The sequence below is a fragment of the Allobranchiibius sp. GilTou38 genome, assembly GCF_017565325.1.
In the GTDB taxonomy this organism is placed as follows: domain Bacteria; phylum Actinomycetota; class Actinomycetes; order Actinomycetales; family Dermatophilaceae; genus Allobranchiibius; species Allobranchiibius huperziae.
In genome coordinates, this window is the sequence record NZ_JAGEKN010000007.1 from 392,704 (window position 1) to 449,354 (window position 56,651).

Annotated in this window: 54 protein-coding genes and 2 tRNA genes (1 of these 56 running past the window's edge); 30 read left to right on the plus strand and 26 right to left on the minus strand. The window is 68.8% G+C overall.

Annotated elements, in window-relative coordinates; translation table 11 throughout:
• Window positions 1-2,054: the 3' portion of a bifunctional YncE family protein/alkaline phosphatase family protein gene (locus JOB34_RS11160; RefSeq protein WP_208052781.1), read on the plus strand. 757 nt of this gene lie to the left of the window's left edge; 2,054 of the gene's 2,811 nt are visible here — the last part of the coding sequence; its start codon lies off the left edge, out of view; it ends in the stop codon at window positions 2,052-2,054.
• A gap of 75 nt (window positions 2,055-2,129) precedes the next feature.
• On the opposite strand, the gene JOB34_RS11165 is transcribed toward JOB34_RS11160, so the two are convergent.
• Window positions 2,130-2,570 (minus strand): OsmC family peroxiredoxin, encoded by a 441-nt coding sequence (locus JOB34_RS11165; protein ID WP_208052782.1) that lies wholly within the window; start codon window positions 2,568-2,570, stop codon window positions 2,130-2,132.
• A 346-nt stretch (window positions 2,571-2,916) separates the two neighbouring features.
• Between JOB34_RS11165 and JOB34_RS11170 the strand changes: the two genes are divergently transcribed.
• Both JOB34_RS11170 and JOB34_RS11175 read left to right on the plus strand, forming a co-directional pair.
• Window positions 2,917-3,573 carry a PadR family transcriptional regulator gene (locus JOB34_RS11170; RefSeq protein ID WP_208052783.1) on the plus strand — a complete coding sequence of 219 codons (657 nt, stop codon included), beginning with the start codon at window positions 2,917-2,919 and terminating at the stop codon, window positions 3,571-3,573.
• Between the two features lie 2 nt (window positions 3,574-3,575).
• Entirely contained in the window at window positions 3,576-4,655 is a 1,080-nt protein-coding gene (locus tag JOB34_RS11175) for an inositol-3-phosphate synthase (protein ID WP_208052784.1), read from the plus strand.
• A 91-nt stretch (window positions 4,656-4,746) separates the two neighbouring features.
• Here the strand turns inward: JOB34_RS11175 and JOB34_RS11180 are convergent, their stop codons facing one another.
• Both JOB34_RS11180 and JOB34_RS11185 read right to left on the minus strand, forming a co-directional pair.
• The gene (locus JOB34_RS11180; RefSeq protein WP_208052785.1) at window positions 4,747-5,388 is read right to left on the minus strand and encodes a TetR family transcriptional regulator; all 642 of its coding nucleotides are present in this window, start codon (window positions 5,386-5,388) and stop codon (window positions 4,747-4,749) included.
• A 60-nt stretch (window positions 5,389-5,448) separates the two neighbouring features.
• The gene (locus JOB34_RS11185; protein ID WP_208052786.1) at window positions 5,449-6,336 is read right to left on the minus strand and encodes a hypothetical protein; all 888 of its coding nucleotides are present in this window, start codon (window positions 6,334-6,336) and stop codon (window positions 5,449-5,451) included.
• A 171-nt stretch (window positions 6,337-6,507) separates the two neighbouring features.
• Here JOB34_RS11185 and JOB34_RS11190 point away from each other — a divergent pair, with 171 nt between their 5' ends.
• Together JOB34_RS11190 and JOB34_RS11195 are read left to right on the plus strand one after the other, a co-directional pair.
• On the plus strand, window positions 6,508-6,726 hold the full coding sequence (locus JOB34_RS11190) for a biotin/lipoyl-binding carrier protein (protein WP_179483365.1): 219 nt from the start codon (window positions 6,508-6,510) through the stop codon (window positions 6,724-6,726).
• Between the two features lie 99 nt (window positions 6,727-6,825).
• Window positions 6,826-7,719 (plus strand): patatin-like phospholipase family protein, encoded by an 894-nt coding sequence (locus tag JOB34_RS11195; protein ID WP_208052787.1) that lies wholly within the window; start codon window positions 6,826-6,828, stop codon window positions 7,717-7,719.
• Window positions 7,720-7,779: 60 nt separating this feature from the next.
• Here the strand turns inward: JOB34_RS11195 and JOB34_RS11200 are convergent, their stop codons facing one another.
• Window positions 7,780-8,286 (minus strand): DUF2867 domain-containing protein, encoded by a 507-nt coding sequence (locus JOB34_RS11200; protein ID WP_208052788.1) that lies wholly within the window; start codon window positions 8,284-8,286, stop codon window positions 7,780-7,782.
• Between the two features lie 176 nt (window positions 8,287-8,462).
• On the opposite strand from JOB34_RS11200, the gene JOB34_RS11205 reads away from it, so the two are divergent.
• Together JOB34_RS11205 and JOB34_RS11210 are read left to right on the plus strand one after the other, a co-directional pair.
• Complete coding sequence (locus JOB34_RS11205; RefSeq protein ID WP_208052789.1) at window positions 8,463-9,722, plus strand: DUF6596 domain-containing protein; 1,260 nt, start codon at window positions 8,463-8,465, stop codon at window positions 9,720-9,722.
• A 96-nt stretch (window positions 9,723-9,818) separates the two neighbouring features.
• Window positions 9,819-10,163 carry a YciI family protein gene (locus JOB34_RS11210; protein WP_243757928.1) on the plus strand — a complete coding sequence of 115 codons (345 nt, stop codon included), beginning with the start codon at window positions 9,819-9,821 and terminating at the stop codon, window positions 10,161-10,163.
• Window positions 10,164-10,183: 20 nt separating this feature from the next.
• On the opposite strand, the gene JOB34_RS11215 is transcribed toward JOB34_RS11210, so the two are convergent.
• On the minus strand, window positions 10,184-10,360 hold the full coding sequence (locus JOB34_RS11215; protein ID WP_208052790.1) for a hypothetical protein: 177 nt from the start codon (window positions 10,358-10,360) through the stop codon (window positions 10,184-10,186).
• 224 nt (window positions 10,361-10,584) lie between these two features.
• Here JOB34_RS11215 and JOB34_RS11220 point away from each other — a divergent pair, with 224 nt between their 5' ends.
• On the plus strand, window positions 10,585-11,160 hold the full coding sequence (locus JOB34_RS11220) for a hemerythrin domain-containing protein (RefSeq protein WP_208052791.1): 576 nt from the start codon (window positions 10,585-10,587) through the stop codon (window positions 11,158-11,160).
• Between the two features lie 57 nt (window positions 11,161-11,217).
• On the opposite strand, the gene JOB34_RS11225 is transcribed toward JOB34_RS11220, so the two are convergent.
• The 4 genes from JOB34_RS11225 to JOB34_RS11240 form a co-directional block, all read right to left on the minus strand.
• Window positions 11,218-11,358: a hypothetical protein gene (locus JOB34_RS11225; protein WP_208052792.1), complete on the minus strand. Its 141-nt coding sequence runs from the start codon at window positions 11,356-11,358 to the stop codon at window positions 11,218-11,220.
• A 438-nt stretch (window positions 11,359-11,796) separates the two neighbouring features.
• A complete protein-coding gene (locus JOB34_RS18130; protein WP_208052793.1) occupies window positions 11,797-12,951 on the minus strand; it encodes a glycosyltransferase family 4 protein in 1,155 nt (384 codons plus the stop codon).
• Window positions 12,948-14,204: a cytochrome P450 gene (locus tag JOB34_RS11235; protein WP_347813832.1), complete on the minus strand. Its 1,257-nt coding sequence runs from the start codon at window positions 14,202-14,204 to the stop codon at window positions 12,948-12,950. The genes JOB34_RS18130 and JOB34_RS11235 overlap by 4 nt, the downstream gene beginning before the upstream one ends.
• Before the next feature lie 228 nt (window positions 14,205-14,432).
• Window positions 14,433-15,893, minus strand: a complete 1,461-nt coding sequence (locus tag JOB34_RS11240; protein ID WP_347813839.1) for a CCA tRNA nucleotidyltransferase — start codon at window positions 15,891-15,893, stop codon at window positions 14,433-14,435.
• A gap of 108 nt (window positions 15,894-16,001) precedes the next feature.
• Here JOB34_RS11240 and JOB34_RS11245 point away from each other — a divergent pair, with 108 nt between their 5' ends.
• From JOB34_RS11245 to JOB34_RS11270, 6 genes are all read left to right on the plus strand, one after another.
• On the plus strand, window positions 16,002-16,487 hold the full coding sequence (locus JOB34_RS11245) for an NUDIX hydrolase (protein WP_179483375.1): 486 nt from the start codon (window positions 16,002-16,004) through the stop codon (window positions 16,485-16,487).
• 10 nt (window positions 16,488-16,497) lie between these two features.
• Complete coding sequence (locus tag JOB34_RS11250) at window positions 16,498-18,861, plus strand: DUF6049 family protein (RefSeq protein ID WP_243758010.1); 2,364 nt, start codon at window positions 16,498-16,500, stop codon at window positions 18,859-18,861.
• Entirely contained in the window at window positions 18,854-20,794 is a 1,941-nt protein-coding gene (locus tag JOB34_RS11255) for a lipid II flippase MurJ (protein ID WP_208052796.1), read from the plus strand. Before JOB34_RS11250 ends, JOB34_RS11255 begins: the two co-directional genes overlap by 8 nt.
• Window positions 20,795-20,848: 54 nt before the next feature.
• On the plus strand, window positions 20,849-22,522 hold the full coding sequence (locus JOB34_RS11260) for a protein kinase family protein (RefSeq protein WP_208052797.1): 1,674 nt from the start codon (window positions 20,849-20,851) through the stop codon (window positions 22,520-22,522).
• Complete coding sequence (sigM, locus tag JOB34_RS11265; protein WP_179483379.1) at window positions 22,519-23,082, plus strand: RNA polymerase sigma factor SigM; 564 nt, start codon at window positions 22,519-22,521, stop codon at window positions 23,080-23,082. Before JOB34_RS11260 ends, sigM begins: the two co-directional genes overlap by 4 nt.
• Before the next feature lie 91 nt (window positions 23,083-23,173).
• The gene (locus JOB34_RS11270) at window positions 23,174-23,929 is read left to right on the plus strand and encodes a hypothetical protein (protein ID WP_208052798.1); all 756 of its coding nucleotides are present in this window, start codon (window positions 23,174-23,176) and stop codon (window positions 23,927-23,929) included.
• Between the two features lie 51 nt (window positions 23,930-23,980).
• Here the strand turns inward: JOB34_RS11270 and JOB34_RS17890 are convergent, their stop codons facing one another.
• Entirely contained in the window at window positions 23,981-24,112 is a 132-nt protein-coding gene (locus tag JOB34_RS17890; protein WP_279538911.1) for a hypothetical protein, read from the minus strand.
• A 568-nt stretch (window positions 24,113-24,680) separates the two neighbouring features.
• On the opposite strand from JOB34_RS17890, the gene trxB reads away from it, so the two are divergent.
• A complete protein-coding gene (gene trxB, locus JOB34_RS11275) occupies window positions 24,681-25,679 on the plus strand; it encodes a thioredoxin-disulfide reductase (protein ID WP_208052799.1) in 999 nt (332 codons plus the stop codon).
• Between the two features lie 101 nt (window positions 25,680-25,780).
• Window positions 25,781-26,104 (plus strand): thioredoxin, encoded by a 324-nt coding sequence (gene trxA / locus JOB34_RS11280; RefSeq protein WP_179483383.1) that lies wholly within the window; start codon window positions 25,781-25,783, stop codon window positions 26,102-26,104.
• Between the two features lie 82 nt (window positions 26,105-26,186).
• Here trxA and JOB34_RS11285 read toward each other — a convergent pair whose 3' ends face one another.
• The 8 genes from JOB34_RS11285 to rpmH form a co-directional block, all read right to left on the minus strand.
• On the minus strand, window positions 26,187-27,248 hold the full coding sequence (locus JOB34_RS11285) for a ParB/RepB/Spo0J family partition protein (RefSeq protein WP_208052800.1): 1,062 nt from the start codon (window positions 27,246-27,248) through the stop codon (window positions 26,187-26,189).
• Between the two features lie 4 nt (window positions 27,249-27,252).
• Window positions 27,253-28,251 carry an AAA family ATPase gene (locus JOB34_RS11290; RefSeq protein ID WP_208052866.1) on the minus strand — a complete coding sequence of 333 codons (999 nt, stop codon included), beginning with the start codon at window positions 28,249-28,251 and terminating at the stop codon, window positions 27,253-27,255.
• 235 nt (window positions 28,252-28,486) lie between these two features.
• On the minus strand, window positions 28,487-29,245 hold the full coding sequence (gene rsmG, locus JOB34_RS11295; RefSeq protein WP_208052801.1) for a 16S rRNA (guanine(527)-N(7))-methyltransferase RsmG: 759 nt from the start codon (window positions 29,243-29,245) through the stop codon (window positions 28,487-28,489).
• A gap of 14 nt (window positions 29,246-29,259) precedes the next feature.
• A complete protein-coding gene (locus JOB34_RS11300; RefSeq protein ID WP_208052802.1) occupies window positions 29,260-29,832 on the minus strand; it encodes a R3H domain-containing nucleic acid-binding protein in 573 nt (190 codons plus the stop codon).
• Window positions 29,833-29,878: 46 nt separating this feature from the next.
• Complete coding sequence (gene yidC / locus JOB34_RS11305; RefSeq protein WP_208052803.1) at window positions 29,879-31,006, minus strand: membrane protein insertase YidC; 1,128 nt, start codon at window positions 31,004-31,006, stop codon at window positions 29,879-29,881.
• Between the two features lie 47 nt (window positions 31,007-31,053).
• Window positions 31,054-31,320: a membrane protein insertion efficiency factor YidD gene (gene yidD, locus JOB34_RS11310; RefSeq protein ID WP_179483388.1), complete on the minus strand. Its 267-nt coding sequence runs from the start codon at window positions 31,318-31,320 to the stop codon at window positions 31,054-31,056.
• Window positions 31,317-31,679: a ribonuclease P protein component gene (gene rnpA, locus JOB34_RS11315; protein WP_208052804.1), complete on the minus strand. Its 363-nt coding sequence runs from the start codon at window positions 31,677-31,679 to the stop codon at window positions 31,317-31,319. Before rnpA ends, yidD begins: the two co-directional genes overlap by 4 nt.
• A 27-nt stretch (window positions 31,680-31,706) precedes the next feature.
• A complete protein-coding gene (rpmH, locus tag JOB34_RS11320) occupies window positions 31,707-31,844 on the minus strand; it encodes a 50S ribosomal protein L34 (RefSeq protein ID WP_179483390.1) in 138 nt (45 codons plus the stop codon).
• Window positions 31,845-32,364: 520 nt separating this feature from the next.
• On the opposite strand from rpmH, the gene dnaA reads away from it, so the two are divergent.
• From dnaA to JOB34_RS11345, 5 genes are all read left to right on the plus strand, one after another.
• Window positions 32,365-33,801, plus strand: coding sequence for a chromosomal replication initiator protein DnaA (gene dnaA / locus JOB34_RS11325; RefSeq protein ID WP_208052805.1), 1,437 nt, complete (start codon window positions 32,365-32,367; stop codon window positions 33,799-33,801).
• 631 nt (window positions 33,802-34,432) lie between these two features.
• Window positions 34,433-35,563 carry a DNA polymerase III subunit beta gene (gene dnaN, locus JOB34_RS11330; protein ID WP_208052806.1) on the plus strand — a complete coding sequence of 377 codons (1,131 nt, stop codon included), beginning with the start codon at window positions 34,433-34,435 and terminating at the stop codon, window positions 35,561-35,563.
• 262 nt (window positions 35,564-35,825) lie between these two features.
• Window positions 35,826-36,734 carry a phosphogluconate dehydrogenase (NAD(+)-dependent, decarboxylating) gene (gene gnd / locus JOB34_RS11335; protein ID WP_208052807.1) on the plus strand — a complete coding sequence of 303 codons (909 nt, stop codon included), beginning with the start codon at window positions 35,826-35,828 and terminating at the stop codon, window positions 36,732-36,734.
• A 92-nt stretch (window positions 36,735-36,826) separates the two neighbouring features.
• On the plus strand, window positions 36,827-38,053 hold the full coding sequence (recF, locus tag JOB34_RS11340) for a DNA replication/repair protein RecF (RefSeq protein ID WP_208052808.1): 1,227 nt from the start codon (window positions 36,827-36,829) through the stop codon (window positions 38,051-38,053).
• Window positions 38,050-38,622, plus strand: coding sequence for a DciA family protein (locus tag JOB34_RS11345; RefSeq protein ID WP_347813833.1), 573 nt, complete (start codon window positions 38,050-38,052; stop codon window positions 38,620-38,622). The genes recF and JOB34_RS11345 overlap by 4 nt, the downstream gene beginning before the upstream one ends.
• Window positions 38,623-38,895: 273 nt before the next feature.
• Here JOB34_RS11345 and JOB34_RS11350 read toward each other — a convergent pair whose 3' ends face one another.
• A complete protein-coding gene (locus JOB34_RS11350; RefSeq protein WP_208052809.1) occupies window positions 38,896-39,219 on the minus strand; it encodes a hypothetical protein in 324 nt (107 codons plus the stop codon).
• A gap of 40 nt (window positions 39,220-39,259) precedes the next feature.
• Between JOB34_RS11350 and JOB34_RS11355 the strand changes: the two genes are divergently transcribed.
• The 7 genes from JOB34_RS11355 (at window position 39,260) to JOB34_RS11385 (ending at window position 45,649) form a co-directional block, all read left to right on the plus strand.
• Window positions 39,260-39,454, plus strand: coding sequence for a hypothetical protein (locus tag JOB34_RS11355; protein ID WP_208052810.1), 195 nt, complete (start codon window positions 39,260-39,262; stop codon window positions 39,452-39,454).
• 354 nt (window positions 39,455-39,808) lie between these two features.
• Window positions 39,809-41,863: a DNA topoisomerase (ATP-hydrolyzing) subunit B gene (gene gyrB, locus JOB34_RS11360; RefSeq protein WP_208052868.1), complete on the plus strand. Its 2,055-nt coding sequence runs from the start codon at window positions 39,809-39,811 to the stop codon at window positions 41,861-41,863.
• Window positions 41,864-41,970: 107 nt separating this feature from the next.
• On the plus strand, window positions 41,971-44,550 hold the full coding sequence (gyrA, locus tag JOB34_RS11365; RefSeq protein ID WP_208052811.1) for a DNA gyrase subunit A: 2,580 nt from the start codon (window positions 41,971-41,973) through the stop codon (window positions 44,548-44,550).
• On the plus strand, window positions 44,547-45,083 hold the full coding sequence (locus tag JOB34_RS11370; RefSeq protein WP_233765419.1) for a DUF3566 domain-containing protein: 537 nt from the start codon (window positions 44,547-44,549) through the stop codon (window positions 45,081-45,083). Before gyrA ends, JOB34_RS11370 begins: the two co-directional genes overlap by 4 nt.
• A gap of 154 nt (window positions 45,084-45,237) precedes the next feature.
• A tRNA-Ile gene (locus tag JOB34_RS11375) sits at window positions 45,238-45,314 on the plus strand.
• A 55-nt stretch (window positions 45,315-45,369) separates the two neighbouring features.
• On the plus strand, window positions 45,370-45,513 hold the full coding sequence (locus tag JOB34_RS11380; RefSeq protein WP_179483397.1) for a DLW-39 family protein: 144 nt from the start codon (window positions 45,370-45,372) through the stop codon (window positions 45,511-45,513).
• Between the two features lie 63 nt (window positions 45,514-45,576).
• A tRNA-Ala gene (locus JOB34_RS11385) sits at window positions 45,577-45,649 on the plus strand.
• Window positions 45,650-46,572: 923 nt separating this feature from the next.
• On the opposite strand, the gene JOB34_RS11390 is transcribed toward JOB34_RS11385, so the two are convergent.
• Window positions 46,573-47,268: an alpha/beta hydrolase gene (locus tag JOB34_RS11390; RefSeq protein ID WP_347813834.1), complete on the minus strand. Its 696-nt coding sequence runs from the start codon at window positions 47,266-47,268 to the stop codon at window positions 46,573-46,575.
• A 132-nt stretch (window positions 47,269-47,400) separates the two neighbouring features.
• On the opposite strand from JOB34_RS11390, the gene JOB34_RS11395 reads away from it, so the two are divergent.
• Window positions 47,401-47,766 carry a VOC family protein gene (locus tag JOB34_RS11395; protein WP_208052813.1) on the plus strand — a complete coding sequence of 122 codons (366 nt, stop codon included), beginning with the start codon at window positions 47,401-47,403 and terminating at the stop codon, window positions 47,764-47,766.
• On the opposite strand, the gene JOB34_RS11400 is transcribed toward JOB34_RS11395, so the two are convergent.
• From JOB34_RS11400 to JOB34_RS11420, 5 genes are all read right to left on the minus strand, one after another.
• Complete coding sequence (locus JOB34_RS11400) at window positions 47,751-48,572, minus strand: LLM class flavin-dependent oxidoreductase (protein WP_208052814.1); 822 nt, start codon at window positions 48,570-48,572, stop codon at window positions 47,751-47,753. The genes JOB34_RS11395 and JOB34_RS11400 overlap by 16 nt on opposite strands.
• Window positions 48,569-49,312, minus strand: coding sequence for a hypothetical protein (locus JOB34_RS11405; protein ID WP_208052815.1), 744 nt, complete (start codon window positions 49,310-49,312; stop codon window positions 48,569-48,571). Before JOB34_RS11405 ends, JOB34_RS11400 begins: the two co-directional genes overlap by 4 nt.
• Window positions 49,313-49,543: 231 nt before the next feature.
• The gene (locus JOB34_RS11410; protein ID WP_347813835.1) at window positions 49,544-50,812 is read right to left on the minus strand and encodes an RNA polymerase sigma factor; all 1,269 of its coding nucleotides are present in this window, start codon (window positions 50,810-50,812) and stop codon (window positions 49,544-49,546) included.
• A gap of 24 nt (window positions 50,813-50,836) precedes the next feature.
• Window positions 50,837-51,211: a YciI family protein gene (locus JOB34_RS11415; protein ID WP_208052816.1), complete on the minus strand. Its 375-nt coding sequence runs from the start codon at window positions 51,209-51,211 to the stop codon at window positions 50,837-50,839.
• A gap of 165 nt (window positions 51,212-51,376) precedes the next feature.
• On the minus strand, window positions 51,377-54,322 hold the full coding sequence (locus tag JOB34_RS11420) for an IPT/TIG domain-containing protein (RefSeq protein ID WP_208052817.1): 2,946 nt from the start codon (window positions 54,320-54,322) through the stop codon (window positions 51,377-51,379).
• Window positions 54,323-54,543: 221 nt separating this feature from the next.
• On the opposite strand from JOB34_RS11420, the gene JOB34_RS11425 reads away from it, so the two are divergent.
• Window positions 54,544-55,584 (plus strand): D-cysteine desulfhydrase, encoded by a 1,041-nt coding sequence (locus tag JOB34_RS11425; RefSeq protein ID WP_208052818.1) that lies wholly within the window; start codon window positions 54,544-54,546, stop codon window positions 55,582-55,584.
• Window positions 55,585-55,699: 115 nt separating this feature from the next.
• Here the strand turns inward: JOB34_RS11425 and JOB34_RS11430 are convergent, their stop codons facing one another.
• Window positions 55,700-56,560 carry a glycosyltransferase gene (locus JOB34_RS11430; RefSeq protein WP_208052819.1) on the minus strand — a complete coding sequence of 287 codons (861 nt, stop codon included), beginning with the start codon at window positions 56,558-56,560 and terminating at the stop codon, window positions 55,700-55,702.
• Window positions 56,561-56,651 lie beyond the last annotated feature (91 nt).

Below are 56,651 nucleotides of genomic sequence, written 5' to 3' on the forward strand. Positions count from 1 at the left end.
GTGACACGACGATCAACTCCTACGGCACCGACGTGCCCGCGAACGCCACCCTCGGCACGTCCACCACGGGCACTGTCAGCGTCATCGACCCGTCGAAGCCGACGGCCGCGGTCGGCTCGATCGCCGTCGGGCTGCACCCCACCGCGCTCCTGGCGCGGGGGAACGCGCTCTTCGTGGCGAACACCAACAGCGACACCGTCTCGGTGATCGACACCACCAAGGACAGGGTCGTGCAGACGATCGACACCCAGCCCGGCCCCTCCTCGAAGGTCGGGTACGAGCCCACGAGCGTCGCCCTGACCGCCGACGGCCACCTGCTGGTCACACTCGGTCGGGCCAACGCCGTGGCGGTCTACCGGTACGGCGGCACCCCGCAGGAGCCGGTCAGCTCCATCGGCCTGCTGCCCACCGACTACTTCCCCGCCACTATCGCGACCGTGGGCTCGCAGATCCTGGTCACCAACACCCGCGGCATCGACGCCCGCGGCCCCGCGGTCACGATCACCGAAGGCCCGGGGACGACGTCCGCGACCGACCACGGGACGCACAGCACCACCGGGTCCTTCACCCGCTTCACGCTGCCGAAGGACAAGCAGATCGCCAGGGACACCCGCGTCGTCTTCGCCCAGAACGGGTGGAACAAGAACGACGTCCAGGAGGCGCAGGGCAGCACCCGCAAGGCGGTCGCAGTGCCGCGCCGCATCGGCGACCCGTCGACGATCAAGCACGTCTTCCTGCTGGTGAAGGAGAACCGCACCTACGACCAGGTGTACGGCGACGACACCCGCGGCAACGGCGACGCCTCGCTCGCCCAGTTCGGCAAGACCGTGACCCCCAACCAGCACGCGCTGGCCAGGCAGTTCGGTCTCTACGACAACCTCTACGACATCGGCACCAACTCCGCCGAGGGCCACAACTGGCTGATGCAGGGCGACAACCCGGAGTACACCGAGTCCAGTGCCGGCGAGTACGAGCGCAGCTACGACACCGAGGACGACGTCCTCGGCCACCAGCGCTCGGGCTTCCTGTGGACCTCGGTGCAGGCGGCCGGCAAGACCGCTCGCAACTACGGGGAGTTCACCCAGTTCGAGACCAAGCCGGCCGGCGCGACCTGGCAGAAGTACTACTGCGCCAGCAAGACGGTCGACAACGGCGGCAGCCCGAGCGTTCTGACCGACCCTGCGATCAAGCAGGACACCGAGTCGCCCATCCCGTCGCTGAACAAGATCACCGACCACGACTACCCCAAGTTCGACACCGACATCCCCGACCAGTACCGCTACCAGATCTGGAAGCAGGAGTTCGAGAAGAAGGGTCCGGCGAACCTCAACACGTTCTGGCTCTCCAGCGACCACACCGGCGGTACGCCGGATCCGCGGGCCCAGGTGGCCGACGGCGACCTTGCGGTCGGACGGATCGTCGATGAGATCTCGCACAGCAAGTACTGGAAGGACTCGGCCATCTTCGTGGTCGAGGACGACAGCCAGAACGGCACCGACCACGTCGACGGGCACCGCGCGCCGGTGCAGGTCATCAGCCCCTGGTCACTGCACGGCAAGGTCGACGACACCTACTACTCGCAGCTGTCGGTGGGCCGCACCATCCAGCAGATCCTCGGCGCCCAGCCGTTGAACCAGAAGCTGGCGGCGGCCACGCCGATGTACGACGCCTTCACGAACAAGCCCAACTACAAGCCGTTCACCGCGGTGCCGAACGAGGTGCCACTCACGGAGGGCGTGACCACCGCACCCGCCTGCGGTGACGACACGCTGGGCCGCAAGGGCGCGGCCGTGATGCAGTTGACGAAGCAGGAGGCTGCCGCGACCGCCGTACCCGCTGCAGAGCGGGCCGTCGCCGCACAGTGGCAGACGTGGCGCGGCCAGCAGCGCTTCACCGGCGACTCCGCGATCCCGGACTACGCCGACCCCGAGCAGATGAACCGCTACACCTGGTACCAGACGCACGGCTGGAAGACGCCCTACCCGGGCGACTCGAAGATCTACGCCCCGTCGCAGGTGCCCGGCGCGTACATCCCGAACGCCGACCAGGAGTAACAGGACGAGCAGCACCACCACGCACCACGGCCCACCGGATCGGATCCGGTGGGCCGTGCTCGTGCTGTGGGTCGCTCAGCTCTCGAGCGAGGCGTCCAGGGTGATGTCGACGCCGGTGAGCGCCTTGCTGACCGGGCAGGTCTCCTTGGCGTTCTTCGCGGCGTCCTGGAACTGGGCATCGGTGAAGCCCTCGACCTCGCCGACCACCTTCAGAGCGATGCCGGTGAGCCGGAAACCGCCGGCCGGGTCCGGGCCGAGCGAGACGTCGGCCGTCACGTCGAGCGCCTGGGGGGTGCCGCCCTGCTCGGCGATGACCGCGGACAGCTGCATCGCGTAGCAGGCCGAGTGCGCCGCGGCGATGAGCTCCTCGGGGCTGGTGGTGCCGTCGGCGGACTCCGCGGCCCGCTTCGGGAACGACATGTCGTAGGTGCCGATGCCGGAGCTGGACAGCTCCACCTTGCCCGAACCCTGCTCGAGGGTCCCGGTCCAGCCTGTGCGTGCGCTCCGTGTCGGCATCTGCTTCTCCTCTGGGGATCGGTCGTGGCGACGTGCGAGGCTCAGCCGCAGGAGATCCCGCATGGTCGGCTCGCAGACCACGTGCTCCGAACGGTACGACAGCGTCGCCGCCGGCGCGCGGGATCCGCCGCAAGCACCGCGACGCCGTCACCGTCCCTTACCGCCCGGCACGCGTCGACTCGCCACCGGTTGTGCCCGTCGATGTATCGACTCGATACATCGACGGTGTACTCTGCTGCACAGACAACCTCCAGGCGACACGCGAACGTCACCTGCCGTTCATCTCGCACCCTGCGGTGCCCCGAACGGCGACGACCGGGCCGCCGGAGCACGAGAGGAGCAGCCCATGTCACGACGTGGCGCGATCCTCGAGCTCGCCGTCCTGGGGTTGTTGCACGAGGCGCCTCTGCACGGGTACGAGCTGCGCAAGCAGTTGTCCGGTGTGCTCGGCGCCTTCCGTGCGGTGTCGTTCGGTTCGCTCTACCCCTGCCTGCGCTCACTCGTCGAGCGCGGCTGGATCAACGAACGGCATGACGAGAACGAGCCGAGCCAGCTGAACCAGCATGGCCAGCTCGGTGGGAAGCGCACCAGGATCACCTACGAGCTGACCGCCGAGGGCAAGGAGCAGTTCCAGGCGCTGATGTCCCAGACGGGCCCGGCGTCCTGGGAGGACGAGAACTTCGACGTGCACTTCGCCTTCTTCGGGCGTGCCAGCCGCGACGTGCGGTTGCGCATCCTGGAGGGTCGGCGCAGTCGGTTGGAGGAACGGCTGGACGACGCGCGCACCGCGAGCGCGACGCGTCGCCAGCGCGTGGACAGTTACACGGCCGAGCTGCAACGGCACGGCCTGGACTCCACCGAGCGTGAGGTGCGGTGGTTGTCGGAGCTGATCGAGACAGAGCGATCGGCCTACGGCACGCCCGCCCGCACAACACCGCAGGCCATTTCGGCCGAGGACCACACAGACCTGCTGGCCGGACCGGCGCAGGACAAGAAGGAGTGATCATGGGATCCATCCGCGTCGCCATCGTTGGCGTCGGTAACTGCGCGAGCTCGCTCGTGCAGGGTGTCGAGTACTACAAGGACGCAAACCCCGAGCACGTCGTGCCCGGTCTGATGCACGTGATGTTCGGCGACTACCACGTCAACGACGTGGAGTTCGTCGCCGCGTTCGACGTCGACGCCAAGAAGGTGGGCTTCGACCTGTCCGACGCCATCGGCGCCTCGGAGAACAACACCATCAAGATCGCCGACGTGCCGCCGACCGGCGTCACCGTGCAGCGTGGCCACACCCTCGACGGCATCGGCAAGTACTACGCGCTGACCATCGACGAGTCCGACGCCGAGCCCGTCGACGTCGTGCAGGTCCTGAAGGACTCCAAGGCCGACGTCCTGGTTTCCTACCTGCCCGTCGGCTCCGAGACGGCCGACAAGTTCTATGCGCAGTGCGCGATCGACGCCAACGTCGCGTTCGTCAACGCGCTGCCGGTGTTCATCGCCTCCGACCCCGTGTGGGCCAAGAAGTTCGAGGACGCGGGCGTCCCGATCATCGGCGACGACATCAAGTCCCAGGTCGGCGCGACCATCACCCACCGCGTGATGGCGAAGCTGTTCGAGGACCGCGGCGTGGTGCTGGACCGCACCTACCAGCTGAACGTCGGCGGCAACATGGACTTCAAGAACATGTTGGAGCGCGACCGCCTGGAGTCCAAGAAGATCTCCAAGACCCAGGCTGTCACCTCCAACCTGGAGCACGACCTCGGTGCGCGCAACGTGCACATCGGCCCCAGCGACTACGTGCAGTGGCTGGACGACCGCAAGTGGGCGTACGTGCGTCTCGAGGGTCGCGCGTTCGGTGACGTCCCCCTGAACCTGGAGTACAAGCTCGAGGTCTGGGACTCCCCGAACTCCGCCGGCATCATCATCGACGCGATCCGCGCCGCGAAGATCGCCAAGGACCGCGGCATTGGCGGCGCCCTGCTGTCCGCCTCGTCGTACCTGATGAAGTCCCCGCCCGAGCAGCGTCGTGACGAGATCGGCCGCGCGAAGCTCGAGGCCTTCATCGAGGGCACCGAGGCTCGCTGAGCGACCTCATTCGTTCGACCGGTCGGCCGCGCTCCCCTCGTCGGGGGCGCGGCCTTCCGCATGTCTGCCGCCGATCGGAGCGGTGCGTCGGTCAGCCGACGGGGACGTCCTGGGCATCCGCGGCGGTGTCGGCCACGACCGTGACGACGTCGGAGGCGATGATGCCCAGCACCTGGGCGAACAGGTCGTCGCGCACCCCCTCGGGTTCGATCTCGGTCTCCAGCGCCAGGCCGTTGCCGAGCGCGAGGACGACGATCGCCAGATCGGCGGACGGCATGGGCAGGGTGACCCCGAACGTCTCCACGAGTCGGTCCAACACCCCGGCCACAGCGTCGCGGACCTCGCGTCGGCCCTGTCGCAGGCCTTCGGCCCCGGCCGGATCCCTACGGGTCAAGGCGGCATACTCCGCGAGCAACCGGTGCCAGCCGGCGTCGGCACGCATCTCCTGGGCGAGCACCACACCGACCTGGTGCGCGACCTGTGACGGGGTGAGGTCGGTCTCCATCGCCTGCAGGCTCTTGGTGATGCGGTCGGCCGCGTGCTCCTCCATCAGGGTCAGCACCAACTCGTCCTTGGACCGGAAGTTGGAGTAGACCGCACCCTTGGTCAACCCCGCCACGGCGGCCACCTGCTCCAGGGAGGTGCCGGCGATGCCGCGCTCGCCGAAGACGACGTACGCCGCGTCGAGCACCTTGCGCCGCGTCTGGGCGCGATAAGGGCGGGTGCGCGCCATGCTCGCCCTTTCGCTCGGTGCCGCTTCGCCTGCAGTCGTCGCCAGCAGGTGGGACGGCGGTCAGATCCGCAGGTCGTCCTCGCCCCGGTCCGGGAAGCGGTCCTTCAGGAACCGCCCGTGGGTCAGCAACTCCTCACCGCCGGTCAGGGCGACCGACTCCTGGATCTCCTGCAAGCGGTGCTCCAGCAGATCCAGCTGGTCGATCAGCAACTCCAGACCGGTCTTGCCGTCGGCCAGCACCGTGCCCTGGGCGGACCAGGGCGGCAGGGCCAGGTAGCCACGGACCGCCCCGGGCGCGTAGTCGTCGCGGATGCGCTCCACCTCGATCGCGTCGATGCCGGACCCACGGCCCTGCTGGGTCAGGTACTCGCTCGCCGCGCGAGCCCGTTCGCTGATCAGGCGCAGCTTGTCACGAGCCGCCGCGGGCACCCGGTCGTCGAACAGGTACATCGCGAGGCTCGGCGTGTGGGCCGCCGCGGGCGGGACCGGCTCGACGGGGTCCTTACGCAGATCGACGCGGTGGGGCCTCTCGGCGGTCCAGTCCATCCTCCGGCTCGACGCGCCGAAACCAAGACCGCGACCGCGGCTGCAGCCGAACAGCCTCACGATGGCGATGGCTATCAACCACGCCATGGGTCCTATCACCCAGTGAGCGCCCACTAGCGCAAACGCGACCATGGCAAGGACGCTCACAACCATCCGGCGAACGACCTTGTGAGGCGATGCGAACATCACCGTGGCGAATGCGGCGAGCGAGATTCCGGCGCCTGCGTGTGCCACCCACCCGGCACCCAGCAACGCGAGCGCGCAGAGCACCATGATCACCACGACCGAGCGGCGCACCGTGTTCGGTCGACGACCGAACGCCGTACCGGCGTACATCGCGGTCCCCACCCCTGCTGCGACGTTCACCACAACGAGGCCCGCACCCGTGATCGCCTCCACCATGACCCTCACCTCTCGTGCCCGATGCACCACCGGATTTCCTGATTCGACGGTACGCCGACCGATCGCGCCGCGCGGTGCCGTTTGTCATGTACGCGGGGTGACGTGCGATCGGGAGCGGGCGGGCACACGCCATACGCGCGGGTACTCCCGTGCGGGTGGCATCATCGGCGAATGGCCATCCAGGAAGTCGTGTCCGACCTCGTCGCCAACGTCGCTCAGGTGCAGGTCGAGGTCGGTGAGCACGTCGAGATCGGCCACGAGCTGGTGCTCCTGGAGTCGATGAAGATGGAGATCCCGGTGCTCAGCGAGGTCGCGGGCACCGTTGCGGCGGTGCGGGTCTCGCCGGGGGACGTGGTTCAGGAGGGCGAGATCCTCGTCGTGCTCAGCTGACGCGGGGACTGAATACCGCTCTGCTGTGCCCGGGCGGCGTGCGTATAGGCAGCGGGAAACTCCGTTGTCGCAGGTGGGTCGGCTCCGTAGCGTTCCGGGATGAACGGGCGTGCGGTGGTCCTGGGTGGCGGCGGCTCCGTCGGCAACGCGTGGCAGATCGGACTCGTCGCGGGCCTTCTCGAGGCCGGGCTGGATGTGACCCGGGCCGACCTGACGGTGGGGACGTCGGCCGGGTCGACCGCGGCGGCGCAGATCACCAGTGGGGTCCCCCCGACCGAACTGCTGGCCGACATCCGTGCCGCCGCGCGCCGGCCGCAGGCGCCGTCGGTCAGACCCCGGCGCGGTCCTGCCAGGCCCGGGCCGTCCCCGGACCACATGGACAGGACGGACGCCGTCATCGAGGCCGCCACCGACGCGGCCGACATGCGTCGCAGGATGGGCGCGGCCGCCCTCGAGGCAGAACCGGATCCGGCCGACAGAGCGGCAATGCAATGGCGGACCGTCGTCGGCGCTCGGCTGCCGAGTGAGCACTGGCCCGAACGGTGGCTGCGCATCCCCGCGGTCGATGCGCGCACCGGTGAACCCGTCGTGTTCGACCGCGACAGCGGGGTGGACCTGGTGGACGCCGTCGCCGCCAGTACGTCGAACGGCTTCGGTGTCCCGCCGTACCGCATCGGCGATGACCGCTACATCAACGGTGGCTACCGACGCAACGAGAACGCCGACCTGGCGCAGGGGCACGCGCGGGTCCTGGTGCTCTCACCGTTCGGCGGCAGATCACGGCACCCGTCGGAGTGGGGGATGCACCTCGCCGCGCAGGTCGAGGAGCTGCGGGCCCACGGCAGCAGAGTCGAAACGGTCTTCCCGCATCCCGATTCCGAGCACCTGTTCGGCACGAACGCGATGGATCTCTCGCTGCGCCCGGTGGCGGCGGAAGCCGGGTACGAGCAGGGCAGGCTCCTTGCACCCCGGCTCCTCGACTTCTGGTGCTGAGGAGCGGTGTACCTGTGCCAGCCGCGAGCGCAGCGGTTCTTCGGAGTGGAGTCGCCGCGGTCAGCCGGCCCCGGATGCGAGGTACGAACGTGCGGCGCGTCCGAGGAGGTACGGCTCGATGACCAGATGGGCCGGCAGGACGACGGGCCAGACGAGGCGGCCCCACCTCGACTCGTAGCGCACCGAGGTCGTGGCGATCAGCTCCGGACCGTCCCTGCGGACGATCTTGACCGCTGTCAGCAGTCGTGAGTCCGCGGTGAGGACCACCTCCTCGTCCGTGGCGCTGCTGATGGCCCAGCCGACGATGGCGCGGTCCGACGCCGCGGGCAGCAGACGAAGCCCCAACACGAGCCGCCAACCGGCTTCGAGGAGCCGGCGTACGGGAGCCGGGGCACCCTCGAACATCGCCCTGGCCAGTTGCTCGCCCGACCGAGGGTCATCCTGCGCCAGCGCCACCGCGAACCCCTGAGCCCAGTCCCCAATCGTCGCTCGATGTCGCGCACCTTCGGCGTCGGCGCCGGTCAGGCGGCGCACTCCCCCGCGCCGGCCGGCCGTTCGTGCCGTCACCATGCGATCGTTGCCCCTCCTCGTGCGATCCGGATCCTGCACATACTCCTCCGCAGATCGAAGTGCCGGGTGGTGATCGGTTGTCGATCCGAGGGGAGGTGCTGCAACGTGATGGAGACAGCAGCGATGACGACGCCGGCCGAGGTGGAGAAGGTCATGTACGAGCGGACGGACCGGTGACCGCCGAGTCTTCGGCGGTCGCTGCCGTCGAGGATGCGTATCGGCAGGAGTGGGCGAAGGTGGTGGCGACCACCCTGAGGGTCGTGCGTGACCTGCAGATCGCGGAGGACTGCGTGCAGGAGGCGTTCACCACCGCCCTGCTGAAGTGGCCCGAGGAAGGTGTGCCCGACCGTCCCGGCGCCTGGCTGACGACGGTGGCGGTGCGCAACGCGCTGCAGGTGCACCGACGTAACGCGACCCTGGCGAGGAAGTTGCCGCACCTGCACCTGGACGCTCAGGACGTACCCGTCGACCCCGCGGCCGGCACGGCGTTCGACCAGCTGCCCGACGACCGGCTCCGCCTGATGTTCACCTGCTGCCACCCCGCGCTGTCACCCGAGGCCCGGGTGGCTCTCACCCTCCGCCTCGTGTGCGGCCTGACCTCCGGCGAGGTCGCCAAGGCCTTCCTCGTGACGCAGCCGACGATGCAGGCACGCATCACGCGGGCCAAGAAGAAGATCGCCGATGCCGGCATCGCGTACCGGACACCCGAGCCGCACGAGTTCGACGAACGCCTGAGCTCGGTGCTCGACACGGTGCACCTGGTCTTCAACGAGGGCCACCTGCCCGCCTCCGGTGACCGGCTGACTCGCGTCGATCTGTTGGACGCGGCTCTGCAGCTGGCCCGCATGCTGCACGAACTCCTGCCCCGCAGTGCGGAGACCACCTCGCTGCTCGCGCTCCTGCTGCTCACCGAGGCTCGGCGCGACGCACGGACCGATGCCGAGGGGTCGGCCATCGACATGGAACGTCAGGACCGGTCGCTCTGGGACCAGGCCCGGATCGGGGAGGGCCTGCAGCTGCTGGCGTCGGCGGCGGCTCAGCGCGACTGCGGTCGCTACACCGTGATGGCCTCTCTCGCAGCGGTGCACGACACGTCACCGAGTTGGGCGGCGACCGATTGGCCACAGATGGTCGGGCTCTACGACGTGCTGCAGCAGCACTGGCCAACCCCGGTCGTCGCACTCGCGCGTGCGGTGGCCGTCAGCTTCGCGTCCGGACCCGACACGGGTCTGGCGGCACTCGAACCGTTGCTGGCGGATCCGGCATTGGCCACCTACACCTACCTGCCCGCCGCCCGGGCCGACATGCTGCGACGCCTGGGTCGCTTCGAGGAAGCCGCTGCCGGCTACCGCGAGGCCATGCTGCTGACCGCGAACGACGTCGAGGCGCGTTTCTTCCAGGAGCGGATCGACGGACTGCCCCCCGTGCACTGATCGGGTCGAAGACGGTCTCCTGCCGGTGTCGATCCGGGGGGCCGCCGAGCATCGACCCCATGACCGATCCGTTCACACACGAAGGACGTGCCCCGCATGAAGTACCTGATGATGGTCGTCGTCGACGGCGACCCGGACACCTCGGACGCCCCGGAAACGGGTATCGACGACTGGTTCGCGCAGGTGGACGGTCGCGGCCAGTGGGTCATGGGCGAGCGGCTGCGCCCACCCTCGACCGCGAAGCTGGTGCGCGTGCGCGACGGGGAGACGATGGTCACCGACGAGACGTTCGCCGAGACCAAGGAGTGGCTCGCCGGCTTCGACATCCTCGACTGCGCCACCCTGGACGACGCCGTCGAGGCCGCGGCCGCGCATCCGATGGCGCGCGGTGGACGGATCGAGCTGCGCGAGTTCTGGCCACTGGAGGACGACGGGTCCTAGCCGTCCGCGAGTCGCGACGCTCAGCGCACCCGGTCCCAACGCTCCCACCCCGGTGGTCTCGTCAGCTCCCCGTGCCGCGCCCGGCGCACGCATTCGTCGATCTCACGCGCACTGCGCGGCTTCCACCCGTCCCCTCTACGCGCCGCCCGGGCGGTCCACGCCCGGGTGGCGGTCTCCCACCACACCTGGTTGAACATGACTCCTCCATCCCGCGCCCCGGCCGATCTCCGTTCGGAGACCGCCGACCACGCTCAATCCGGTCCGTGATCTGTTCAGAGGCAGGGGTTTTCACCTCCATCAGGACGTGTCACGGCCAGGCTGCGGATCGACAGGTGGACCGGGGGCGAGTCGACTCCGGCGCGTCACCGCGTACGACGGCCTGCGGGAGTCAGAGGCAGGACGCGGCGCCGTAGCATCAGGGATGGCCGACCTCGAAGACGCGGAACGGCCGACCATGTGCGATCGAGGGCCTACCCAGGAGGACGCGGTGGACATCTGCGAACTGATCCTGTCCGACCACCACGAGCAGCGGCGGATGTTCGCGATGCTCGACGACGTGGACCCGGCGGACACCGCGACCCTCGGCGTCCTCTGGACCCGGCTCGCGGCGATGCTCGAGGTGCACGCCCAGGCCGAGGAGATCTACTTCTATCCCGAGCTGCTCAAACTCGGCGAGCGCCTACGCGACGCCAGCGAGGTGGCCGAGACCAAGGACGCGATCGGCGACCACAACGACATCCGCGACGGCATCCTGGCCGCACGGGATGCCGCGGCCGGCTCCAAGGAGTGGTGGAAGGGCGTCAACGACGCCCGTGAGGCCAACGACGAGCACATGGGCGAGGAGGAGCACGAGGGCCTCAAGGACTTCCGGATGCACGTGGACCTGCAGACCCGGCACGACATCGCGGTGCGGTTCGCGGCGTACGAGGCCGAGAACGTCACCGGTGTGCCGGTCGTCGACAAGGACCCGCAGGACTACGTCGACGAGAACAGCTGACGCCGGTTCCTGACGCCGCTCGCCGTCCGCTCGGCCCTCGGGCGGTGGTCGCCGTGGTCAGACACGGGAGGCGCGCCCGCGAAGGAGCGCACCGGTGGGCATCGTCTGCAGGATCGTCGCCGCGATCGTGGGCGCGTCCGACACGCTCGTGACGACGTGACGCGCGTCCACCTGGGCGTCGGCCAACTCGCCGTACATGTGGGCTGCAGCGTCCAGGTCGGCGAATCCGTGCCCGACCCGGCTCCGGACCCGGTCGAGGCACAGGTGTCGCGGCGGGAGTAGTCCAGAGCGTCGAGGCCGGTCGCGGCGAGGAAGGTATCGACAGACCACGGCCCGACGACGCCGTCGTAGACCACGGAGTACCCGCCCGCACGTACCGCCCGGCCGCAGATGCCGCAGCCTCGAGCACCACATCGTTCTGCCGGCGGGCCGCAGCCTCCCACGGTGGCACGAAACCGCGATCGAGGAACGCGAAGAAGGCGTCACCCGTTATCGCGGCACTCCGATCGAAACCACCTGACAGCAAGGCAGCGACCGTGCTCTTGCCGGCGCCGGGCGGCCCCGTCACCACGAACAGTCTTGCCGCGTCGCCCGCGATATTCGCTCGGGCGTTCATCGATTTGCCGACCGGGTCGGTCAGCGCGCGACGGACCGCAGGATGGGCCGGCGACGTTCGTGGTGCATCGCGCGGGCCCGCTCGTAGAGCTTTGTCTCGGCCCGTACCGCGTCCTCGGGACAGACCCGGGGCGGCAGCGTCGCGGCGTTCACACGCAACCGGTGCAGCTCGTCCGGCCGACCGATCAGCGTCGCGAGTGCGTCGGCCATCCCGGCGCCGTCAGCGACCAGGACGCCGTCCACGCCGTCGGTGATGAAGTCCGACAGTCCGTTGGGGCGGTAGCCGATGACGGGCAGCCCCGCGGAGCGCGCCTCGAGCGCGGCGATGCCGAACGCTTCCTGTCGCGAGGAGGCGACGAAGAGGTCGCTCTCGTGGAAGACGTCCTTGATGTCGCCGGAGGGGTGGTAGCCGAGGAAGTGGACCCAGTCGGACAGGCCCAGCCGCTCCACCTGAGCGAGCAGGTCCTTGCGACGGGGTCCGTCGCCGAGGATGCTCACCTTCACCCGGGTGCCGGGCGGGACCTGCTTGCGGGCCTCGGCGAGCGCGTCCAGGAACTCATCGACGTGTTTGCGCTTCTTCAACCGGCCGACCAGCACGAGGCGGACCTCGCGCTGCGGGGTCTCCTTCGTCAGTACCGGTCGCGGGTTCACCCACCACGGTGTGTCGACCAGGTTGGGCAGCACCGAGACCTCGTCGACCGACAGCAGCGTGCGCTGCACGTGCTCGGCGGCCACCGAGCTCACGGCCGACCAGGCCGCCCGCATCCGTCCCCACCCGAACGGCAGAGTCGACACGCGCGTGGCGATGGCGACCTTCCACCACAGGGAGTGCACGGTGATCGCCACCGGGATGCCGCGACGGGACGCCTCGCGCGTCACGAAGATCGCGAGAGGCGAGACCACTGTGAAGTGCGCGTGCACGATGTCGACCTGCGGGCCGTCCAGAAGGTCGGCGACCATCGCATGGTTGCGCCATGGGAAGGCGACGGTCAGCCACCGGCCCTCGGCGGCGCGCGCCACCGTCAGGTCCCGGTCGACCGCTCCCTGCTCGGCGACAGCGGTGATCACGGTGACGTCGTGACCTTCGGCCGTCTGACGACGCGCGAGCGTCTCGACCTGACGTTCGATCCCGCCGACGTCGGGCGGGAAGGAGTCGGCGACGTGGATGATTCTCACTGGGAAACCTCGGACATGGTGTGCGCTGTGGAGGTGGCGCCGAGGCGCACGGGCAGTGACTGCACGCCGTACACGATCGACAGGTCGTGGAAGTTCAGGCTGCCGGCCTCGGCGGCGAGCACGGCGTCCGGGAAACGACGGACGAACGCCCGGAACGCCACGCGCATCTCCATCCGCGCGAGTTCGGCGCCGACGCACCGGTGGATACCGCGCCCGAAGGCGAGGTGGGACTGGCGCTGGCGGTCGGTGCTGAACATCTCCGAGTCCGCCCCGAACGACGCGTCCCGGTTGGCCCCGCTGAGAGAGCAGATCACCACGTCGCCCTTCGCGACGTCGTGCCCGAACAGGTCCATATCCTCCAACGCGAACCGGGGGAACGCGATCTGCACCACGCTCAGGTAGCGCAGCAACTCCTCGATCAGCCTGTCCAGGCCGACGTCGTCGCGGGCGAGGGCCGCTGCGTCCGGTCGCTGAAGGATCACCAGTGCGCCGAGGGCCAGCATGCTCGCGGAGGTCTCGTATCCGCCGGTGAAGACGCCGTCGCAGAGCCCGGCCAGGGCGACGTCGTCGATCTGATCACCGTGGGTACGGATCATGTTGCCGATGAGACCGGGCCCGGGCGCCACCCGTTGCCTGCGCACCTCGTCCAGCAGGAACTCCTGGGTGTCGGACATCGCGCCGAACGTGCCCTGGCCCCCGCCGTTGACGTCGAAACGCGTACGACCGAGCTCGCGGAACCGTTCACGCTCCTCGACCGGAAGCCCCAGCAGTTCGCAGATGATCGCGAACGGCACCGGGAAGGCGAAGTCGGATACGAGGTCGACCACGCCGTCCTGCGCCTCGAGCCGATCGAGCTGCTCCTGCACGATCCGTTCGACGTTCGGCAGGAACGCGGCGATCCGGCGCCCGGTGAACTCCGGGGTGAGCATCTTGCGCAGGCGGGTGTGCTCGGGAGCATCTGTGAAGCCGAGGCCGCCGATGTCGGTGGAGGAACCGGCGCCCATGAACGGACGGATGTCGGTGCTGTAGCTGTCACGGTCGTCCAGGACCCGTCGGGTCTCTTCGTACCCGGTCACGAGCCACAATGTGATGCCGAAGACCCGGCCGAACCTGGTCACCGGCTCCGCGACGCGCTGCTGGGCGAGCTGCGGCATGGGGTCCAGACCCTCGCGCCGCAGCGGCATCAGGAACTTCTTCGGCAGCACCGTGACGGCGGAGAGGCCGAACCGCCGGGACGCGGACGTCCTCAGCACTTTGCGAGCGACCGTACGTCGCAGCCACCCGGGCACCAAGAAACTATTCTCCCATTCGGCGTCTCGTGCGCTCGCCGGTATCGCGTTGTCGGCCGCACTGGCGTCAACCAGGACCCCATACGTTTCGGGGACGGAGCGCCCCCGCTCAGATCTTCTGAGGCGCAGCTACCTTACGCGCACCTGCCTGTCGCGTTGCTCAGGTTGTGCGGGAACGGTCCCGCGTCGTGCTCAGCCGGAGGATTCCGGCTGCTCGGACCACCAGCGGCGCAGTTCCTGCGCGGCGGCGTCCTCGCCGACCTCGCCCTGGTCGAGCCGGTAGGCCAGCAGGTGCTTGTACGCGCGGCCGAGCACCGGGCCGGGCGCGATACCGAGCACCTGCGCGATCTGGTTGCCGTCGAGCTCGGGGCGCACGGCGTCCAGTTTCTCCCGCTCCAGCAGGGAGGCGATCCGGACCTCCAGGTCGCCGTACGTGCGCGCGAGCATCGCCGCCTTGCGCCGGTTGCGGGTGGTGCAGTCGGCGCGGGTGAGCAGGTGCAGTCGCGACAGCAGCGGTCCGGCGTCCGTCACGTAACGGCGCACGGCCGAGTCGGTCCACTCGCCGCCGCCGTACCCGTGGAAGCGCAGGTGCAGCTCGACGAGGCGGGTGACGTCCTTGATCTCCTCCTTGGCGAAGCGCAGCGCCCTCATCCGCTTGCGGGTGAGGCCGGCGCCGACCATCTCGTGGTGGTGGAACGACACGCCGCCGCCGGACTCGAAGCGCCGGGTGGCCGGCTTGCCGATGTCGTGCAGCAGCGCGGCGAGGCGCAGCGTCAGATCCGGTCGCGGAACGGGGGTCACCGGGCCCAGCCCGTCGACACTGCGCGGGCCCTCCAGTGCGATCGCCTGCTGCAGGACGGTGAGGGAGTGCTCGTAGACGTCCTTGTGGTGGTGGTGCTCGTCGACCTCGAGCTGCAGGGCCGGCAGCTCCGGCAGGACAACCTGAGCGAGACCGGTCTCGGTCAGGACGCGCAGGCCCTTGACCGGGTCCGGTGCGAGCAGCAGCTTGACCAGCTCATCGCGCACCCGCTCCGCCGAGACCATCGCCAGGTGCGCCGCCGCCTCGGTCATCGCCTCGCGGACCCGCGGCGCCAGCTCGAAGTCCAGCTGCGCGGTGAAGCGGGCCGCCCGCATCATCCGCAACGGGTCGTCCGCGAAGGACTCCTGCGGGGTGGCCGGGGTGTCCAGCATCCGCGCGGCCAGCGCCGCGAGGCCGTCGTACGGGTCGACGAACTCCAACTGCGGCAGGCGCAGCGCCATCGCGTTGACGGTGAAGTCACGACGGCGCAGATCCTCCTCCAGGGAGTCGCCGAAGGACACCTGCGGCTTGCGGGTCTGCCGGTCGTACGCATCGGCGCGGTAGGTCGTGATCTCGACCTGTACGCCGTGCCGACGACCGCCGATGGTGCCGAACGCGCGGCCGATGTCCCACGTGGTGGCACCCCACGCCGTCAGCAGGGCTTCGGTCTGGTCCGGGCGGGCCGAGGTCGTCAGGTCCACGTCGGTCAGATCGCGGCCGAGGAAGGCGTCGCGCACCGGCCCACCGACGAGGGCCAGCTGGTGCCCCTCGGCCTCGAAGAGCTCGCCGAGCTCCCGCAGCGTCGCGAGGACCGGGGCCAGCCGCCGTACCGCGAGTTCCTGCAGCCGCGAGATCTCGGACGGGTCGGGACGTTCGGGTGATGCCGGTGGTGCCACGCCCGCCAGGGTAGGGGACGCGGGGACATGCTCGAATTCGCGCCACCCCGTGGTTACAGTGCAGAGATGACGCTGTATCCCCTTCCCGCGAGCCGGCATCAGCGCCGACTCCCCGCGGTGGAGGAGATCTCGGCCGGCGGTGTCGTCATCGACGTCGCCCAGGGCCGTGCCTACATCGCCCTGATCGCGCGACACAATCGCGCAGGGCGCCTCGAGTGGTGCCTGCCGAAGGGGCACGTCGAGCCCGGCGAGACCCTCACCGAGACTGCGGTTCGCGAGGTCGAGGAGGAAACCGGCATCATGGGTCGCGCCCTGCTGACCCTGGGCACGATCGACTATTGGTTCAGCACGCCGCAGTTCCGGATCCACAAGCGGGTGCATCACTACCTGTTGGAGGCGCTCGGTGGGGAGATCTCCATCGAGAACGACCCCGACCACGAGGCGATCGATGCGCAGTGGTTCCTCCTGGAGGACGTCGCGGCACGCCTCACCTTCCCCAACGAACGGCGCATCGCCCACACCGCTTGGGAGCACCTCGCAGGAACTGCCTGAGCCGGTGACCATGCTGACCCGGGGAGCCGCGCTGTTGGCGGCATTGCTCGTCTTCGCCTGTCTGCTCGTCGGTGTCCCGACCGCCTCGGCCGTGACACACGCGGCGAGCGGGTTCGACCCCGATGTGGCGATCACCGCGGTCAGCCCGACAGTGGCGGCGCCCGGCAAGCCCGTCACCATCACCGGGTCGCTCACCGCCGGGAGCAGGGCACTCACGGCGCCGGTGCTCACCGCCTCGCTCGGCACCACCGACCTGGACACCGTGAGCTCCGTGCGCTCCTGGAACGCCGGCACATCACAGGTGCTGACGCGCAACCGGGCATCGACCCGGCCGGGCTCCCTCAACGCGGGCGGCTTCGAGCAGTTCACCCTCACCATTCCCGCCGAGGCGCTGGCGCTGCGCTACAGCAACGCCAACCTTCCGCTGTCCATCTCGTTGTCCAACGGTGTCGGGGGTGTGCCGTTGAGTACCTGGCGTACGACGTTGTCGTTCGTGCGCACCGCCCCGGCCGTTCCGATGCACGTCACCTGGCTCGTGCCGCTGATGCTGCCTGCGGACTCGGCACTCTTCGGACCGACCGGCAGCGCCCGAACCGCCGCCTGGGAGAACGCGATCGGGACCGGGTCGCGCATCGACACGATGCTGCGCGCCCTGGCCGGGCAGCCGGTGACCTGGGTGATCGACCCGGCCGTCATCGCGCCGCCGGCGGCCGCTGACCGCAACGTGCCTGCCGCCACCTCGAGCGCCGCCCCCACGGGCACCTCCAGCTCCTCCACCAGGGGGTCGTCGGGCGCCTCCGGGTCCTCCTCCTCAGCGGGCTCCACCTCCTCCGGCGCACCGACCTCCTCCGGCAGCAGGTCATCCACTACGTCCCCGAGCGACAGCTCGGGCACGAGCGGCACCAGCACCGATCCGGCCGCCACGCTGGCCGCGCAGCTGCGTACCCGTCTGGCCTCGCTGCCCTCCTATCAGTCGGTGATGTGGACGCCGTACGACGACCCGGACGTGTCCGCGCTCGCGACGTCCGGCACCCGTGGCGAACAGCTGATGCGCGAGGAGGTGGGCCGCTCGCTGCCCTCCGACATGGCTGCCGTGAGCTCCACCTCGGTGGCCTGGCCCGCGTCGGGTGTCGACGCGACGGTGCTGCGCACCATCACGAACGCGTGGTCGCAGAAGCACCGGGCGGCACCGGTCGTGATCCTGCCGAAGGAAGCGGCCTCCGACGCCGGCGACATCACCGGCACCGCCGAACGGTCCGCCACCGGCACGTCGGGTCTGCTGCTCTACGACCAGCAACTGAGCGAACTCGTCGGTGCGGCCACCGGTGACATCGGACTGCGCACCCAGGAGTTCCTGGCGCAGAGCCTGGCGGTCTACGAGGAGCGACCCGCCACCTCGCGCTCCCTCGCGATCGTCGTACCCCGTTCCGCCGGCGCGGCCGCCTCTCAGCTCGCATCGATCATCTCCGCTGCGCGCAAGGCGCCGTGGTTGGCCGACCGCTCCGGCGCGCAAGCCGTCCGGATCGCCCGATCGGCCGCACCCGACACACTGCGGTCGCAGCGGACGGCCGTGACCTTCCCCGCACCGAGAACCACCGCCATCACGCAGGCGTTCCTCACCAGGATCGGCACCCAGCGTCGGCAACTGTCCGGCCTGAACTCACTGCTCGTGAACTCCGGCGACGTGATCTCCGACCGGTTGCGCCTGGTCGACAACCTGGGATCGACGCGGTGGCGGGGCTACACCGCCGGGGCGACCCACTCGGCGCAGTACAGCGCCGCCGGGCTCGCCAGCCTGCTGTCGCTGGTGTCGGTCAGCACCTCCCCGGTCAACTTCTTCACCGACCGGGGAGCGCTGTCCATCAACGTGGTCAACAAGCTCAACCGCCCGGTGCGCAACGTGCGGGTGGTCTTGCTGCCGCGCGCGATCCAGCTGAAGGTGCGCCGCCAGGCACCGCCGATCTCACTAGCCGCCGGCGGGCTCGGCATCGTGCGCCCGGAGGTCGCGGCCGCAGGGTCCGGGTCGGTGCCGGTCGACGCCGTCATCGAAACCGCGAACGGTGTCGAACTGGGTGCGCCGCGGGGCATGAAGGCCAACCTGCAGGTCAACGTGCGCCCCACCGCGACATGGATCTACTGGGCCCTCGGCGCGGTGGCGGGACTCATCCTCATCGGCGGGGTCGTCCGCAGCATCCGGCGCGGCCCGCGCGCCGAGCACGACGTGGCGCCGCAACCAGGCAGCGCGCCGCCTCGCGCTGCCACCCCTGGGGATGCGATCGTAGCGAGCACACCGAGCCCGACCGCGGCAGCGCCGCGCCCCGGTGACGAGACTGCAACCACCGACCATCGCGCCGGGGAGGATCCGCATGAGTGAGCCCTCCGGGCGCAGTCTCGGCACCCGGTACGACGCGGCCGCGCCGCCCCCGCGCGGGCCGGACGAGCCGGACGGGTCGTCGTCGCGGCCCAGCCTCGGCGCGCAGTACTCCCGGTCGCGCGGCGACGAGTCGTCGCTCGACCTCTTCTCCGGCACCGTCATCCTGGAGCCGCGACTGGTCGACACGCGCTCCGCGCGGGTCGTGCGCCAGGCGGCCGGTCCGCCCCGCGGCGCGACCCGCGCCTCCCTGCGCGATGCACCGCCCCGACCGCCGTCAGCCGCCCCGACCGGTACGCCGGACAAGACGGCGGGCGACGCGGGAGTCGCCCGCTCGAGCGCGATCATGGCCGCCGGCACCCTGGTGTCCCGCACGCTCGGGTTCCTGCGGGCCTACCTCCTGCTGACAGCGCTCGGTGCGGTCAGCAAGGGCAAGGGAGCCAACGCCGCGAACATCTGGGACACCGCCAACACGCTGCCCAACATGGTGTTCCTGCTGCTGGCCGGCGGCGTCTTCAACGCGGTACTCATCCCCCAGCTGACCAAGGCCCTGAAGGATCCGGACGGCGGGAAGGGCTACACCGACCGACTGGTCACGGTCGCCCTGCTGCTGCTCGGCGGGATCACCGCCATCTGCCTGATCTTCGCCTACCCGCTCTACCGCATCTACGACGTGACGGGCTCGCCCGCGGCGCTGCACCTGGGCTGGTTGTTCGGCCTGCTGTGCCTTCCGCAAATCCTGTTCTACGGCGTCTACACGATCTTCGGCGAGGTGCTGAACTCCCGCAGTCGGTTCGGTGCGTTCATGTGGTCGCCGGCGCTGGCCAATATCGCCTCGATCCTCGGCCTGCTCTACTTCATGACGCGCTTCAGCCCGAACATCGCACCGGGCGACTGGACCGGCGAGATGATCCTGGTCCTCGGAGGCAGCACCACGATCGGGATCGTCGCCCAGGCGCTGGTGCTGATCATCCCGATGAGGCGGGCCGGGTACCGCTTCACGCCCAACATGCACTTCCGGGGCGTGGGGCTGCGCTCGACCGGGAAGATCGCGGGCCTGGCATTCTCCGCCATCCTCGTGCAGCAGGCGAGCCTGCTGGTGACGACCAACGTGCTCAACAACCTCCCGGGCAGGTACCCCGGACGCATCGTGCAGTCCACCGCCTTCCTGCTCTTCATGCTGCCGCACTCCCTGGTCACGGTCAGCCTCATCACCGCGCTCTACACCCGCATCTCCACCGCTGCCCACGACCGCGACACCACACGGGTCACCGACGACGTCGCGACCGCTGTACGCCTGTGCGGGGTCGCCGTCATCCCGGTGACGATCGGCTCGTTCGCCCTGATCCCGCCGTTGGCCCTGCTCTACGGCCACAACAGCGGATCGGTCGCGGTCGCCGGACTGTCCAGCGCCACGATCGCGATGCTGCTGGGGAGCTTCCCGCTGGCGCTCAACGTGATCGTGCAACGCACGCTCTACGCGTACGAGGACGCCGTCAAACCCCTGATGATGCAGTTCCTCGGGACCGCGGTTGCCGTGCCTCTCACCCTGCTGTGCGCGCTCCTGCCGCCCGAACGGGTCGGCACCGGCGTGGCCCTCGTGCAGTCGATCAGCTACGTCGCGCAGGCGGCATCGGGCTACTACTGGCTGCGCAAGCGCCTCGGCGGTCTGCCGATGCCGGGTGTGCCACGCACCTACGGCCGCCTTGCCGCGGCGGCGGTCGCCGGAGCCCTCGTGACGTTCGTCGTGCGATGGGGCCTCGGCCACGTCATCCACGCGCCCGTCGCCGGTGCCCTCGCGGCTCTGGTGATCGGCGGCGTGTTCTTCCTGGTCGTGTACGTCATGGTGGCCCGCGCTTTGAAGGTGCGCGAGATCGATGCATTGTTGGCGCCGGTCACCAGCCGCCTCAGCCGAACTGGGCGCAGCCCCGCCTAGACTTCCGCCAGAACTCGCGGCTCGGCCGCGATCGCCCACAGAGCAGGAGCACGCGTGCAGCACTCGAGCGAGGGGGACGCGCTCGCCGGACGGTACGAGCTGACCTCCAGCGTCGCCGTCTCCGGCGCCCGCTGCCAGTGGCACGCCGTCGACCGCACTCTGGCGCGCGACGTCACGGCGATCACGTTCCCTGCCGACGACCCGCACGCCGAGGCAGCGCTGGACAGCGCCCGCCGCGCGGCCGGCGTCGATGACCTGCACCTGCTGCGCATCCTGGACGTCGGCACCGAGGACGGCACGTCGTACGTCGTGACGGAGCGGGTGCACGACGCGGAGTCCCTGGTGGACCTGCTGCGATTCCAGACCCTGCCCGCCGAGGAGGCCCGCCGCATCGTCGGTGAGGCCGCCACCGGGCTGCACACCGCGGCCGCCCGTGGTCTGCACCACCTGATGCTCACCCCGCACGACATCGTCCGCTCCCGCGACGGCTCCATCACGGTGCTGGGCGTCGCGACCGACGGCGCGCTCGCGGGCCTGGACGACGTCCCGCCGTCGGTGGCCTCGCGCACCGACACCGAGGACCTGGTGCGCATCCTGTACGCCGCGCTCACCGGTCGATGGCCGGGCGCCGCGGCGGTGCCCGGGCTGCCGAGCGCGACCGGCAGCAGCGGTGGATCCGCATCCGGGTCCGACGAAGGGTCGAGCGACCGTCCGGTCCCCGTTCCGGCCCCCTCCACGCTGGTCACCAGGGTGCCGTCCGACCTGGACTCCCTCTGTCTCGAGGTGCTGGTCGAGGACGGGGGTCCGCGCACTCCCGGCGAGTTGGCCCGGCTGCTCTCGCCGTGGTCCGCCGAACGGGTGCACGGCGTCGGTGGACGCGACGTGGCGCTCGCCGACGAGGAGGAACTTGCCGCGGCCCCCGCCCCTCACCGCGGCGCGGCCACGCGCTACTTCGACGATGCCGACCGTCCGACCCGCCGCAGGGATCCCGACGAGACCCGGCAGCACGCCTTGGGCGCAGTCCCCGCGGACATGTCGGTCCGCGATCCGAGCCTCGTCGACCTGGAACCGCCGGCACCCGGCCTGCCCTCCGGCTACGACGAGCCCGACCGCCGCTCCAGCGGCCTGGCGCTGGGCATCGTCGCGGTCCTGCTGATCCTCACCCTCGTCGTCGCGGTGTACGGACTGAAGGGCATCGGATCCAGCGGCGCGAGCGGTGCGACGTCGACGAAGTCCCCGACCAGCACCACCTCCTCCGCGCCGAGTTCGACCACGACCTCCACCGTGGCGTCCGGTACGCCGATCAAGCCCATCTCGATCACCAGCTACGACCCGGACGGCAACGGCGACGAGCACAACGAGCTGGCCCGGCGCGCCATCGACGGCGACAACAACACCATGTGGGTCACGCACATCTACCGGACCGACACGTTCGGAAGCACCAAGAACGGCGTCGGCCTGTTGCTCGACCTCGGCACGAGCAAGCAGGTCGGCAGCGTCTCCATCAACGTGATCGGCAACCCCACGACCATCGAGGTCTTCGTCACCAACAAGAAGACCATCGTCGGGGGCACCCCTATCGGCACACTGACCAACGGCTCGGGCGAGCAGACCGTGCGTGGCACCCCGCGAACGGGGCGGTACGTCATCGTGTGGATCACCCACCTCAGCCAGTATTCGGGCGGGCTCTACCGCGACCAGATCGCCGAGGTGAAGGTCTTCTCGTGAGCCATCTCGAGGCGGTGCCCGCCACGGACGCCCAGCTCCTGCGGGCGCACATCCAGGGCGACCCCGACGCGTTCGGTGAGTTGTTCCGCCGGCACAAGGACCGGATGTGGGCGGTCGCGGTGCGTACGACGCGTGACCCCGAGATCGCCGCGGACGCCGTCCAGGATGGCTTCATCTCGGCGTTCCGTCGTGCGGAGTCCTTCCGCGGGGACTCCCAGGTGACCACCTGGCTGCACCGGATCGTCGTCAACGCATGCCTGGACCGGATGCGGCGCATCAGACCGACCGCCGAGCTGCCCGAGTACGACCTCGCGGATCGCCACGACCGGCACGCCAGCGCCGAGGTCCGCATCGACGTACAGCAGGCGTTGGGCGAGATCCCGGAGGCCCAGCGGCTGGCGCTGACCCTGGTGGACATGCAGGGTCTGTCGGTCGCCGAGACGGCACAGGTGCTGGAGGTCGCCGAGGGCACGGTCAAATCGCGGTGTGCCCGTGGTCGGGCGGCGCTGGCCGAGCTGCTGCGCGACCGGCAGGGCGACGGATACGGGGCCGCCCGATGACCGGGCAGCGCGCCGCGAGAAACTTCGCCGGTAACGGGAACCGATCGGAGCCGGACGCCGTCGTACCGGTGACCAGGAGTGGAGGAATCGAATGACCGACCCACCTTCCTCCGGCATCGAACCGACCGACGAGGGCGAGGATCAGAGGATTCGCGATCTGCTGGCGGCCGTGCCGGGGCCGGGACGGATGCCGGACGACCTGACGTTCCGGATCGAGGCTGCCCTCGCGCAGGAGCAGCGGGCACGAGCCGCCTCCGATGCACCGACCGCGCGCCTCGGCAGTCCGGTCACCGCCGCACCCGCTGAGCAGCCCGCGCCGCGCAGTCACGCCGACGTCGTCGAACTGGACGCCCGCCGCCGGCGAGGTCGCGGCTGGCGTGCCCTCGGCGTCGCCGCGGCGGCCGCGGTGATCGTGGGCGGTGGAGCCGTCGGGTACGCCGGGCTGCACCACCAGAGTGCTCCGGTGGCCCAAGCACCATCGCCCGCGGCATCACTGGCCGGCCGCGTCTCCCTGGGGGAGACGGGTCAGAACTACACCAGCGCCGCGCTGCCGACCCAGGCTGCGTCGTTGCTGGCGAGCCCCAGCACGACCTCGGTGCCGCCGCAGGTGGCGCAGGAGTACGGCGCGATGGCCACCTCCCAGGGCGTCGTGGCCTGCCTGGGGTCGCTGGGGTCGGCGCTGGCCGCCGACCCGGACCACATCACCGTCGACCTGGCGCGTTACAACGGGACGCCGGCCGTCGTCGTCGTACTCACCAAGTCGGGCAAGAGCACCGCATGGGTGGTGAGCCGCAGCTGCACCAGCGGGTCCAAGCCCCTGGCCGGACCCGCCACGGTCGCCACCTGAGGAGCACATGGTGATCTCTTTCGTGGGTGAAGAGATCTCTCAGGACGTGGATCAGGGGGGTGGACGGGCAGGGGTCCGCAGCAGCCACCCGCCGAGGAGCACTCGGTAGAGCAGGAACGGGTAGATGGACAGGCGCTGGGCGAGTCCGAGCGGCGCCCAGCCCGCGGTGGCGACGGCGGCCACCGTCTGAAGACGCCCAGGGTCACGCAGACGACGGCGACAAGGCGAGGGAGGCCCAATCGTCGCGCAGCACGTCCGGCTCGGGCGGTCTCGACCCGGACCGCATCGTGCCGGCCCCGACCGCTCGATGACCGCTCTGCTGCGGGCAATCGCCGATCTGCGCGAGCCCGACGCACGTCTACCGCGCGTCGACGCCACGCTCGGGCGCGAGCTCACGGCATAGGCGACCGACCGCGCAGGCGACGACCCCTGGGGCGAGGCTGCCTCCGACCCCGCCCTGCTCGCACTGGCCGTACAGCTCCGGTCGCGCGCGCACGGCATCGTCAGCCTGGAGATCGAGGGGTACGTACGCGCAGATGGGCCTGGACGCGGAGCGGCTCTACCGCTGCGAGATCGACGACGCGATCGGCCGACTGCGCCCGCGCGATGAGCGACACAAGCCCGGACGCGGGACCCGCGAAGGTCGCCGAGTGAACGCCACGGTCGCGGGAACAAGGCTCATCTAGGATCTGTTCCACTCCATGACGCCCGTTCCCGGGCGCCTCCGCATGCGTTAGGAGCAGGTCCTCCCGTGACTGCTGACACCGTCCGCAACCTCATCATCGTCGGCTCCGGACCCGCCGGATACACAGCCGCGATCTACGCCGCCCGCGCCAACCTCGCACCCTTGGTGTTCGAGGGATCGGTCACGGCAGGCGGCGCGCTGATGAACACCACCGAGGTGGAGAACTTCCCGGGCTTCCCCGAAGGCGTCATGGGCCCGGACCTGATGGAGCACATGCGCGCCCAGGCCGAGCGCTTCGGTGCGGAACTGATCCGCGACGACGTGCTGTCCATGGACCTGAGCGGACCGGTGAAGTCCGTCACCGACGGTGAGGGCAACACGCACCGGGCGCACGCGGTCATCCTCGCCATGGGATCGGCGTACCGCGAGCTCGGACTGCCCGACGAACAGCGCTTGTCCGGCCGGGGCGTCTCCTGGTGCGCGACCTGCGACGGCGCGTTCTTCCGCGAGCAGGACATCGTGGTCGTCGGCGGCGGTGATTCGGCGATCGAGGAGGCGACCTTCCTGACCCGCTTCGCCCGCACGGTCACCCTGGTGCACCGCCGCGATGCACTGCGGGCCTCGCGGATCATGGCCGACCGGGCGCACGCCAACCCCAAGATCCGGTTCGCCTGGAACAGCGAGGTCGCCGCGATCCACGGCGACAGCAAGGTCTCCTCGATCACGCTGCGCGACACCGTGGACGGCACCGAGCGCGAGCTGGAGGCCACGGGGGTCTTCGTCGCGATCGGGCACCTGCCGCGCAACGAGTTGATCCTCGGCACGGTCGAGACCGACGCCGAGGGCTACGTCACGGTGGCGCCGGGTTCGACCAGCACGAACGTCGAGGGTGTCTTCGCGTGTGGCGACCTGGTCGACCACACCTACCGCCAGGCCATCACCGCCGCCGGATCCGGGTGCGCGGCGAGCCTGGACGCCGAGCGCTTCCTGGCCGACCTCGAGCAGTCGCCCGAGCACGATGTCGCGCAGCGCCAGGACGCCACCGAACTCGTCACCGCTGACTGATTCCGTTGCCCTGCAACGTAATTCGTTCGAGTGCAGGTCGGGCAGACCAGCCCGACCTGCACCGCCGACCACCTGTCACACCCATCTGAAAGGCTGACCGCATGAGCACCAAGGAAACCAACGACGCCTCGTTCGAGGCCGATGTCCTGCAGAACTCCAAGCCCGTCCTCGTCGACTTCTGGGCTCCCTGGTGCGGACCGTGCAAGGCCGTCGCACCGATCCTCGAAGAGGTGGCCGCCGCCAACGCCGACAAGATCGACGTGGTCAAGCTCAACACCGACGAGAACCCGCAGATCGCCGCCAAGTACGGCATCACCGGCATCCCGACGCTGAACGTCTACGTCAATGGCGAGGTCGTGAAGTCGCTGGTCGGCGCCCTGCCGAAGCCGAAGCTGCTGCGCGAACTCGAGCCCTACCTCGGCTGAGATCCATCACGTTTCACGTGAAACGGCCGCCCCACCAGTTGGTGGGGCGGCCGTTCTCGTTGTCGCGGGCGTCCGCGGAGAATCAGTCGTCGGCGAGTTGGATACCGAGCGTGTCGATGATCCGTTGCAGGTCCTGCACACTCGCGAACTCCACGGTCATCCTGCCCTTGCGCTTGCCCAGGCTGATCCCCACGCGGGTGTCCAGGCGATCGGACAGCGTGGCAGCGATCTGATCCAACGCGGGGTGGTGGGCACCCATCGTCGGCGTCGCGCGGGTGACCTTCTCCGGCTCCTGACCGACCGCGATGATCTCCTCCGTGGAGCGCACCGACAGCCCTTCCGCCACGATCCGCTGAGCGAGGCGTTCCATCGCAGCCGCATCCGGCAATGCAAGCAGCGCACGGGCATGCCCCGCACTCAGCACACCGGCCGCCACACGGCGCGCGACGAGAGGCGGCAGGCGCAGGAGGCGGATGGTGTTGGAGATCTGCGGGCGCGACCGGCCGATCCGGGTAGCGAGTTCGTCGTGTGTGCAGGAGAAGTCGTCGAGCAGCTGCTGGTAGGCCGCTGCCTCCTCGAGAGGGTTCAACTGCGCGCGGTGCAGGTTCTCCAGGAGCGCGTCACGCAACATGTCATCATCGGCCGTGCTGCGCACGATCGCCGGGATGGTCGTCCTGCCGGCGGCCCTGCTGGCGCGCAGCCGGCGTTCGCCCATGATCAGCTCGTAGGTGTGAGCCGGCGCCCCGTCCGCCGCATCCGCGCCGGGGGCTCTGGGCACCTCGCGCACCACGATGGGCTGCAGCACCCCGATCTCGGCGATGCTGTGGGTCAGCTCGGCCAGGTCGTCGTCGTCGAAGATCTGTCGCGGCTGGCGAGCGTTCGGTGCGACGTCCGACACGTCCAACTGGGCGAACCGCGCGCCGGGCACGGGCCGTAGCTCGGAGAATTCCGTGTCCCGTTGAGCGGCCGGCGGATCTGCAACGGCGATGTTTCCCGTGAAACCTCCGGCGGCGGCCCGCCGTGCCACCTCCTGCCGAGCGGACGGGAAGAACACATCCGAGGGGCGCTGCTGGGGCTCACCGACGGGTGCCGGAGGGATCAGTGCGCCGAGTCCGCGGCCGAGCCCGCGTCGCTTGTCGGTCATGGGGTCAACGGTACCCGGCGGCCCGACCAGCCAACTCCTTGGCAGCTTCCAGGTAGGACAGGGCGCCGGACGACGACGGCTCGTAGGTCATCACCGTCTGACCATGACTCGGCGCCTCCGAGATGCGGACCGAGCGGGGGATGCAGGCCTTGAGCACCTGATCCGGGAAGTGCTCGCGCACCTCGTCGGCGACCTGTGCCGACAGGCGGGTGCGCGCGTCGTACATGGTGAGCAGGATGGTGCTGACCTGCAGGCCCGGGTTCAGGTGCGCCTTGATCAGTTCGATGTTGTGCAGCAGCTGCGACAGGCCCTCGAGGGCGTAGTACTCGGACTGGATCGGAATGAACACCTCGCCGGCCGCGACGAACGCGTTGACCGTGAGCAACCCGAGGCTGGGCGGGCAGTCGATGAGGATGTAATCGAAGGCCTCGTCCGGGTCGGTCTGCTCGAAATATGTCTCCAACGCACGTTTGAGTCGTGTTTCACGTGAAACCATCGTGACCAGTTCGATCTCCGCGCCCGCCAGGTCGATGGTGGCCGGCACACACCACAGATTGGTGATGTCGGGGCACGGGTGGATGACCTCCTGCAGCGGCAGGTCGTCGACCACGGAGTCGTAGATACTGGGCACCTCGGTGTGATGGTCCACTCCCAGGGCCGTCGAGGCGTTGCCCTGCGGATCGATGTCGATGACCAGCACCCGCAGCCCGGACTGTGCCAGCGCCGCGGCGATGTTCACGGTCGTGGTGGTCTTGCCGACGCCCCCCTTCTGATTCGCCACGGTCAGGACGCGTGGTTTCGCGGGGCGACGCACCTCGACGGTCTGCATCGCAGCTCGTCGCCTCGTAGCATCTGCTATTGCCGCAGCGATCGGAGTATCGGTTAGCCCGGCCGGTGGGGAGAACGGCGCGGGCTCCGGCGCCGGGGCCGGTGTTTCACGTGAAACAGGCGCTGCGCCGTCCGTCACGATCTCCGTTTCACGTGAAACGGGGTCGACATCCATGCCCTCGGCCGTCTCGGCCGGGGAGAATCGCACCCTGTCCTCGCCAGCGATCCACCCCGTGGGAGCGCGGCGGTCGGCAGATACCTCCAGCAGGTCATGCTGTAGTTCGCGATTGCGACCGGGCCAGCCGGTGGGCGTCTCTGCGGCATGCGGGTTTCCTGCGTCGGCGGGATGTCCGGGGCCTCGGGATGTCACCGGGTCGCTCCTCGTGATGCTGGTGGTGGCTGGGCTGACGTCAGCCCTTGGACTTCGCGCTGCGTGCTCTTGCGGACCGCTCGGACTTCTTCGGCTTCTTCGCTGCCGGGTCAACGGAGTCTGCCTTCGTCTCCTGCGCGGACTGCGGAGTCCGTCGACGGCCGGCCAGGATGCGGACCACGGTGGTCGGTGGTTCGACCAGACCGACCCCGCACTCTACGACCTCGTGTGAGACGACCCCGGCCTGTCTCAACACCCGCTCGGCGTCCTGCAACTCATCGGTCGCGGACGCTCCCTTGAGGGCGAGCATGGTGCCCCCGTCGCGCAGCAGAGGCAGGCTCCACCCGACGAGTTGGGACAACCGGGCGACCGCACGCGAACAGACGACGTCGACGGCGAGATCGGTGGCGTTCTGCGCACGTGCGCGCCGTACCTGCACGTTGCCCAGGCGTAGTTGCTCGACGGCGGTGTCCAGCCAGGTCACCCGTCGCTGCAACGGCTCGACCAGCGTTACCCGCAGGTCCGGACGGACGATCGCCAAGACAAGACCGGGCAGGCCGGCGCCGGACCCGACGTCGGCGACCTGAGCATCCGGCGGGATCAGATCTGCCACGACGGCGCAGTTAAGCAGATGACGTTCCCACAGGCGGGGCACCTCGCGGGGGCCGATCAGACCGTGATCGACACCCGTGGTCGCCAGCAGTTCGGCGTATGCCAGCGCCCGACCCAGTCGATCACCGAAGACGGTGGCGGCTGCGGGGGGCGGTTCGGGCAGGGTCGTGGAGTCGTCGTGTTCCACGTGAAACCGAGGAACTACCGCTGCGGCAGGACGACGACGTACCGCCGGGGCTCGACGCCCTCGGACTCCGAGCCCAGCCCGGCCGCGAGCACGGCGTCGTGCACGACCTTGCGCTCGAAAGCGCTCATCGGCTCCAATGACTGCCGCTCACCGGTCTCCTTCGCTGCCGCCGCTGCATCGGTGGCGATCCGCGTCAGCTCCTCCCGGCGCGCGGCGCGGTGGCCGGCGACATCCAGCATCAGGCGGCTGCGCTCACCGGTCTCAGCCTGCACGGCCAACCGGGTCAGCTCCTGCAGAGCCTCGAGGACCTTGCCGTCCTGCCCGACGAGGCGGCGCGGAACGCGGCCCTCTTCGGAGTCCACGATCGCCACGGCGGCGCGGTCCCCGTCGACGTCCACATCGATGTCACCGTCGAGGTCGGCGATGTCGAGCAACGTCTCGAGGAAGTCGGCCGCGATCTCACCCTCGCGGTCCAGCCCCGAGGAGCGGTCGGCGGGCGACTGCGCAGCCTGCGACGCAACCTCCTCCGCCCCCTCTGTGTCCACTCGTTGGTCGACCTGCTCGGACTGATCGGTGTCCTGCGTCATGAGAGCTCCAGATTCTGTGTCTGCCGGTGGGTGCGAACGGTCGGCATCACCGTTTGCGCTTGGTCTTGGCGCGCGGAGGCGCGACGTTCTTCGCAGTGGTCGTAGTGATCTTGGTGTCCCCGGACGTCGACACCGCGGTCGTGGATCCGCCGGACGTGCCGTTCGAGGAGATGTCGGTGGGCTGCCCGGTGGAGGGGGTCGGGTGACGCTTGCCCTTCTTCGGCTGCACCCGCTGCCCACTCACCTTGGATTTAGCGGCATCCTCGCCCTCGGCGGGCACTTCCGCGGCGGCGACTGCGGCCGCCTTGTCCAGACTCACGGCCGCACCGAGCATCGGCTTGCCCTTGGCGCGACGACGTTCTTCCAAGGCCTTCTCGGCCGCGGAGCCGGGTGCGGGCATCCGCCGGATCACGTAGAACTGCTGTCCCATGGTCCACAGGTTGGTGGTCAGCCAGTAGATCAGGACACCGATGGGGAAGTTCGGGCCGGTGACGAAGAAGAACAGCGGCATCACGTACATGATGATTTTCTGCTGCTTGGCCATCGGGTTGTCCAAGGCCGCAGCCGGCATGTTCTTCTGCATCAGCTGACGCTGGGTGATGAACATCGTGGCCGACATCAGCACGATGAGGCCCATCGTGAGGACCTTCGCGGCCAACGAGTGGCTGCCCAGGAAGGTGTCCGACAGCTTCGCGCCGAAGAGGGTCGACTGCTCCGCCTGACGCGCCGCGGCGTGGGTCATCAGACCGATCGACTTGTGGCGCCCGTCGCCGATCTTGCCCAGGTTGTTGAGCACCCGGAAGAGGGCGAAGAAGAATGGTGCCTGAAGCAGGATCGGCATACAGGAGCTGAACGGGTTGGTACCCGTCCGCTTGTAGAGCTCCATCGTCTCTTCCGTCATCTTCTGACGGGACTCGGCGTCCTTCTTGCCCTTGTACTTCTTCTGGATCGCCTGGATCTCCGGCTGGATGAGCTGCATCCGGCGAGAGGTCTTGATCTGCTTGACAAAGAGCGGGATCAGCAGGACCCGCAGGACGATGACCAGGCCGACCACCGAGAACGCCCATGTCCACCCGGAAGTGGGGTTCATGCCGATCTTGCTCAGACCGTTGTGGAAGCCCACCATCACGAGGGCGACGAACCACTCGAGCGGGAAGAGCAGGGTGTCAATCATGGTGTCCTCGGTGCTTCTCGGGTGAGCTGATCAGGATGAGGGGGCGGTCACGCCGCGTGGTGCACGTCGCCGGACACCTTCGCCGGTGGAACGTGGTCGACTCCGCCGGGGTTCCACGGATGGCACCGCAGCAGCCGGCGTGCGGTCAGCCAACTGCCCTTGAAGGGCCCGAACCGGGTGAGGGCGGTGACCGCGTACGCCGAGCAGGACGGCGTGAACCGGCATGACGGCGGGAAGAGTGGGGAGATCCACCGCTGGTAGAGCCGCACCAGCAGGACGAGTGGCGCGGCCAGCCAGCGGTTGAGGGTGCTCATCGCAGCCGCGACAACGCCTGATGCAGCTGGCGCCGCAGATCCTCGCGCACACGAGGGGTGGGCGCACCAGCGAGCGGCGGGTTGGCGCGTACGACGAGATCCACGTCAGCGGGGACGGCGCCGAGCTCCGCCGCGACGACGTGCCGCAGGACCCGCTTGGTGCGGGTGCGGACCACAGCATTGCCGACGGCCTTGGAAACGACGAAACCCACCCTCGGGACGACCGAGCCGTCCGCGGGGCGGGAGACGTGTGCTGCGTGGACCACCAGCAGGTCACCCCCGCTGCGCCCCGCTCCGCGACCACGGAGCACGGCCCGGAACTGCGCCGGGCGGCGCAGGCGGTGCGCTGCCGGCAGCACGGGATGCGGGGTTCGATGTGATCGGACTCAGGCGGAGAGGCGCTCGCGGCCCTTGCGGCGGCGCGAGGCGATGATGGAGCGGCCGGCGCGCGTCCGCATCCGCAGGCGGAAGCCGTGGGTTTTGGCCCGTCGACGGGTGTTCGGCTGGAAGGTGCGCTTGCTCACGTGTCACTCCGGTCGGATGCCTGGGTCGTGGTGACCCAGATGGTTCGAGATGGTGCCTGGTCAGGTGGTCTCCAGTGTCGACTGCGGCCACCGCGGAGCGCCGACCCCGGGCGACGTACGCGAAGACGCACCTGCCGGTTCTCGACTCACCGTCCATGCTCACAGGGCACGAGACGACCAAAACTCTACGGGCGGCCGGGGACAGTGGTCAAACTCGGCACGCTCGCGCACGGTATCTCCACCACCGCCGCCCGCAAATGACCCAGCAAACCGGTTCCAGAGCCGCCGTTCCAGCCGACACGCCGCACGCTGCTGAACAGAAACCACCGCGAGGTTGCCGTGGGGGGTCCTGGTTGTTACGGTCAGGTTTGCTTCGAATGGGGGAAATTATTCACAGCCTGTGGAGAACCCTGTGGATGACGGTCGGTACGCTCCTCGCAGACATTCGACAGCGACCTACTGGGCACCCGTTCGACGGTGACCATCATGAGCTGACCAGGCAGCGAGGAGTACGACGACCGTGAGCGAATCGGACCACGATCTCGCCTTCGTCTGGCACTCCACCCTGATGATGCTGGAGGATTCCGGCATCGCCCAGCGCGACCGGGGCTACCTGCGCCTGGCACGCCTGATCGGCGTCGTCGGTGAGACCGCCGTACTCGCGGTGCCCTTCGAACACACCAAACGCATCGTCGAGTCGGACCTGATCGACTCGGTGTCCGCGGCGCTCAGCGAGCAGTTGTCCCAGACCGTGACGCTGGCGGTGACCGTCGATGAGTCCCTGCAGCCGCCCGACCAGAGCGCCGAGGCCGGCGAACTCTTCCCGATCGACATCGTGGGCAAGCCCGCGCCGGTGGAGCAGCCGCCGGCGCCGCCGGCCCGTGGTCCGGTCTCGACCAGCGCCCGCGGCGGTGCGGCGACCAACGACCCGCGACTGAACCCGAAATACACCTTCGACACCTTCGTCATCGGTGCCGGTAACAGGTTCGCCTGCGCCGCGGCCCAGGCGGTCGCCGAGACGCCGGCGCGCTCGTACAACCCGCTGTTCATCTACGGCGACTCCGGACTGGGCAAGACCCACCTGCTGCACGCGGTGGGTCACTACGTGCGCAGCTACTACCCGCAGATGCGGGTGCTCTACGTGAACTCCGAGGAGTTCACCAACGACTTCATCAACTCCATCCGCGACGACAACGCCAGCCGCTTCCAGAAGCGCTACCGCGACGACGTCGATGTGCTGCTCATCGACGACGTGCAGTTCCTGCAGGGCAAGGAGAGCACCCAGGAGGAGTTCTTCCACACCTTCAACTCGCTGCACAACGGCGAGAAGCAGATCGTGCTCACCAGTGACCAGCCGCCGAAGCTGCTGAGCGGGCTGGAGGATCGGATGCGGTCCCGGTTCGAGTGGGGCCTCACCACCGATGTGAAGCCGCCGGACCTCGAGACGCGTATCGCGATCCTTCGCAAGAAGGCCATCGCGGACAAGATGGGGATCCCCGACGAGGTGCTGAGCCTGATCGCCAGCAGGGTGCCGAGCAACATCCGCGAGCTCGAGGGCGCGCTGATCCGCGTCACGGCGTACGCGTCGGTGTCGGCCCAGGAGATCACCATGGAGCTGGCGACGCACGTCCTGAAGGACCTGATGCCGAGCGCCAACCCCGGCCAGATCGGGGTCTCCACGATCATGGCCAAGACGGCGGCGTACTTCGACCTCACCGTCGACGATCTGTGTGGCTCGTCCCGCAGTCGCACCCTGGTGAACGCCCGGCAGATCGCCATGTATCTGTGCCGTGAACTGACCGACCTGTCGCTGCCGAAAATTGGTCAACAATTCGGTGGGCGCGATCACACCACGGTGATGCACGCGGACCGTAAGATCCGTCAGCAGATGGGTGACCGGCGTCACCTGTACGACCAGATCAGTGAACTGACCCTTCAGATCCGCCGCGCCACCTGACGCTCCGTCCACACGGTTGTCCACCGTTTTCTGGGGATAACTATGTTTCTCGACCCCTCAGATGTGACCTACATCACCTGAAGTGCGGTCCGGCGTCGATGTTGCCCACCCCGTTGTCCCCACCCTGTGGATAAGTCTGTGGGTGGCGCCGTTCCGCGCAACACGCCACGTCACCTCCGCCTCGCACCGCTCCGTCCACAATTCCCTGGGGACAACGACGCCAAACGGTGGATCACGCCCTCTCTGCAAGGCCCCGTCGGTGTACGACGTGTGAACAGAGCCCGACCGTCCACCGGACCCCCGGTTCATCCACATCCGCCACCCCCAACCGGTCCACAGCCCTCCGCGATCCGGTTGCCGCTCGTTCCGGCGATTTCCTGTCGTTCTCCACAGCATCCACAACCGCTACTACGACGACTAACGATTTCTGGAGATCCCGTTGCGCCCCGACAGCTGGGGAGAACGACAAGAGCCACGGGACCCGGACCGGACAACATCGATGGACCACTTCGGTTGGCGGGCGGGTCCCTGCCGACTAGGGTCGGTCTGCGCCAGACGACCGCTGCCTGAAGCGAGCGCCGTCGACGCATCCCTGCACCCAAACGAGCAGCTACTGAGGACGGTCCGTGTCGTGAAGCTCCAGGTCGAACGCGATGTGCTGGCCGAAGCGGTCACCTGGGCCGTACGCGGCCTGTCCACCCGCCCGCCCGTACCGGTTCTGGCCGGTGTGCTGCTGGAAGCCGCCGAGGACTCGCTCACGCTGAGCGCCTTCGACTACGAGGTCTCGGCCAAGGTCACCGTCCCCGCTCAGGTCGACGAGTCCGGCGAGACCCTGGTGATGGGCCGGCTGCTGTCGGAGATCTCCCGGTCGCTGCCGGCCAAGCCGGTCTCGCTGGCCGTCGACGGTTCCAAGCTGACGGTCTCCTGCGGGTCCAGCCGGTTCGCGCTGCAGCAGATGCCCACTGCGGACTACCCCACGCTGCCGATCTCGCCGGAGCCCAGCGGTTCGGTGCAGGGCGACGTCTTCACCCAGGCGGTCGCGCAAGTCTCCATCGCGGCCGACCGCGGCGACACCCTGCCGATCCTGACCGGTGTCCGGATGGAGATCGAGGGCGACAAACTGAGCCTGTTGGCCACCGACCGCTACAGGCTCGCCCTGCGCGAGCTGACCTGGAACCCCAGCACCGCGGACGCCTCGCACGTCGCGCTGATCCCTGCACGCACGCTGTCGGACACCGCTCGCGCCCTCGGCGCGTCCGGCACGGTCGGCATCGCCCTCGGTCACGCGGCAGGCGGTGAGGGCCTCGTGGGGTTCGAGGCCGGTCGACGCCGCAGCACCAGCCGACTGCTGGACGGGGAGTACCCGAAGGTCACCGCCATCTTCCCGACGAGTGTGGACACCGTCGCGGTGCTCAACACCGCCACGCTGACCGAAGCCGTCAAGCGCGTGGCGCTGGTGGCCGAGCGCAACGCCGCCGTACGGCTGCGCTTCAGCGAGGGCCAGGTCGGCATCGAGGCCGGTCAGGGCGACGACGCCCAGGCCAGCGAGGCCGTGGAGTGCAACCTGCAGGGCCCGGAGCTGGAGATCGCCTTCAACCCGCAGTTCCTGCTCGACGGCCTGGGAGCCATCGGCACGTCGTACGCGCGGATGTCCTTCACCCAGCCCAGCCGCCCCGCGGTGCTGTCGGGGCAGGCCGAGGCGGACGGCGACGCTGACGAGAGCTACCGCTACGTGCTGATGCCGGTGCGCTTCGCGAGCTAGGCCGTGCGTAGCGCAGGTTGTGGGCGAGCGCAGCGAGCACGCGGCCGCAGCGGAGTACGGTCGCGGCTCGCGAACGAAGGAACAGCGAGCTAGGCCGTGCGTAGCGCAGGTTGTGGGCGAGCGCAGCTGAATCCGCGATTGTCAGCGGATCAGTGGCATCTGCGTCGGTAGGACGCTGACAACCGAGCGGGAGTAGCGTCGGGCCCGAGATCGGCTCGCGGATCCTGCGAGTAACTGACCACTGGCGAACAAGGAGTTGGACATGCAGATCGGCTTGATCGGGCTGGGCAAGATGGGCGGCAACATGCGCGACCGCATCCGTGCCGCAGGTCACGAGGTCGTCGGGTACGACACCGACCAGAAGATCAGTGACGCCAAGGACCTCAAGGACCTGGTCTCCAAGCTCTCGGCGCCGCGGGTGGTGTGGGTGATGGTGCCCGCCGGCAAGGTCACCGACTCCGTGATCGACGACCTGTCCGACCTGCTCGAGGCCGGCGACCTCATCGTCGACGGTGGCAACAGCAAGTTCACCGACGACGAGCGGCACGCCCAGGAGTTGGACAAGAAGGGCATCGCCTTCGTCGACTGCGGTGTCTCCGGCGGCGTGTGGGGCAAGGAGGCCGGGTACGGCCTCATGTGCGGTGGCAGCGACAAGGACGTGGAGCGCGTCATGCCGGTCTTCGACGCGCTGCGCCCCGAGGGCCCACGCGACGAGGGCTGGGTGCACGCCGGCGACGTCGGCGCCGGGCACTACGTGAAGATGGTCCACAACGGCATCGAGTACGGGATGATGCAGGCCTACGCCGAGGGCTACGAACTGCTCGCGGCCAAGGAGATCGTCAAGGACGTGCCCGCCGCGTTCAAGGCCTGGACCCGCGGGACCGTCGTGCGGTCGTGGCTGCAGGAACTGATGGCGACCGCCCTTGCCAAGGACCCCGGTTTCGACAAGATCTCCGGTTTCGTCAACGACTCCGGTGAGGGCCGGTGGACCGTGCAGGAGGCCGTCGAGTACGGCGTGCCCATGCCGGTCATCTCCGCCTCGCTCTTCGCCCGGTTCGTCTCCCGCCAGGACGACTCCCCCGCGATGCAGGCCGTGGCCGCCATGCGCAACGAGTTCGGCGGGCACCCGGTCACCCTCAAGGGCCAGAAGGGCATCGTCACCGACCACTGAGCCGTCATCCCACGAGGTTCTTCGGGGTCGGGTGAGCGGGTCGGGGATCGGGCGGCGCCCTGTCGTGGTGCCGTGCTCCTAGACTTCCCACGGTGTACCTGCGACGGCTGACTCTGACCGGATTCCGGTCCTACGAGCAGCTCGAGCTCGACTTCGAGCCCGGCGTCACGACGCTGGTCGGTCGCAACGGACAGGGCAAGACCAACCTGGTCGAGGCCGTCGGCTACCTCGCCACCCTCGGATCGCACCGGGTCGCGACCGACCACCCCCTGATCCGAGCCGGTGACGAGCAGGCCGTCGTCCGCGCGATCGTGGTGCGCGACGGGCGTGAGCAGAGCATCGAGATCGAGATCAACCCCGGGCGGGCCAACCGCGCACGCCTGGGTCGAGGGGCTGCCGTCCGTCCGCGCGACATCCTCGGCAGTCTGCGCACCGTGCTCTTCGCGCCGGAGGATCTGGCGCTGGTCAAGGGCGACCCGGCCGGCCGCCGCCGCTTCCTGGACGACCTGCTGGTGGCGCGCCAACCGCGCTGGGCCGCGGCGCGCTCGGACTACGACAAGATCCTCAAGCAACGCAACGCGTTGCTGAAGAACGCCCGCACGTCCCGGAACGATGCGGCTCTGGCCGATTCGCTGCCGGTCTGGGACACCCACCTGGCCGCCACCGGGGCGAACCTGACCTATGCGCGGCTGCGGCTGTTGCGCGACCTCGCGCCGTACGTGGGGCAGGCCTACGACCAGGTCAGCGACAGCGTGTCGGGGGCCCGGATCGACTACCAGTCCTCGCTGTCCGGGTTGTCGCCCGCGGCCGACGGTGAGGTGCCGGGCGTCGAGGAGATCACCGCCGCGCTGCACACCGGCTTCGCCGAGCAGCGGTCCCGGGAGATCGAGCGTGGCATCACCCTGGTCGGCCCGCACCGCGACGACCTAGAGCTGACGCTGGGCGACCTGCCCGCCAAGGGGTATGCCAGCCATGGGGAGTCCTGGTCGTTCGCTCTGGCGCTGCGGCTCGCGGGCTACCAACTCCTGCGCGCCGACGTCGCGACCGATCCGGTGCTGGTGCTGGACGACGTCTTCGCCGAGCTCGACGTGGGTCGGCGCACTCGGCTGGCGACCCTGATCTCGGACTGCGAACAGGTGCTCATCACGGCCGCCGTTCGTGACGACGTACCACCGGAGCTCGCGGGCCGGCTCTACGACGTACGCCGGGGCGCGGTGACAGTGCCCGCAGCCGGCCCGTCGGCTGGGCTCGGGATCGAGTTCGACGAGGCCGCTGACGAAAGTCCGTCCGGCGCCGCGGCCACGGGGGCCGCATCGTGAGGGGCGACGAGGAGCAGGGGCTGCCGTCCGTGCGGGCGGAGGAGGCCGAGGGAGCCGAGGGAGTACCGTCCACCGACCGCTTCGCTGCGGCCCGTGAGGCACTCGCGCGGGCTCGCATGAGCGCTTCCGAGAGGGGTTTTCGCCCCGGAGCGCGGATATCCAAGCGTCGGCCGCGCGCTGGTGACATCGGTCAGGGCCGCGGCCGCGACGACGGGCGGGACCCGTCCCTGCTGGGGAACCAGTTCGACAAGCTGCTCTCCGAGCGCGGCTGGCAGCTCGACGTCGCGGCCGGCGCCGTGATGGGCCGCTGGCGGGAGATCGTCGGTGACGACGTGGCGGCGCACAGCGAGCCCGTGGCGTACACCGATGGCGTGCTCACCGTGCGTGCCGATTCCACGGCCTGGGCGACCCAGCTGCGACTGCTCGCCTCGACGCTGCTGGGCAGGATGGAACAGGTGGTGGGCACCGACGTCGTGACCGAGTTGCGGGTCACCGGACCCGGCTCGCCGTCGTGGTCCCACGGCCGCCGCAGCGCCCCGGGACGAGGGCCGCGCGACACCTACGGTTGAGTGAAACGGCGGGGTCGCCCTTACCGTGGTGGTGCAATCTGTACGCAACGGCAGGATTTCCTTTACCGTGTCAGACCATCACGAACCACGTACGCCGGCGAGCGACGACACCTTCGACGACCTCTTCCCGGCCGATCGAGGATCCCGCGCCCGAGCCACGGACCACCCCACCGATCCCGCAGGATTCACCGCTCGACCCCCGAGCGGGTCCGCGTCCATGTACGACGCGCCTCCTCCGGTCGAGAGTGGGTGGGACCGGGCGGACGCTCCGAGTTACGACGGTCGGATGGTCGGCTCTCCCCCTCCGCCGCGGGGAGCGAGCATGGTGCTGCCCTGGGTGGTGATCAGTGCGTCGGTGCTGGCGATCGCGGTCGTCGGGTTCATGATCCTGCGCGGCCAGCGCACCCACCCCAACACCGCGGTCACCCCGGTGATCACCCGCACGGTGACCAGCACCCCGTCGCCGAGCGGCAGCTCGACCTCGCCGCCCACCTCCTCGTCCGGGTCGAGCAGCAGCTCCTCGTCCAGCACGGCGTCGACGCCGGCTCCGGCGACGGCGCCCCCGCCGGGCTTCGAGAAGTGCAAGGGCACCGACACCGGTTACAAGGTGCGCGGCTCGGGCACGACGTGCGCGTTCGTGGCCGATGTCGCGAACCAGGCGACCAGCCGGGCGGCCTCCGCCACGGGCAGCAGTTTCAGCTTCGACGCGACGAGCGCGAAGACCGGGCAGACCTACACGCTCGACTGCATGGTCGGCCCGTACATCGAGTGCACCATCCCGCCGAGCGCTCCCAAAACGTCGCAGACCTACATCTACGTGATGCGGAACTGATCGACGTCGCTGATGCGCGCTGCAGCGGCTCTACGGGCCCCCGCACGTACCGGTGGTCGTGAAGGGCACCGTTCTGGCCGGGAATGCCGCTCATATGGCGATCCTGAGGATGCCCTGGGGGTGCGGGAGGGTAGACTGAGAGCCTGACCCCAAGGTCCCGCCGAACGAGCGCTCATTCCGATACGAGCGTCGGCGCGCCGATCGACACGGGGTCACTCTTGCGTCATCACCCGAAGGAGCAGCGTGCCGCAGCCTGCCTCGTCCGCGAACGGCCCCGACGACTCGACACCCGACGAGACACCCGATCTCGACGGTGCGGTCGTCACCCCCGAGACCACCGGTGACTCCGTCCCGGTGCCTCCCGCAACCCCGAAGCCCGCGAAACCCCCTGTCGCTGACGAACCGGCGTACGACGCGGACTCGATCCAGGTGCTCGAGGGCCTGGAGGCGGTGCGCAAGCGACCCGGCATGTACATCGGCTCGACCGGTGAGCGCGGTCTGCACCACCTGGTCACCGAGATCGTGGACAACGCGGTCGACGAGGCACTGGCCGGGCACAACGACCGGGTCGACGTCACCCTGCTCGCCGACGGCGGCGTGCGGGTCATCGACCAGGGCCGCGGCATCCCCGTCGGGATCCACCCGACCGAGGGCGTCTCCACCGTCCAGGTCGTGCTGACCCAACTACACGCCGGCGGGAAGTTCGGCGGTGGCGGCTACAAAGTCTCCGGTGGCCTGCACGGAGTCGGCTCCTCGGTCGTCAACGCTCTGTCCACCCGGCTCATCGCCGAGGTGCGCCAGGCCGGCCGCCGCTGGGTGATGGAGTTCGAGAACGGCGTGCCGCTGGCTCCGCTGGAGGACGTCGGCCCCACCGACACCCCGGACGACCACGGCACCACGATCACCTTCTGGGCGAACGCCGACATCTTCGAGACCGTCGACTACACCTTCGACACGCTGCGTGCGCGCTTCCAGCAGATGGCCTTCCTGAACAAGGGCCTGACGCTGACGTTGACCGACGAGCGCCCCGGGCATGCTCAGGACGACGACGACGCCGCGAAGGACGAGGCCGCCGCGGAGGGCAGCGAGGCACCCACCGGGGCGCCCGAGCGCGTGGAGTACTGCTACGACAACGGGCTGCTCGACTACGTCGCCTACCTGAACTCCTCCAAGAAGAACGAACCCGTGCACGAGCAGATCATCTGGTTCGAGCACGAGGACCCCGACCGGTTGCTGTCGGTCGAGGTGGCGATGCAATGGACTGCGGCGTACGCCGAGTCCGTGCACACCTACGCGAACGCGATCAACACCCACGAGGGCGGCACCCACGAAGAGGGCTTCCGCGCGGCGATGACGAGTCTGATCAACACCTTCGCGCGCGAACAGAAGCTGCTGAAGGAGAAGGACGACAACCTCACCGGCGACGACATCCGCGAGGGCCTGACCGCCGTCGTGTCGGTCAAGCTGGGCGAGCCGCAGTTCGAGGGTCAGACCAAGACCAAGCTCGGCAACTCCGAGGTCAAGGGCTTCGTGCAGACCGCGGTCCGCGAGGAGCTGCAGCACTGGCTGGCGCAGCACCCCAACGAGGGCAAGATGATCGTCCGCAAGTCGGTGCAGGCGGCCGCGGCGCGGCTGGCGGCCCGCAAGGCGCGTGAGGCGACCCGACGCAAGGGCCTGCTGGAGTCCGGCGGTCTGCCCGGCAAGCTGCGGGACTGCCAGTCCAAGGACCCCACGATCAGTGAGGTCTTCATCGTCGAGGGCGACTCGGCGGGCGGCTCGGCCACCCAGGGCCGCAACCCGCACAACCAGGCCATCCTGCCGATCCGCGGCAAGATCCTGAACGTCGAGAAGGCCCGCATCGACAAGGTGCTCGCGAACAACGAAGTCCAGGCGCTGATCTCCGCGTTCGGCACCGGCATCGCCGAGGACTTCGACATCACCAAGGCGCGCTACCACAAGATCGTGCTGATGGCCGATGCCGACGTGGACGGCATGCACATCCGTACGTTGCTGCTGACGCTGCTCTTCCGCTTCATGCGGCCGCTGGTCGAGGCCGGTTTCGTCTACCTCGCGCAGCCGCCGCTCTACCGGATCAAGTGGAGCAACCACGAGCACGAGTTCGCCTACTCCGACCGGGAGCGCGACGGTCTGATCGCGCAGGGTCAGAGCCAGGGGTGGCGACTGCCGAAGGACGCGCCGACCCAGCGCTACAAGGGTCTGGGCGAGATGAACGACCACGAGCTGTGGGACACCACCATGGACCCCGACCACCGCACGCTGCTGCAGATCACGCTCGACGACGCTGCCGCCGCCGACGAGATCTTCGCGGTGCTGATGGGCGAGGACGTGGAGTCGCGTCGCGGGTTCATCCAGCGGAATGCCAGAGACGTTCGCTTTTTAGACATCTAGGCACTCGCCAGTGTCCGCGGAATCGCGCAGACGCATGCACGAATCCGCGGACACTCGCAGGCGCAGCCCATCGCATGAGCAGAAACGACTGAGGATCAAGGGAATTCATGTCTGACGTGACAGGCCCCCCGGACGGCGAAGGCCCCGGACGCACCGGCATCGAGGCCACCGACCTCAACGCGGAGATGCAGCGCAGCTACATCGAGTACGCGATGAGCGTGATCGTGAGCCGCGCGCTGCCCGACGTACGCGACGGGCTGAAGCCGGTGCACCGCCGCATCGTCTACGCGATGTACGACGGCGGCTACCGCCCCGACCGCGGCTACAACAAATGCAGCCGCGTCGTCGGCGACGTGATGGGTCACTACCACCCGCACGGTGACGCGCCGATCTACGACGCCATGGTGCGACTGGTGCAGCCGTGGTCGATGCGCTACCCGCTGGTCGACGGGCAGGGCAACTTCGGCTCGCCAGGCAATGACGGGGCCGCGGCGCCGCGGTACACCGAGTGCCGGATGACGCAGTTGTCGATGGAGCTCGTGCGCGACATCCACGAGGAGACCGTCGACTTCGAGCCCAACTACGACGGCAAGACGATGCAGCCGGTCGTGCTGCCGGCGCGCTACCCCAACCTGCTGGTCAACGGCTCGGCCGGGATCGCGGTCGGTATGGCGACCCAGATCCCGCCGCACAACCTGCGCGAGGTCGCGTCCGGAGCCCTGTGGCTGCTGGAGAACCCCGAGGTGACCCGCGAGGAGCTGCTGGAGAAGCTGCTCACCCTGATCCCGGGCCCAGATTTCCCGACGGGCGCCCTGGTGCTCGGTCGCCGCGGCATCGAGGACGCCTACCGCACCGGTCGTGGCTCAATCACGATGCGCGCGGTGGTGGAGGTCGAGGAGATCCAGGGCCGGCAGTGCCTGGTCGTGACCGAGCTGCCGTACCAGGTCAACCGGGACGCGCTCGCGGAGAAGATCGCCCAGCAGGTCAAGGACGGGCGGATCGCCGGCATCGCCGACCTGCGCGACGAGAGCTCCGGTCGTACGGGGCAGCGCCTGGTCATCGTGCTGAAGCGCGACGCCGTGGCCAAGGTGGTGCTGAACAACCTCTACAAGCACACCCAGCTGCAGCAGAACTTCGGCGCCAACATGCTGGCCCTGGTCGACGGGGTGCCGCGCACGCTGCCGATCAGCTCGTTCATCAAGCACTGGGTGGACCACCAGATCGAGGTCATCCGGCGGCGTACCGAGTACCGGCTGCGCAAGGCCGAGGAGCAGATCCACCTGCTGCGCGGCTACCTCAAGGCGCTGGAGATGCTCGACGAGGTCATCGCTCTGATCCGGCGCAGCCCGTCCGCGGACGAGGCGCGCACCGGGTTGATGGAGTTGCTGGACGTCGACGAACTCCAGGCGCGAGCCATTCTCGACCTGCAGCTGCGCCGACTGGCAGCGATGGAGCGTCAACGGATCACCGACGACCACGACGAACTGCAGCGGATGATCGAGGACTACCAGGACATCCTGGCCAAGCCCGAGCGGCAGCGCAGCATCGTCAGCACCGAGCTGACCGAACTCGTCGAGAAGTACGGCGACGAGCGGCGTACCCAGATCGTGCCCTTCGACGGCGACATGTCGATGGAGGACCTGATCCCCGAGGAGGACGTGGTCGTCACGATCACCCGAGGGGGCTACGCCAAGCGCGTGAAGATGGCGGAGTACCGCTCCCAGCGGCGCGGCGGCAAGGGCGTGCGCGGTGCGCAGCTGCGCGGCGACGACGTGGTGTCGACCTTCTTCACCACCTCCACCCACCACTGGCTGCTGTTCTTCACCAACGCCGGCCGGGTCTACCGGATCAAGGCGTACGAGCTGCCGGAGAGCTCGCGGGATGCCAAGGGCCAGCACGTGGCCAACCTGCTGGCGTTCCAGCCGGATGAGCAGATCGCCCAGGTGATGGCGCTGCGCGACTACACGACCGACCCGTACCTGCTGCTCGCCACCCGTCGCGGGCTGGTGAAGAAGACCCGGCTGACCGAGTACGACTCGCCGCGCTCCGGCGGGCTCATCGCGGTCAACCTGCGCGACGGCGACGAGCTGGTCGCGGCAGCGCTCGCCGCGCCGCTCGACGACGTGCTGCTGGTCTCCCGCAAGGGACAGTCGGTGCGCTTCCACGCCACCGACGACAGCCTGCGACCGATGGGTCGCGGCACGTCGGGTGTGACGGGCATGAAGTTCCGGGGCGGCGACGAGCTGCTCGCGATGAACGTCGTGGCCGACGGGGAAGACCCCGACGTGTTCGTGGTCTTCGAGAACGGTCTGGCCAAGCGGACCGCCAGCTCGGACTACCCGACCAAGGGCCGCGCCACGCTCGGCGTCAAGGTCGCCAACATCTCCGAACGCGGTGGCGACCTCGTCGGTGCGCTCACCACCCACGACGGCGACGAAGTGCTCGTCGTGATGGAGAAGGGCAAGATCGTGCGCTCGCGGGTGGATGAGGTGCGGCGAACCGGCCGATCGACCCAGGGAGTGCAGTTCGCGACCCCCGACAAGGGCGACGCGATCGTGGCCGTGGCGCGCAATGCCGAGGCAGAGGTCGAAGAGCTGGCCGATGATGCCGTAGCGTCAGGGACGGAAAACCCTGTGCCCGGCGAGACTGGGATTACAGATCCGCAGGAGTCTGGAGATCCTGAGTGAGCACTGACACGCCTAACGACACCGCACGCGCCGCCAGCGACAGCCCGGCGGCGCGCCTGCCGGGCAAGGCGGGGACCTCCGGGGCCCGCAAGGCCCCCGCACCCGCGGCCAACCGTGGGGGCAGGCCCGCGTCTCGGCCGGCCGCCCGTACGTCACGGCCCGGCCGAGCGACCCCGCGACGGGTCCGTCTGTCGCTGTCCAGGGTCGACCCCTGGTCGGTCTTCAAGATCGCCTTCCTGCTCTCGGTCGCCGTGGCGATCGCGGGCGTGGTGATGACCGGGGTGCTGTGGACGGTCCTGTCCGGGATGGGCGTCTTCGGCAACCTGAACGACCTGCTGCGCTCGATGGACCGCAAGGGTTCGTCGTTCAACCTCATGGACTACATCGGCTTCGGGCGGGTCATGTCGCTGTCGGTGGTCATCGGCGTGATCGACATCTTCCTAATGACGGCGATCGCGACGCTGGGCGCGTTCCTCTACAACATCTGCTCCTCACTGGTCGGCGGCCTGCACCTCACGCTGACCGACGAGTGACCTCCGACCTGCGTCGATAGGGTCGCCGCGCGCTCTATAGGGCGCGCGGCGACTCTGCGCTCAGCGCCGGCGTTTTGGCTGGTCCCGGGGGGTTGAGGTAACCTCCTTTGGCGCCTGACCCGCGGTTTCGTGGGTGGGCGCACTGCGGTGATACGGGCCTATAGCTCAGTCGGTTAGAGCGCTTCCCTGATAAGGAAGAGGCCACAGGTTCAAGTCCTGTTAGGCCCACCACCAGCCGTTCGGTACGCGCTCCCCGCGCGTGCCCGTCGTACCACCAGGAGGACCGATGCTGAAGAAGATCGTCGTGCTGGCAGGTGCTGCTGCAGCGGCTGCTGCCTTCAAGAAGAAGCGGGACCAGGACAAGGCCGGCAAGGACCTGTGGGCCCAGGCTGCCGACAAGCCCCCCACAGGCGGCTCGTCGGGCGTCTGACCGGCTCCCGCGGTCGTGGGCCGCTCGTGCACCTCGACGTGCAGGTGAGGACCACCACAGCCCGGGGTGTTAGCTCAGTTGGTAGAGCATCGCCTTTGCAAGGCGAGGGTCAGGGGTTCGAATCCCCTACACTCCACAATCCGCAGATCGAAGGCCCTCTCCGCTCAGGCGGGGAGGGCCCTCGCCATGTCCGAACTCCAGAGAAGCGCAGCGATTTCTGACGCAACTGCGATAGCGCGGCCGTACTCTTGAAGACGCTGCATCGGGGGTTACGCGGCCCGACCGGGCTGCTTGTCAGACAGGGGGCAAACGCCATCAACTGTTCCGCTACGAGTTCAACTGCGTTCGCAGTAGCTGTCTCGGTCATCTCACTCGCTGCGTGCGGGAGCGGTGGCAGCAATGCTGCGGTAACCACCACGATCACCAAGATCGCCGTCACCAGCAGTACGCCGTCATCGAGTCGAACCCCTACCAATAGCCAAGCCCAGACGGCCAGCAGCCAGGCGCCGACGGCGAGCAGCCGGGCCCAGACCACGTCATCGTCCAATTCTCAGGTACTCGCGTTTGGCTCCACGTCCCCGCAATCCGGTGGCATCACTACCAGTATTAGTAAGCCGCATCGATACAGCGTGAGCTCATCTGAGACAGATAACGAGCCAGATATCCTGGGTTCGAAGTGGTATGAGGTTGCGATTACGGTAACCAACGTGGCCGATGCCAAAGCGCCGTTCAATACAAGTCAGATCTCGCTGAGCGTGACGAGCGGAACCTCAACCGTCACCACAATCACTGACTGTGGCACACCCACCCAGCCAGGCTGTAACGAGCCAAGTAGCTATTTGCTTCAGGGTCGTTCCATCACTTGGTACGAGGCATACCCAGTCGTACCGGGGACTCGGCTCACCATCGAAGTGGACAACCTGGGGAACTTCTCGCAAACCACCCCACCCATATTCGACGGCACGGTCCTCTAGTCAGTTGCGCGTAGCACACCACAGCGGGTGGCCGGGCGCGCCACTCAGTTACGTGGCGGCAGCCACTCGTCTGGTCCTCGGGTGGTCAGTGGTGCGGGATGTCGAGGTGTGTACGGACGGCGCGCACGAATTCCTCCGGCGCGTTCTCGTGGATCAGGTGCCCTGCGTCGATCGTGGTGAACGTGCCGTCCGCGACCGATTCGGTGAGCTCACGGATGTGCTCAGCGGGCACGAAGCTCGTCTCGCCGCCACTGATCGCCAGGGTGGGCACGCTGATCTCCTGAAGAATCCGGGTCCAGGACGTATCAGGCGCGTCGATCTCCGGACGGATCTGCTGCACCATCTCCCAGTCGAAGTCGAGTCGCCCTTCCGGCCGGGTCGGGGCTGTGGGGTCTCGCGGGTGGAGCACGCCGACGTCCTCGAGGACGAGCCGCCGGATCGGCGTACCGGCCGCGACCGCAGCCCTGCAGGCGACCAGTCCGCCCAGCGAGTGGCCGATCACGTCGAGGTCGAACGCGAGCTGTGGAAGGAGGCCGATGATGTCTGCGGCCATCGCTTCGATGCTGTACCGCCCAGGCCAGCTGCTCGTCCCATGGCCGCGCAGGTTGACGGCGTGCACGATCCGATCGCGGCACAGGTCGTCGGCGACCGTGTCCCAATCCCGTGCCGTCGCACCGGTGCCCGCAAGGAGCACCACCGGCCGGCGACTGCTGTGCTCACTCGGCCAGGTGCGGGTCGCCAATGAGATGCCGTTGGCGATGAGGTCGTGTTCGTACGCCACCACGCCATCATCACCGGCCCACGGCCGATTACGCGTGGAGCGACGGCCCAGGGCGTTGCACGTGAAACAGACTCCCTGCACGTGTTCCGGCTATTGCTCGCCATCTACGAGGGCCGGTGACAAGCTCGGGTGATGACACAGAACGCTGAGCCGCACGCGATACAGGGAGCCCCGTCGTACATCGAACTGGGCGTCGAGGATGCTGACCGGGCGCGAGCGTTCTACGGCGCCCTGTTCGGTTGGAGGATGAATGGCGCCGCCGGACCGGGCCAGGCGAGCACCGGCGGGTTGAACATTGGCATCCACGATCACGACCCGTCATCGCTCCTGGAGGTGTTCTTCACGGTGAACGACCTGGACTCCGCCATCGCGAAGGTGGCCGCGCTAGGTGGCCGGATCGTCGGCGACATTCACGCGGAGAGTGCCGAATTCGGGCGGTGGGTGGAGTGCGACGACGACCAGGGCGTGCGGTTCGGACTGCGTCAACCCGCGGGCTGACGCAGCCCGGCGTCCTGGTCGCCCGGGCCGGCCTCGACGATGCGCCGTACGTCGGCGAGATCGAGATCGAACGGGCCGATCCGGGTCAGCACCCAGGAGGCGCCGCGGTCCAGCCAAGGGGCCGGATCCTGCTCGGGCCGAAGGTCGAGTACGACGTCGAAACCCGGCCCCGGGTCGTGGCGGCCGAGATCGGCGGTGACCTCGTCGAGGTCCTCAGGCCCGTCCAGCCCGATGACGAAGAAGCCGTCATACCGGGCTGCCCGGCGCGCCGGCGCACGGTTGCCGAATCGGCCCGCCAGCCAGATCGGCACGGTCGCAGGCGGCCGGAGACGGACATCCCTGGCGGCGTAGTGCGGTCCGTCGTGGTCGACCGGGTCCCCGCTCAACAGCGCGCTCAGGACCTCGAGCCCTTCGTCGAGCATCCGACCGCGCACCCTCGGGTCCGTCTCGTCGCCGAACGCGCTGAACTCCCCCAACCCGTCGTCGCCCAAGCCCAGGCCCAGGACGAACCGTCCTCCGGAGAGCACCGCCAAGCTGGCCGCCTGACGGGCCAACACCTGCGGCCGGCGGCGCGCCAGTGGGGTCACCATCGGTCCGAAGAGCAACCGCTCGGTCCGCATCGCCACCGCCGCGCAGCAGGTCCACACGTCCGCGATCGCTTCGACGCGGTCGCCGTACTGCAGGTGGTCCCAGAGGAAGAACCCGTCCCAGCCGGCTGCTTCGGCGCTGGCGGCCAGGTCACCCACAACGCGCGGGTCGGCCAGGGCATCGAACGGGGCGACGAACAGTCCTCGGCGTGTGGTCACCCCCAGAACGTTACTTCCGAGATCCCGACCTCATCGACGTTGCTCCTGTCCTGAGCGGGGTAGATGGCGGCGATGTCGAAGATCAATTTGTCGGTCGTGCAGGACATGTCTATCTCTTGCGGATTCTCCCAGGCGTCTGATGAGGTATCGGTGAATTCCTTCAGATCCTGCATTCGAGGCGTCGCCCCGCACCCCCGGATCTGGACCGTCTTGATCGTTCCGGTGTCGCGGTAGGCCTGGATGTTCTTCGCGAGCCCGTTGGTGACGCACAGGAGTTTGATGTTTTCTTTGCGCGGGAAATCCCAGCTGATGGTGTCGCCGTTCTTCCCATGCGTCCCCCATCCGTACTCGACCCATGCGGTCTGTCGTTTGCCGTCGTAGGTATTGGTGTAGATGTACTCGTCGTCACGACTCTGGTGGTAGTAGTCGATCGCGTCGGCATTGTCGGGGCTCCTGCGGTGGTAGTACCCCGTGTCCTTGCAGGTCGGCCGGACCTCCAGACTGGGGTGCTTCGCGATCCACCAGATCCTGTTCGCCGCATCTTGGGTGCGACCTTCGACTCCCAGAGGCTGAAGGAGGAACGTGCCGATCACGATGGTGGCGATCGCCCCCGCGGTGCTGATCGCCAGATACTTCCCGAGCCTGTTGAAAGATCGTCCGATCGGAAGTCGTGAATCATGTCCGTGGCCCCGGCGGCCGGACTGAGGACGCGAACGCGGCTGGGTCAGGCGTTGACGCACGCGGCGGTGGCGCGAGGCCGGGGAACCTCGCGACCTGCGAATGGAGGGACCGCTCTCCTGCCGTGGGTTCCCCACGACGCATCCTCTCTGCCCAAGAAGCGAACGTTCGAAGCTAGCACCGCATCGAACGACCGACCCGGTGCTTCTCGCGAAAAGCGCCCATCACGAAGGGGGCGGCGACCCCGATCGCGCAGGTGACGTGGGCCCGTCAGTTCCCCGGGCGGCGATGAGTCAGGCGCTCTCCGCGCGACGGCGGAGGATGGCGCGTTCGCCCTCGTTCTTCGTCCGCCCGGCAGCCTCGGTGAACGCCTCTCGCGCCTGCGCGTGAAACCCGGCCCGCTCCAACAGGTCGCCGCGCACGCTCGGTACGAGCGGCGAGTCGGGCAGGGCCTCCTCGCCCAACGCGTCGAGTACGGCGAGCCCGGCGTCCGAGCCGAACGCCCGTCCGTGCGCGACGGCACGGTTGACCTCGACGACCGGACCGGGGGCTGCGGTGGCCAGAACGTCGTACAGCGCCGCGATCCGTCGCCAGTTCGTGTCCTCGGCGCGGTCGGCGCGGGCGTGCTGTGCAGCGATCGAGGCCTGCAGGAAGTACCGACCCACGGGCTGTCCGCGTCCGGCGAGGTGCTCGGCCCGGCGCAGGGCTTCCAGGCCGCTGCGAATGAGCGACCGGTCCCAGCGCGTCCGATCCTGCGCCTCCAGCAGCACGGGTACGCCGTCGGAGTCGAGCCGCGCCGGCATCCGCGAGGCCTGCAGCTTCAGCAGTGCCTGCAGTCCGAGCACCTCGAGCTCATCCGGGGCCAGTGCGGACAGCATCCGCGCGAGCCGGATCGCCTCGTGCGCCAGGTCGGGGCGCATCCAGTCGGCGCCGGAGGTGGCGGCGTACCCCTCGTTGAAGATCAGGTAGATCACGCCCATCACGTCGTCGAGACGCTCCGCGCGCTCCGGGCCGGTCGGCAGCTCGAACGCGGCGTGCGCCTGAGCGAGGGTCTTCTTGGCCCGTGAGATGCGCTGACCCATGGTGGTCTCGCCGACCAGGAACCCCCGTGCGATCTCGCCGGTCGTGAGTCCGCCGACCAGCCGCAGCGTCAACGCCGCCCTGGAGTCGGCGCTCAACGCCGGATGGCAGGACAGGAAGATGAGCCGTAGGACGTCGTCCTCTATGTAGTCGATCTGTGCGTCGAGGTCGGGCACCTGCCCCTCCTCTCCCCCGCGGCCGTGCTCGAGCTCGGCGACCTTGCGACGGAGGACGTCCGCGCGCCGGAAGTGATCGACCCCTCGACGCTTCGCGGTGGTCATCAGCCACGCGCCAGGGTTCTGCGGCACGCCCGTGGCGGGCCACTGCTCGAGCGCGGCCACCAGCGCGTCCTGGGCGAGGTCCTCGGACAGATCCACGTCGCGGGTCATTCGGGTGAGGGCGCCGACGAGGCGGGCCGATTCGGCCCGCCACGCGGCGACGATCACCCCATTCGGGTCATCCGTGTTGGTCTGCGCCGGCACCGGGCCAGCGTAGTGATCTCCGGCTCAGTCGCCGGGCTCCTCCGGACCGGTGGAGATCTGGCGCAGCGTCGAGATCACGGTGACCTCGGGCCAGTGCTTCGCGTGCAGCTCGGCGAACTCCTTCTGGTCGGCCACGGCGGCCTCCATGCTGTCGTACTGCATGATCGCCCACCCGCCGACGACCTCCTTCGCCTCGGCGTACGGACCGTCGACCCGGCTGACCTCACCCTTGCGCGAGATGAAGTTCACGGCGTCCTCGGTGCCGTAGAGGCCACCGCCGTCGAGGAACACCCCGTTGGCACTCTGCTTGCCGATGTACTCGTCCATCGCCTCGAAGAGCGCCTTCGGCGGCATACCGACGCCCTCTTCCATCCTCACGAACCCCATGAAACGCGGCATCGCGATCACTCCTCCTGGTTGGTCGGACCTGCTTGTACCCGTACGTCGAACGCCGACCACCGTCTTCGACACGGGAGTTGCAAATTCTTCTGAATCTGCGTCCGGGGCCGCATGTCTACCGCAGGTGAACGGTGGCCGCATTCGATCTGGCTCAGGTTGCAGGAACTACTGATAGAGAAAAGCACTCGTCTCGTCGACCGCGACGCAGAAGGTGCTGCTCGCGCAGGAAATGGCTTTCAAGTAGCCCTCGGACTGTGGCTCGACAGGGCGGAGAGTCGACCAGACAGATCCGTTGAATGTGGCGGTGGAGGTGTACGTGGTGAGCGCGCAGAACGTGCTGGAGATACATGAGATCGACGTCGGACCGTCATCGCCGAGCGCGAGGGCAGCCCGAGGCGACCAGGCGACCCCGTTGAAAGTGGATGCCATGCCCGCGTTGTCGACGACTGCACAGAACGCGCTGGATGAGCAGGAGATGGCACCGATGACGACGCCGGGGTCGACGGCGGTGGACTTCGACCAGGAGGTTCCGTCGAAGGTCACGGCGTATCCGTCGTACGTCGCGGCGGCGCAGAAGGTGGTGCCGGCGGCGCACGACACACCGACGAGACCGCCGTAGGTGTTCACGACGGTCGAAGGGGGTGACCACGCAGTGCCGTCGAAGACCGAAGCGTCGCCGTACCAGCCGACGGCGACGCAGAACGTGCGGGATGCGCACGACAGTGACCGCATGTAGCCGACCTGGACCGGGGTCGACCATGACCTGCCGTCGAAGGTGGACACGTCGTGGTTGGCGTCGAGGGCGGCACAGAAGGTGGTCGACGGGCATGAGACCGAGGTGAACGCGACACCAGGGTCGACGAGTCGCGGCGTGGACCATGTGCTCCCATCGAACTGCAGCACATTGCCCGCGGAGTCCACAGCCACACAGAACGTGCGCGAGGGACACGAGACGGACGCGAGCGGGCCCTGGACTTCGATGTTCGAGGGGGTGTGCCACGTGGAACCGTCGAATATCACTGCGTAGCCCGAGTCATCGATCGCTGCGCAGAAAGTGCTCGATGCGCAGGAGACTGCCTTCGTCGTGCCCGGCGTGCCGGTGTCCGCGGGTTCGGACCAGTTCGCTCCGTCGAAGCGCACGTCGTGTCCGACGGCGTCGGCCGCGAGGCAGAACGTGGTGGAGGGGCAGGTCAACGACACGATCTGGTTGGCAACGTGCAGGACGACCGGGTCCGTCCAGGTCATGCCGTCGAACGTCGCGGCCATTCCGGATTTCGACACGGCGACGCAGTAGCTCGTAGAGGGGCAGGCCACCCCGGCCATGTCGTCGAAGAGATCCACGGGCGCACGCTCGGACCACACCGAACCGTCGTAGGTCACGGCGGTGCCGGCGTAGTCGACCGCGACACAGAACGAGCGAGACGCGCACGAGATGGACTCGATCGGCTCCGGGCTGATGGTCACGGGCACGGACCAGTTCATCCCGTCGAAGGTGACGACCTTGCCGCTCTGGTCGACTCCGGCGCACATGCTGCTGGACTGGCACCACAGCTTGGTCAGCCCACCACCTGGATAAGGATTCGTCGGCTTCGACCACGAAGTCCCGTCGAAGGTGACGACGTTCCCGGCCTCGTCCACCGCACCGCAGTAGTCGACCGTCGGGCATGACACCGACGTCAACGACTGGCCGGGGTCGATGGATCGGGGCGCGGACCATGCGCCCCCGTCGTAGGTGAGCGCATTCCCGTGGCCATCGACGATCACGCAGAACGTGCTCGCCGGACAGGCGATCGACCGCGGACCACCGGCGAAGTCGTCGACGACCTGCTGTGGACCCCACGAAGCAGCCGGTGTGTACGCGTACCGGTCGCCGATCGCGACCGCGGATGTGCCTCCCGGCGTCGTCACTCGCACATCGACCGTCCCGACCGAACCGGCCGGAGTCGCCACCGTCACGGAGGTGGGTGAGAGCACCCGCAACCCCGTGCCGATCGAGTTTCCGAACTTCACCGACGTGGCGCCGAGCAGGTTGGTGCCTGTGATCGTCACCGTGGTCCCACCCAGCGCCGAGCCGGTGGCCGGGGACACCCTGTTGATCGAGGGTGCGGCCACGCCGGTGATGGCTCGCGACGCAGACGTGTACCCGGCGGCAGTAGTCGTCGGGTCCACGACGATCCGGTACGCCCAGCTGCCCGCACCGGGCACCCACAGAGGAACGGACACCTGACCGGCTGCGCCCGTCGTGAGGGCGGCCACGGCCGCCCACGAGGAAGACCCCGCGGGCGCCCGCTGCAGCCGTACCGATCTGGACACGTAGCCCGCCCCGGACTTCACGGTGACCGGCGCCTGCACCGTCATCGGCAGCGACACCGACATGCTCGTCGTGGACCAGCCGAGCGCCGTGGTCGCCAGGCCCGTAATGCCCCTGATCGTCCGGGTGGAGGACGTGGACGCCGCGGCGGTGGTGGTCGGCGCAATGTCGATCCGATAGAGCCATGTGTTCACGGCCGCTACGGGCAGGGACACCGTCGCACTGCCGGACGTGCTTGTGGTGAGAGTCGAGGTCGTCGTCCACAAGGTTGTCCCGTACAGCGCGCGCTGCACTCGTACCGTGCGCGACTGGTAGCCGGTGCCCGTCTTCACCTTCACCGACACAGTGAAGGAGTAACCGACCGCGCCGGACGAACTAGTGGTCGACCAGCCGGAGATCGCGGTAGGGAGGCCCATGATCCCGGTGATCACCCGATTCGGCGAGGTGTACGCGCTCGCGGTGGATGTTGCAGCAACCGATAGGCGGAACACCCAGCGTGCCGCGATCGGAACTGTCAGCACGGCCGTGTACGCGCCGGCCGGGGAGGTCGTCCCGGACGCGACCGTCGACCAGGACGACGACCCATACTCCGCACGTTGGACCTTGATCGCCCTCGCGACGTGGCCACTACCCGTACTCACTGTTACTGGGACGCTGAACGAATAGCCGAGCGCGGCCGATGAACTGGCTGTGGACCAGCCGGTGACCGTGGTCAACGACGCGGCAGACGCCGCGGGTTGAGTCAGCCCCAGGGTGATCAGCAGGCCGATGGCCAATATGGCAACAATGCGGCGCAACATGGCCTACCCCCTTGAGCGCGGTGCCGTCGGGGCAGCCGATCCATTACCGACCACACGTGAACCCCGTGTGCACATCACCCGATGCGGGCAGCTGAGTATGACGCATGGGGTGGCACTCGGTGACAGATAGCTGCATGTAACCTGTGCGACAACCGGTCATGGGCTGTGCACCAACCTTCGCGGCGCCTCCTGTCAGAGAGTCACCGTGCGGCCCGCGTGTGATGGCCGTTGGACAGCGTCTGCATTCATCGACTACCCATGAGTGCGTGGTTCAACTGACGCGGTTCGCCCGCAGACAACTCGGACACTTCCCTACTCCGCTCGAACCGATGACCCGGCTGACCGGCCTGCTGCGTGAGCAGCACGCCCAGGTCCCGGACCTGTGGATCAAGCGCGACGACTGCACCGGCCTTGCCACCGGGGGCAACAAGACCCGCAAGCTGGAGTTCCTGGTCGGCGATGCCCTGGCACAGGGAGCGGACACGCTGATCACCCAGGGCGCGACCCAGTCCAACCACGCACGTCAGACCGCTGCCGCCGCCGCCGCGACGGGCTTGGACTGCAAGATCCTGCTCGAGCAGCGCCAGGTCCGCGACGACGAATACGAGCAGTCCGGGAACGTGCTGCTCGACGAGCTGTTGGGCGCAGAGATCGTGCAGCGGCTGCCCGCCGGCAGCGACATGTCGGCCGCGATGGAGGCCCTGGCCGACGAGCTACGGGCCGCCGGGAAGCGGCCGTACGTCATCCCCGGTGGAGGTTCGAACCCGATCGGCGCGCTGGGGTACGTCGACTGCGCCCTCGAGCTCGACGCGGCGCCGGTCGCGGTGGACTGGGTGGTGCACGGCACGGGCAGCACCGGCACCCAGGCGGGGCTGGTCGCCGGCTTCGCCGCGATCAACAGCGCCGCGCGGGTGCTCGGCGTCAGCGTGCGCCAGCCGGAACAGCGCCAGGTGGACGCGGTGTTCGGGCTGGCCGAGCGCACGGCCGAGCTGATCGGCACCACCGTGGACCGGGAGGACGTGCTGGTCGACGACCGGTGGGTCGGCGGCGGGTACGGCGTGCCGACCGACGAGATGGTCGAGGCGACACGGCTGCTCGCGTCGACCGAGGGCATCCTGCTGGACCCGGTGTACTCCGGGAAGGGCTTCGCCGGCCTCCTCGGCGGGATCGCAGAGGGCAGGTTCGATGAGACTGACACGGTCGTCTTCCTGCACACCGGAGGCAGCGTGGGTCTCTTCGGCTACCGCTCGACCTTCCAGTGAGCGAACCGAACGGTGCCCGGTCGCGACCCTGACACAGGTAGAGCCGAGGGCCACAGGACGGCCTGTGGCCCTCGGTCATACCTGTGCCACGGTCAGCGGTGGCGCAGGCGAAGGGTCAGCGGTGGCGCAGGCGGCGGGCCGTGGCGGCCGCGCGCCGGACGGCGCCGTACGCGCGGGGGTGGCCCTCGATCAGCGCGTCGACCTTGCCGTAGCGCAGCGACCAGTGCGCGAGTCGCGCACGCTCGGCGTACCGCTCGGTGAAGTACTCCTCCAGGTGCTCGAGGTAGAAGTCGGCGTTGTTGCGGAAGATCTCCGCATAGATGCGCGCCAGCTTGTCGTGGGTCATCGTGTGGTTCATCGACGTGGCCCGGATGCGGTAGATGCTGTAGAGCTCGTCCAGCTTCACGACGGTGCGGCCGGTGCTCACGATGCGGATCCAGAACTCGTGGTCCTCGCGCCCGTCGCGCAACTTCTCGTCGTAGCCGCCGAGTGTCTCCCAGTCGGCACGGCGGAACCACGACAGCTGGTGGATCATGTTGTGGTTCAACAGTTTCCCGATGGAGAAGTCGTCGTAGCCGACCTCACCCTCCGCGTCACCGAAGCGCTGCACGCGGGCGTGCACGATGCCCACGTGCGGATCGGCCTCGAAGACCTTCACGGCCGCGCGGGCGTAATCGGGGTGGATCTTGTCGTCCGCGTCGAGGGGGAAGACGTATGCGCCGCGCGCGGCCGCGATCGCGGCGTTGCGGGCGGCGGGCAGGCCGGCGTTCTCCTGGCGGACCACCCGCACGTCGTCGCCCAGCTCCGAGAGGACCTTCAGCGTCAGCGGATCGGTCGAGCCGTCATCGCACACGATGATCTCGACGGACGGGTAGTCCACCGCGCGCGCCGACTCCAGGGTCTCCGGCAGCGTGTCGCCGGCGTTGAAGCACGGGACGATGATGCTCACCGGGGGCAGCAGGCGCTCGAGGGTCATGGGCATGAGGGTCGCACGCGCGCAGGTGGACAGGGCTCCGACCGAGCGCGGAATCGTCCTGGGGTGGCGGCGCAAGGTTGTATGACGTATA

Coding starts and splice junctions, on each gene's coding strand:
- JOB34_RS11165 (WP_208052782.1), bottom strand. CDS start 2,570: ATGCCGACACGGAGCGCACGCACAGGCTGGACCGGGACCCTCGAGCAG.
- JOB34_RS11170 (WP_208052783.1), top strand. CDS start 2,917: ATGTCACGACGTGGCGCGATCCTCGAGCTCGCCGTCCTGGGGTTGTTG.
- JOB34_RS11175 (WP_208052784.1), top strand. CDS start 3,576: ATGGGATCCATCCGCGTCGCCATCGTTGGCGTCGGTAACTGCGCGAGC.
- JOB34_RS11180 (WP_208052785.1), bottom strand. CDS start 5,388: ATGGCGCGCACCCGCCCTTATCGCGCCCAGACGCGGCGCAAGGTGCTC.
- JOB34_RS11185 (WP_208052786.1), bottom strand. CDS start 6,336: ATGGTGGAGGCGATCACGGGTGCGGGCCTCGTTGTGGTGAACGTCGCA.
- JOB34_RS11190 (WP_179483365.1), top strand. CDS start 6,508: ATGGCCATCCAGGAAGTCGTGTCCGACCTCGTCGCCAACGTCGCTCAG.
- JOB34_RS11195 (WP_208052787.1), top strand. CDS start 6,826: ATGAACGGGCGTGCGGTGGTCCTGGGTGGCGGCGGCTCCGTCGGCAAC.
- JOB34_RS11210 (WP_243757928.1), top strand. CDS start 9,819: ATGAAGTACCTGATGATGGTCGTCGTCGACGGCGACCCGGACACCTCG.
- JOB34_RS11215 (WP_208052790.1), bottom strand. CDS start 10,360: ATGTTCAACCAGGTGTGGTGGGAGACCGCCACCCGGGCGTGGACCGCC.
- JOB34_RS11220 (WP_208052791.1), top strand. CDS start 10,585: ATGGCCGACCTCGAAGACGCGGAACGGCCGACCATGTGCGATCGAGGG.
- JOB34_RS11225 (WP_208052792.1), bottom strand. CDS start 11,358: ATGTACGGCGAGTTGGCCGACGCCCAGGTGGACGCGCGTCACGTCGTC.
- JOB34_RS11245 (WP_179483375.1), top strand. CDS start 16,002: ATGACGCTGTATCCCCTTCCCGCGAGCCGGCATCAGCGCCGACTCCCC.
- JOB34_RS11250 (WP_243758010.1), top strand. CDS start 16,498: ATGCTGACCCGGGGAGCCGCGCTGTTGGCGGCATTGCTCGTCTTCGCC.
- JOB34_RS11255 (WP_208052796.1), top strand. CDS start 18,854: ATGAGTGAGCCCTCCGGGCGCAGTCTCGGCACCCGGTACGACGCGGCC.
- JOB34_RS11270 (WP_208052798.1), top strand. CDS start 23,174: ATGACCGACCCACCTTCCTCCGGCATCGAACCGACCGACGAGGGCGAG.
- trxA (WP_179483383.1), top strand. CDS start 25,781: ATGAGCACCAAGGAAACCAACGACGCCTCGTTCGAGGCCGATGTCCTG.
- JOB34_RS11285 (WP_208052800.1), bottom strand. CDS start 27,248: ATGACCGACAAGCGACGCGGGCTCGGCCGCGGACTCGGCGCACTGATC.
- JOB34_RS11290 (WP_208052866.1), bottom strand. CDS start 28,251: ATGGATGTCGACCCCGTTTCACGTGAAACGGAGATCGTGACGGACGGC.
- JOB34_RS11300 (WP_208052802.1), bottom strand. CDS start 29,832: ATGACGCAGGACACCGATCAGTCCGAGCAGGTCGACCAACGAGTGGAC.
- yidC (WP_208052803.1), bottom strand. CDS start 31,006: ATGATTGACACCCTGCTCTTCCCGCTCGAGTGGTTCGTCGCCCTCGTG.
- yidD (WP_179483388.1), bottom strand. CDS start 31,320: ATGAGCACCCTCAACCGCTGGCTGGCCGCGCCACTCGTCCTGCTGGTG.
- gnd (WP_208052807.1), top strand. CDS start 35,826: ATGCAGATCGGCTTGATCGGGCTGGGCAAGATGGGCGGCAACATGCGC.
- gyrA (WP_208052811.1), top strand. CDS start 41,971: ATGTCTGACGTGACAGGCCCCCCGGACGGCGAAGGCCCCGGACGCACC.
- JOB34_RS11380 (WP_179483397.1), top strand. CDS start 45,370: ATGCTGAAGAAGATCGTCGTGCTGGCAGGTGCTGCTGCAGCGGCTGCT.
- JOB34_RS11395 (WP_208052813.1), top strand. CDS start 47,401: ATGACACAGAACGCTGAGCCGCACGCGATACAGGGAGCCCCGTCGTAC.
- JOB34_RS11415 (WP_208052816.1), bottom strand. CDS start 51,211: ATGCCGCGTTTCATGGGGTTCGTGAGGATGGAAGAGGGCGTCGGTATG.
- JOB34_RS11420 (WP_208052817.1), bottom strand. CDS start 54,322: ATGTTGCGCCGCATTGTTGCCATATTGGCCATCGGCCTGCTGATCACC.
- JOB34_RS11425 (WP_208052818.1), top strand. CDS start 54,544: ATGGCCGTTGGACAGCGTCTGCATTCATCGACTACCCATGAGTGCGTG.
- JOB34_RS11430 (WP_208052819.1), bottom strand. CDS start 56,560: ATGACCCTCGAGCGCCTGCTGCCCCCGGTGAGCATCATCGTCCCGTGC.